The following is a 57,671-nucleotide window of genomic DNA, read 5'->3' as shown; positions in this document are numbered from 1 at the left end:
GGCGCAACGCTGCGGAGTGAAACCTGGGCGCAGGGAGAGAGTGAAGCGCCGTACCTCTGCTCCCACCAGCGTATGCAGGTCCGGCTGGTTCAGGCGGGCGATATGCCTGTTGCCCTTGCTCTGGCGCTGGAGCAGGTCGCCAGCGGCTATGAACAGAAGGCAGACGATCCTGTGGTTGTCCAGAAGGTAACCCTGGTGTATGACGGCTATGGCGTGCCGCTGCAGCAGGTTAGCGTGGCCTACCCTCGCCGGGCATCTCATCCGCTATCGCCGTACCCGGCCAACCTGCCTGCCGATGCCTGGGACAATACCTATGACGAACAGCAGCAGATGCTGCGTCTGACGGAGGAACTTGGGTCGGTTATTCATCTTACGGATCCGCAAGGCTGGCGGTTGGGGCTGCCGGATACGCGCTGTAGCAATCAGCTGGTATACAGCAGCGTGCCCGCAGGGGGTATCAGCTATGAAACGCTGAGCGATCCGAACGGATTACTGGCCGATACGCAAACGCGCTATCTTGCCGCTCAGAGTGAGGTTATCTACCTGACTACGCCGCCGGATCTGCGAGCGCTGGTGGATCATCAGCGAACCGCCGTGCTGGACAGTACTGCGCTGCAGGCCTATGACGGCGTTGATATTCCATCAGAGTATGCCTGGGATAAGCTCGGCTACGTCTCGATGTCCGACGATGCCGATAGCCCGCTCTGGGGAACGGAGCACGATTTTGCCTATTACGCTGATGACCAGGGCGAATATCTGCCTTTTTATGCCGTGCGCAGCACCCAGGCAACGAAACTCATCTCTGCTATTACCTTACAGTATGATAGCTACACGCTCTGCATCACCGGGCAGAGCGACAGTCGCAACAGTACGACCACCGTCTGGGACTACCGGTTCCTGACCCCGTGGCGGACGATGGATATCAACGCCAATACGCAGGAAGTACAGCTGAATGCGCTGGGGCAGGCTATAGGCGGTAGCGTCTACGGGACTGAAAATGGTGGACAAAAAGTCGGGTTTGGTCTGGTTTCTGACTATCCGGTTGATGCCTCTATGAGCGTTCAGGATGCCATCGACGACGCCACTGCGGAAGGCTATGTACAGCAGCTGGCCTCGGTCAGCGTCAGCGATATGTTCAGCTGGATGGGGAGCGTGACGGAGAGCGAGGCAAACGCGGCAGCGGATGGCGGCTGGATCTCTCTTCTGGAAAATCGCTTTATCGCCTCTGACGGGCATATCCGCTGCGCGGGGCATCAATGGGCCGCAAAAAATCCTGACGCTCCGCTGGCGAAGCTGCTGGCAGAGAGTGACCGGGTACCCGTACACAGTGCGATACTGACTGCGGATAACTATCCTGATACTGTCGATCCTGACGACGCTACCCAGCTGCTCCAGCAGACGGCTATCGTCGTGAGCTATAGCGACGGCTTTGGCCGTGCTCTGCAGCAGTGCGCTCTGGTGCCGGATGGCCAGGCCTGGCATCGGCAAGATGATGGCGAAGTCGATACGACCGAGGTTGATGCCGCGCCGCGTTGGGCAATCTCTGGCCGAGCCGAGTATGATAATAAGGGCCAGGTAGTACGTAGCTATCAACCCTGGTTCCTTGATAGCTGGCTCTATGTCACCGATGATTCAATGCGAACCCAGGGGTATAGCGACACCCTCTACTACGACGCGCTGGGCCGTAATATCCGCACGGTCACTGCGAAAGGCTATCTGCGGCGTAATACATGGTATTCGTGGTTTACGGTCGCAGAGGATGAGAACGATACGGAGGGGTTAGCGTAAACCGTCAATGTCTGGAAAGCAAAAGCCCGCTAAAAAGCGGGCTTTTTCATGTGGCCCCCTGGCCGTCGTCAGGTGGCCAGGGGGGGGCGCCTACAGCGTCTGCTCTACGGCCTGTTCAAAGGTGCTGCCGCCGTACACTGCGGTATAGTGCACCTGGACAATGACGTCGCTCAGATTCTGCAGGATGGCCTGCTGCTCATCGCTCTGGTAGCGCGGGAAGCTAAACTGCCAGTTGGAGACGGCACCGGTGCCTTCAAACGGCAGGTAGCGCTCATCGCCGAAGTTGAGCTGGAACAGCCCGCTGTCATTGAGCCCGGCCGATACCGCAATCTGCTGACTGGCACGCAGGTTGGTGACCACGTTAGCGGCGCTGCCCTTGGTGCTGTCATTGAGATAGTTCACGCCGTTGATATCCGCTTTCAGCAGGGTGCGGCTGCCGGTCTGGGTGAGGGTGGCGCGCACGTCCTGATACGGGCCGACCAGCGTGGGCAGGGATACCGTGACGCATTTGATCTGCCGCAGATAGTGACCCGGATAGTCGTTATCAAACAGGGACTCGGCGAGGCTGAAGCTGACCGTGCCATCGGTAAGGAGCGGCGCGAAACCGTCGTCACCGAGCAGTTGCTTCAGGGAGAGGGTTTTGGTCAACTCCAGGCGACGCTGGTTGCGCGACAGCCAGGCGGACTCCATCTGCTGCAGGTTCAGGGTCAGCGTTTCGCCCACCAGCAGGCCGTGGTAGCTGTCGTTCCAGGCGCTGGTCTGGATAAAGGTGCTGGTGATATCCCCCATTTCATACTGCCAGCAGGCCTGGGTGCTCAGGCACAGAGAGAGCACCGCATCATAGGCCTGGTAATAGAGGGCGGAAAGCTGCCCGGTTAACCAGTTATACAGTGACGACTGGGTGAAGCGGGTGGTCAGGAAGCTCAGGGTAGACTTCAGGTTATCCTGCTGGGCCTGGGCCAGCTGGAGCGCCGTCACCGCACCCTGGCGACGTACCGCCAGCGCATCCAGCTGGGCGTTGATGGTATCCACTTCGCACTGCGCCTGCTGATACTGGATTTGCCACTCCTCGCTGCGGCGGCGGTAGTTCTCCGACATCTCCGTCTGCTGGGCGGCGAGGTTGATAATATCCCCGGTCATCTGCAGCACAATACCTGCGGCAAGGGTTGGCGCGCCAACGTCCGCCCCACCGACTGAGAAACCAAAGATATTTGGAATGGTCTTCAATGCCATACCGGCGGTGAGCAGCGGCGAGGCGGCGGTTATCGAGGCGCTGGCGCTGTCGCGCAGGGCCATGGCGCTGGCTTCCCCGGCGGAAACGCCATTGCTGTAGAGCGCAAAATAGTGGTCGTACCGCTGCTGCGCCGTGGTCCGGCTGGCTTCCAGCGCCGTTTTGTCCTGGTCCAGGGCATCAATGGCGTTTTGCTGCAGGTCCAGGGTGTAGGCGGAGAGGTTCAGCGCCAACTGGGTGTCCAGCTCCTGCAGGCCGGTGGCATCCTGACGCTCATAGTAGCTGAGCAGGGTCTGACCGAACTGGCTCAGGGTTGAGACGGCCGCGCGGGTGCTTTGCAGCATAGTGGTAAAACGGTACGGTGGAATGGCGACCGCCAGGCCGGATGAGGCGGCGATCAGCGATCCGCCCTGTACGCTTTGTTCCATCAGGATCGTCGGGTTTACCGGCGGGGCATACAGCGGCACGGTCATCGGCAGGCCGTCGATGGTCAGCTGATGACGCAGGTTATACAGACGAGAATCCAGCGTGTTCCAGTAGCCCAGCAGCTGTGCGTTGACCGGCGCCATAAAGCTGTCGCCGGTGGCAACATCTGCAGCAACGCTGTACTGCCCGACGAAAGCAGGCAGCGCCGTTACTTGCTGTTCGTAGCCAGCCAGGGCTGCGCTATTGGCGTTGTTGTCGGCGAGTTCAGTCAGTGTCTCTGGCTCCCAGTTATTAACAATGACCGTATCCGGACGGAGGCCGAGCAGAACCTTCACCTGACCATACTGCAGGCGGGCCAGGCTCAGGCCATCATTAGTCAGCAGGCGATAGCTGGCATCCGCAGCGGCCATCAGGCTACTGACGTAGGCCATAAACACCGATTTCTGGTAGTGTACCGGGCTGGCAGAGGCCAGCGCATCCGGGTCGGTGGTCAGCCAGACCGCGGTGGCCTGGGCGGCGGACGATGCGGTTTCTACCAGCGGGCGCACGCTCCAGTAATCCGGTTCCGGATACTGTTTACGGATATCGCTGCTGTTGTCACGGCCGCGGGCCGACGGATCGAAGATATAGCTGTACCAGCTCAGCGAATCCCCGTACTGTTGCTCCTGATTGAGTCGCCAGGCCACCAGGTACGGCATATAGAAGAACAGCTCCCAGAAGTAGATGCCGTTGGCGCCGCTGAAGTCCATGGGTACGGCCGTCGAGTTAGTCATACCGGGTTCCAGGGTGAGTTGGGTATCCCAGTTAAGTAATGCCTTGATGCTGGCGCTGGCTTTATTGATTAACTCTTTGGCAAAGAGGGTGTTGAGGCGAATCGGATTAATCGCCTTCCCGCTATCAAAATTACCCTTAAAATCCAGAAATAGGACCATCCCTAAATTAGGATCGGTTCTGGATGAAACATGAGGCGTAACTACAATATCCTCTGGCTTGCTTAAGGTAATCTCATATTCTTGATGGACGGTCTTCCCCAAATTATTGGTATACCCAAAAGCAATATAGCGCACAATTTTTGTATTATTTAGCTCTGCATCTGTAAAGTCTGAAATATTATAAGTCCAGCTGTCTTGTGAAGCTGGAAAATCATTTTGCGATATATTTAATAGTAATAAGCTACTGCTAGCACCCCATGCATCAGTTGAGGTGTTGCTGAACGTTTGAAAACGCCAGGGAGTTGTCATTAAACCAGTGAATGGTGCGGAGTAATAGCTGGGGGTAATACTCTGGTTGTCACCGACTCCATAAGTGATTTGCCACTCTTTATTTTCAATGTCTACGTTGAAATTAATTTTTTCGTTAGAAAGATCATAAGTGCCGTGATCCGCATAGTAAATTTTAGATAGGGGGACTGTATGCCAACCTACAGACCTGTCATCAGGATTGTATAAGGCAAGGATATCTATTTTTTCAGTTAACGTAGTGTAAAGGATCATATCATAAAATTCCCCTTTCGCAGGGGCAACTTTAAAATTAACGCTTCCACAGATGGTTGAACTACCGTTAGCCGTTAATAGATCAAGAGTGGTAGAATAAATATCGGCAGTGGCTGTATTCACAGACTGGGGGATTTTCCCTTCAAGGGTAAATGTATTTTTACTATTGTAACTCACGTTGAAATTATCTTTCGTCAGCGCAGGCAGGGTTATGTATCCGGCGAAATCACTAATACTCTCCTCAGTTTCCAGGATAACATTTTCTACAGAAAATAAGCTAGTAAATTTCGCCTGTACATATTGTTGTGCATCGCTATCACCGCTGACAGGAGAGTAGTATTGTAAATAGGTCGCAAGCAACGTTGGAATATCATTTCCTTCACTATCTTTTTCCGTGCTTTTAGATTCAATTTTTTCAATATTGAACCAATAATCAATACTGATTGAAAAGTCATTGTAGCCCGCGATAAGACTCCCGTTGATACCATCATACAGGGAGACTGTCAAAATATTATCTGTCTGATTGTACAAACTGGCCGTGCAGAGAGTTGAGGTGTTAAACAGAGAATCACAGTAAGCATCATGATTGCCAGAACTATTATTATCTACCGATTGTAATTTATAAGGCGAAGACCAGTTATTACTAAAGTCGCTATAGGAGGAGTAGGCGGTAATCGCGTCGTAAGTCTCACCTTCGGCACTATTACCTACATTCCCGGCTTTTGCCCGTTCAAACCAGAAAAGATAGAGTCGATTGTTAAAATAGGTTAACCTGGGTATACCTTGTAATGCCTCCTCATCAATCGCGGTATTCATCGGATACCACTCCGACCAGGCGCTGGTCGATACTACGTTATCCACGTTTTGGCTCATATCAAACGAACGCCAGTAGTACTGCACCGGTGAAGTAGTGGACTTGCCAAGGAGATAATAGATACCGTTCGTCTGATCGGCACTGTCCAGATAGCCACTCACAATCGTCAGGTTTGCTACCTGCTCAAACTTATTCAGGTAGTTCATCACCGCCTGCTGCGCCGTATCGCTGTTGATGGTGTTCTGGTTCAGATCGGTGATCAGCTCCTTAAAGTAGGCGGTCTGGCTCTGGCGCAGGGTCGGATCAATATAGTTCTCCGGATAGGTATCCAGCTCGACTTCACCGGCCCAGACGTCGTACTGACTCAGTCCCCCCTTCCAGTTGCTGATGCTGGTCTGGTCCAGGTTCTGGGTATGGTAGCCTGGCTCCATGTTCATGGTGATGCCGTTGATATACTGCTGGATGCTGGACATCGCCTGCGCCACCCGGGCGGTGGGGACGGCGTTGCTGACCAGTGGGTCAATCAGCAGGTACTCGTAGACGTCTTCCGGGGTCTGTACCAGGTTGGTCAGGTCGCTATTACCACTGGCCGGAACATACTGTCCCAGATAGTAGGAGAGCAGCGCGTCGCGCTGGCGTTCGTTCAGGGAAGCTGCAATATCAATACTCATAGTGTCTCACCTTATTGTGAAATAAATTGTCGCGGCACGGCGTGCTGTGCCGCATAACACGGGGTAGAGCTACTGTTACTTTCCGGACAGGGTGGCCACCAGCGACTCACCGGCTCTGCCGCCGCGGGAGCCCAGCCAGTCGATATTGTCGGTAATAAACTGTTTGCGGGAGAGGCGGGTGATGTCAAAAACAGAGCGGTAATTTTTTTTTCAAACGTGCCGGAGGTGACCTGAAGAGCGGCTTCTATCTGCTGAAGCGCAGGGCTGGCTGTCTGATTTGTCATGACTGCTCCTGTTAATTAACAGACTGGGTTGATTTAAATGGTTCACAGACCGCAGTTGCGGGTGCGTGAAACAGACGGCGTCATGCCAAGATGGATATTGGCAATATCGTCGCCCTAATGCTGATTTTCATGCGTTTATGTGAAGTGATTTTTGGGAAAGTATAAAAAAAGAAATGAGGTAAGCGTTGTGCAAAAAAATGAGCAGTAATGCGTGCAAAGAGCACAGGTCGAGTACTCCTCTGGGGAATATTTTTTGGCAGGCATCGTTATGATATTGATATAAAGCAGGTATTTATTAACGGAGGGGGATGTTTTTACAGGCGGTAGAAATGATGGGTAGTAATGATGTTAACTATGTTTATGGCTGTAATGAAGGAATTTTTTATATTACGGATGGGGAACTGATGAAGGATATAGAGCAGTCGCTCTGCAATTGAACTGCAGTGACTCTAAATAAGACAGGATGAGTGGTATAGAAACACGAATTTGGCTCCTCTGACTGGACTCGAACCAGTGACATACGGATTAACAGTCCGCCGTTCTACCGACTGAACTACAGAGGAATCGTGTGAACGGGGTGAATACTAGCGGCGGCGGATCGGCTTGTCAAAGGGTGGATTGCAATTCGGCATTCGTTTGCTGAGAATTACAGCAATCTGGCGTATTCATCAGCAAAAACGATGGCTGTGCACCAGCGCGGTGCAAATCTACCCCTTATGGGGCAGTGTAGCCAGCCTGTTCTTACTAATGCTAACGTGCAGGTAATCAGAAACTCTTATTATCCAGCCTGTTAGACAGAATCAAAACGACTTTTTAAAAATTGGCAAGCATCTTGCAAATCCTCCGATAAAACATGTGTATGCATCAACTTACGCTTTTTGTACCGGAGGCAAAATGAACTTCAGACGACTCAAGTATTTCGTGAAAATCGTTGATATCGGTAGCCTGACCCAGGCCGCTGAGGTGTTACATATCGCCCAGCCCGCACTGAGTCAGCAGGTGGCAACGCTTGAGGGAGAGATGGATCAGCAGCTGTTAATCCGTACCAAGCGTGGCGTAACGCCAACCGAAGCCGGAAAAATTCTCTATACTCACGCGCGCACCATCCTGCGTCAGTGCGAACAAGCCCAGCTGGCAGTGAACAACGTCGGCCAGACCCTGCGCGGGCAGGTGGCTATTGGCCTTGCACCCGGCACTGCGGCATCGTCCATTACCATGCCTTTGTTACAGGCGGTACGCAACGCGCTGCCGGATGTTATCGTTTATCTGCATGAAAACAGCGGTACCGATCTTAACGACAAGCTGATCGGCGGCCAGCTCGATATGGCGGTGCTCTATGAGCGTGCACCAGCGGAGGGGATAGCCAGCCAGGCGCTGCTAAAAGAGGATCTCTACCTGGTTGGAACCCGAGATTGCCCGGGGCAGAGCGTCGATCTCACCGCCGTAGCAGAGATGAACCTCTTCCTGCCGCGCGACTACAGCGCAGTGCGCCTGCGGGTGGACGAGGCGTTCTCCCTGCGTCGCCTGACCGCTAAAATCATTGGCGAAATTGAGTCGATTACCACCTTAACCGCAGCGATTGCCAGCGGCATGGGGGTAACGGTCCTGCCGGAATCTGCTGCTCGCTCGTTGTGCAGTGCTGCAAACGGCTGGATGGCACGGATTACGGCCCCCTCGATGAGCCTGCCGCTGTCGCTCAACACCTCTGCGCACGGGCCACTCTCACCCCAGGCGCAGGCGGTAAAAGACATTCTGATGTCCCTGGTCAGTCGGCCTACTCTGGAGAACCGCGAGCTGCTGCTGGTAAGCTAGCTTTATTCTATAAAAGAATAAGATACGGGTTTTTATTATTTGTCCTGCCAGGCCTCAGACTTTAACAATAGCGACATGTCTGATGGCTCTGGAGGGCAGGATGAATTTCCAGCAACTAAAAATTATCCGTGAAGCGGCGCGTCGGGACTTCAACCTGACGGAAGTCGCCAATATGCTCTACACGTCGCAGTCCGGCGTCAGCCGCCATATTCGCGAGCTGGAAGAGGAGCTGGGAATTGAGATCTTCATCCGCCGTGGAAAACGCCTGCTGGGTATGACCGAACCGGGCAAAGCACTGCTGGCGATCGCCGAACGGATCCTCAACGAAGCAAGCAACGTCCGTCGCCTTGCCGATCTCTTTACCAACGATACCTCGGGCGTCTTAACCGTTGCCACAACACATACCCAGGCACGTTACAGCCTGCCCCCGGTGATCAAAGCCTTTCGCGCGCTCTTTCCCGAGGTTCGACTGGAACTTATTCAGGGCACGCCGCAGGAGATTGAGTCTCTGCTGCACAACGGCGGGGCGGATATCGGTATTGCCAGCGAGCGCCTGAGTAACGATCCTGCCCTGGTGGCCTTCCCGTGGTTCCGCTGGCATCACAGCCTGCTTATTCCAGAGGATCATCCGCTCGCTCACGCCTCGCCGCTCACCCTGGAGGAGATTAGCCGCTGGCCGCTGATTACCTACCGACAGGGTATTACCGGCCGCTCACGCATTGATGAGGCCTTTGGCCGCAAGGAGCTGATCCCGGACGTGGTGCTGAGCGCCCAGGATTCGGACGTGATCAAAACCTACGTTGAGCTGGGGCTGGGGGTCGGCATCGTTGCTGAACAGTCGAGCAGCGAGCAGGAGACCGGAACGCTGATCCGTCTCGATACCCGCCATCTCTTTGACGCCAATACCGTCTGGCTGGGGCTTAAGCGCGGACAGCTGCAGCGTAACTATGTCTGGCGTTTTATTGAGCTGTGCAACGCGGGACTCTCCGTCGAGGATATTAAGCGTCAGGTCATGGAGCCGGACGAAATAGCGTTGGATTATCAGATTTAATTATATGTTAAGCCCGGTTAATTACGGGCTTGCTATTTTAAATGACTAAATATTGCAGTTCAAACTCCTCTTATTGACCCACTTCTTCTGCATTAATTTCTTACTATTCGCCTTATAAAATCAACAAGGCGAAAAACGATGAATCATATTTCTTATCCCACTCTCTCCTCATTAGTAATGGCTGCAACTGACGCGCTCTATATTGACTGCTCTACGGGAGCGCCTGCATGGGCGAATACCAGTGCGGCGATGAAACCCTTTAATACGGTTAAGCTTGCGGGTACGCCCGGCGCGCCAGTAACGGTTTCGCTGGATGGCAGCGGTGTTTTTAACATTAACGGTTATAAAACCTGGAGCGGCAATCTTGATCGAAGCGGCGCGCTTGAACTTCAGGTATTCAGCCTGCAAACAGGGCTTGTTTCGCTAAGCGCCTATGTCACCAATAACCCAGCCATAAGCGCTAGCGGCAGCATGACGTTCAACAATTATACGGCGGGGGCTAATGTATTAACGCATTATGCCATTGTTACCAGCGCCGCAGCCGATGGCACTATGCGTAACAGCGTCTATATCACTACGGATATCACCCCCGGGGTGGACTATGCCCGTTTTCAGATCACCAACTCCACTACGGCGCGTTTCGTTGGGACCCAGCTTCCGCAAACCGCGAACGTTCTGCTGTACGACGACGGCACCGCCAGCATTGATCTGATTAATTCTGTCGCTGAAAGCGTCACCCTAACAATAAGTTTACCTCAGGCCTCTGGCTCAACGGTAATCGACAGCTGTGTCTTTGTAACCTTCCCTCCGCTAGAAAATTTACGCTAAACCATCGTGTGCGATACCCAGGAGTTTATTATGAATGAAAACGTTATGGCCGATACCAGTACCCTGGTGTTCTATTCTGAACCTAATATGGCGGGCGTGCCTATTCAGGTGAAACATGGTTCACTGGGAATGATTGCCACCTCAGCCAATAGCTGGCGAGAAAAATCGGTCTCTATTTTAGGAACCGACAATTTACACGCTTATATTAGCAGCAGCGTTGAAACCGGCATGATGGCGAAAAGTTATTTTAACCATGTCGAAAAGATGGTAACCGCCAGCATCAGCTCTCTACAACAGGCCTTCCCCTTACCCCAATATACGCTGGGGTTTATTGGCGTTGATAGCGATCTGGCTACGCTGGTCAGGCTGGAGCTGGATTATTCTGCTACCAGCGACCAGCCTGATACGCTGGCCGCTACCTGGTTACTGCCGGAAAGTATGTCGCAGCAGACTACGCTCTCGCTGCCTAATCTCCCCGGTGCGCTGGGCTTTGTCGGGACCGTGCCCGGGAGTCACACTCAAGTCAGCGCGCTGTATGGCATTTTCGATGCTGCTACGGGTGAGGTACAGTGGACGGGCAGCGGCTCGCTGACGATCGCCTGGGATGGCTCGCTTGTCTCTTTAACCGATATCACAGGATTCCCCTCTGGCTGGAGCTTCAGCGCGCCGGTGATGCAACCAGACGGCAGCTGGCTCGTCCAGTTGGGTAATGGCCCGGCGATAGACAGCGGCATTTTATACAGCCAGCCTAACTATGCGGGCAGCGCTGAGGCCCTCTATCCCCATCAGCTTATCTCTGTTAATAGCGGAACCGGCTGGATCTGGCAATCCGTTAAGCTCAATGCCATGCCCGTGCTGCTCCTGTCCGCCTTTAACCCCATCGACAGCGCCTATCGTTTTACCCACTATCAAATGCTGCGCTTGATCGACGATACCCCGGATTTTAGCAGTGCGTTTGGCACAGGCGCGCTGCCTGCCCAGCTGCTGTCGCTGGATAACGGTGATGTACAGATAGACGTTCAGCTACGGACGACCGGCAGCAGCGACAGCGCGCTGGTGATGACCCAACGCTATCCGCTCGGTTTCAGTACCTTTGCTGATACTGCTCATGAAGGCGTGCTGGCGATTGTGCCGTCGAGCGGCGCTTTGCAAACGGTACAGGTAAGCTACGGGGCGCTTAACGGCAGCGGGCAGTTTGTTGCCGCTGGCGCTGGTACGCTGACGGCCCGCTATAACGGGGCCGTACCCGTCGTGACGCCAGGGGGGGATCTCCCCTCTAGCTGGAACTTTAGCCTGGCGGAAAAACAGAGCGATGGCCGCTGGCTGGTCACGCTAACGGATGCCGCCGAGGCCTCTCTCTCGGTGATGGGCGCGCGCTCCAGCCGTGGGGCCGACTGGCTCTACTCAGAAAAACGCTGCCTGGTGGCTTTAGAGAGTAACGGGCAGAGTGTGGTTACCGCTGAGTGGCAGTATGAAGGGGAGAGTACCTTCCAGAGCACGCGCTATTTTATCGATACCGAGCCGCAGAAAAAGCTGACTGTTTCACTCGCTGGCGCGTCGACCGTGCTGAACGAAAGCAACGTTCTGGGGAATACCAGGGCCGTTGTCGCCAGGAGTGATAGCGGCACGGTAAGCGCATGGGGCCAAAGCGCGTCGGGCGGTTCATCACCGGCCTCTACCTTCAATACTCGCGTAACGGCAATCAGCGCCACCCTTCATGCATTTGCTGCCTGCAACCAGAGCGGTGAACTCTTTGCCTGGGGCGAGCCCAGCAAGGGGGGCAGCCTGCCATCTATGCTAGCCAACCGTAGCGGCTGGAATATGCTGGCGGCTTCAGGTGGCATGTTCGTGGCGCGTAACGTCAATTCGCCCTATATCGCCGCATGGGGAGACAATACCTATGGTCAACTCAATGTTCCCTTAGCGGTGAGCACCCTGGGCGACGTTGTCCAGATCCAGTGCAATGATTACGCCTGCGCAGTGCTCAATGCCCGCGGCCAGGTCTACGGCTGGGGAAGCGAAAACTACGGCGGAAACGTACCCTCACACATTGCGCAGCTTACGGACATCGTTGAAATCAGCGCCAGCGCCTCCGCATTTTGCGCACGCAGACGCAACGGTGCGGTTGTTGCCTGGGGGCAGGGGAGCTATGGAGGCAACGTGCCCGCCCATATCGCTTCGCTTACCAATATCGCCAGCGTTTACGGGTGCTATAGCGGCTTCTGCGCATTGCAAACCTCCGGGACGGTGGTGTCATGGGGCTCGCCAGCTATCGCCCCTGCGCCAGCGCTCAGTAACGTCGTACACGTTCAGGGTACCGAGTATGCCTTCTGCGCCCTGCAGAGCAGCGGCTCTGTGTATGCGTGGGGAGATAGCGCGGCCGGGGGAGCATTACCGGCAGAGATTGCCCAGCTAACGGACGTTGTCGCGTTAAGCGCCACGGCAACAGCGTTCGCTGTCCTGAGAAAAAACGGTGCGGTTAATAGCTGGGGCGACAGTGCGGCGGGAGGCGATAGCGCTGCGGCGATCTCCGCCCTGGCTTCCGGCGTTAAAGGCGTCTACTCAGGCGGATCGGTATTTATAGCGATTAAAGACGACAGCACCCTTGTCGCGTGGGGCAATAGCGCAGACGGGGGAAGTACGGGAGCGATCCCGACTGAGCTACAGGGCGCGGTATCTTATTTTTCATCTGAATCTGCGTAGATATAGAACGTTATCAAAATAACCTTATAAAACCCTAACGAGCCGTTGAATAGCTATTTTATTCCTCGGCTGGAGATAAAAATATGCAATCCTTGAAACGCACTTCTAAAAGAAAGAGTGTGATCTCCTATGCTCTTTTAATACTCACTCTCTGCTGGGCCAGTTTATCAGAGGCCTCTGGGGTATATTGTAATGCTCGTAACGCAACGTCAATTACAATTGATTTAGGTAATATTACGGTACCCACGGATCTTCCCGTCGGCGGCGATATTACCGGCGAACTCTCCTATCCTCAAAATCATATGGCCCAGTGTGAAGGGAGCGGGAATTTTTATACCACGCTCTACTCTGACCTGCCAGCGGATGCGGTCTATGGCGGTCGCAGCACCTTTAAAACCAACGTGCCGGGAGTAGGGATCCAGATGGGGGGGAAATTTCATCTGTGGACTGGCGCGACGAAAGATTATTCAGGATGGATCGCCAACGGTAACACACAGCAGCAGTTCTTCTCGCAGCAGCTGCGTTTCTTCACGTCGCCAATTATTAACGTAAACTTTGGTCCGATGTTTAAGCTAGTGAAAATTTCCGATGATATAGAGAGCGGTACACTTTCAGGCAAGGCTAACCATCTTGTCGTTTCAGGGTCGGCCAAGTCAACAACCTACACCGTCAACCTCGCCGGCACCATCAATGCGACACCGCCACATGTTCCGAGCTGTAAGGTGGATACCGCATCAGGATCGGCTTTCCTGGGGACGCACTCTCCCGACGAGTTCAGCGGTCCGGGATCGACTACGTCGTTTAGTAGACTCAATATTCCCTTAATTTGTGAACGTGGTGCGCAAATAACCGCTCGCGTTGATGCTGTCGCGGATCCGTCCGGTGCCGAATCGGTCATTCAGCTTGCGCCTGGCAATGAGAGTGCCTCAGGCGTCGGCGTTCAGCTCTACTGGGTCAGTGCCGGTGGTAAAGCTGATGTGCCGGTAACCTTTGGTAAAGACCAGTTTATCTACTATTCCGCTGGCGGTGCGCAAACCCTGCAGTTTGAGGCACGTTACTACCAGACGCATAAAGCCATTCTGCCAGGCCATGCCAATGCATCAGCCACCGTAACGCTCTCCTATCAATAAGAGGAAACCGCAATGAATAAGTCACATAAATTAGTTCAGGTTTTACTGTCAGGTACCGTTTTACTCATGATCGCATCAGCCTGGTCTGTTCAGGCGGCTGACGCCACGCTAACCTTTACGGGCACCATTGTTCCCGCCGGCAATAGCGTTCAAGCGTCGGCTGATAACAAAACGGGCAGCGATGCAGAGACGAAGAAAAGTGAGGCACAGGCGAAGACAAAATAGGGCAGCGATTGCTGAAAGAGTGGCTCCTCTGACTGGACTCGAACCAGTGACATACGGATTAACAGTCCGCCGTTCTACCGACTGAACTACAGAGGAATCGTGTGAACGGGGCGCATATTACTGGCCCCGTTTTTTAGTGTCAATACGAAAATTAACATCCTGATTTGAATGCCTAATTAAAGTACAAACTGTGCTTTTACTGAACGCGATAGCGCCCGGCGGCTGAAGCCGGAGTATTGGCGCGTAAACGGACAAGCGGATCCTGACGATAAAACTGGCAGAAACGCTGCCACAGCGAAGGGAAGCGTGGGGCAAACAGTTCCGGCGCGCTAAAAAAGTATTCGGAGAGGACGGCGAAGCACTCGGCGGGATCGGTGGCGGCATAGGCATCAATGCTGGCCGTACTTTCGCCTACCAGATCGATCTCATCCTGAATATTGTTCATGGCGGCGTGGAGATCGTGCTCCCAGCCAGCCACCTCTCGCAGGGTGATCATCGGTACGCCGCTGGCCCGGTCGCCGTTGCGGGTATCCAGCTTATGCGCGACTTCATGAATAATCAGGTTATAACCTGAGGCATCAAACGAGTCCTGAATGTCCAGCCAGTTAAGGACGATTGGCCCCTGCTGCCAGCTCTGCCCGGCGTGCACCACCCGCTGGTTATGCACCAGGCCAATATCGTCTTCCCACTCGTCATCGACAACAAAGGGGGCAGGATAAATTAATACCTCATGAAACCCATCGAGCCACTCAAGGCCCAGCTCGAGCACCGGCAGGCAAAAGAGCAGGGCGATACGGCAGCTCTTGAGGGCGTCAAGATCGAACCCCTGTAGCGGGGCCAGGCGCTTCTGCTGTAAAAAACGTTCGGCAAGCTGGACAAGACGCTGCTGCTCTTCCTGCGTCAGATTTGCCAGAACCGGAATGGCAAGCGCCTCTTGCCAGGGATAATGGATCATCCGTGATGCTTCATTCGCTTTCCAGGGCCATTTTATCATCGCTTTGCTCGCAAACTCGTCACTTGAACTCAATTGACTGGATGAGGACTGTTAAAATGCACAATATCCTGGCATGATATCAGTCATCAAAACGGAGAGATGCCGGAGCGGCTGAACGGACCGGTCTCGAAAACCGGAGTAGGGGCAACTCTACCGGGGGTTCAAATCCCCCTCTCTCCGCCACTATTCAAGCACTTACCCGTACCGCTTTCAACGACGTTCATCACAACTCACTGCTTAGATGTCTCTCAAAGGTAGTTCTCTTCCATTCATACCGTGAATCATCATTATCCTAATTTAGATGAACTATTTGGCACACATCGCCAAGCAGCCAGCAACATACCCAGATAAGCTAGGGAGCTAATATTCATCCAGGTAATAACAATCATGAAACTGGACGCACAGCTGCCATTTGTTACGGCACTGCTTTTTATTTTATCTATTCTTTTTCCCATCTTTCCTGAGATCCCGTTGCCCGTTAGCGAAGCGAGACTGGTTAACTGGATTGAGAACGGGCAGGCCTTATGGCTGCTTTTCGGCGCGTTGTTTACTCTCTTCTGGATCAAATCCTGGACGCTGACGCCCGGTCAGAAAGCCTTCTGGCTCTGGTCCGTTGCCTGGTGGGTGGTGCTGTTAGGGCGCAGTACCAGCTGGGGCCGGGTCTACTTTCCGGATGAGCCAAGGCTGATATTTCGTATTATTTCCGTGATTCTGATCGCTGCGTTGGCGCTACCGGTGATCCTTTCCGCTACGCTGCGTAAGGAGATAGCGCTGCGTTTTCGTCATGAAACCTTCCCGCTGTGGACCGTGGCGCTAGTGGTAATAACCTTTTTGTTTTCCGATGCGGTAGAGCACCATCGTCTGCTGGGCTCGCTGGTGTTGCATGACGCGCGCGATCAGGATCTGCTGGAGGAGCTGTACGAAATTCCCTTTATGCTGGGGCTATTTATTATTGCCTTTGGCATGATGCAGCGTGATAAAGTGGGCGATATGCAGTTAGCCACCGCCAGATAATAAAAAGCCCGCAGCGAGCGGGCTTTGTTTTTTAAAACGCGTTTAGAACTGATAAACCAGACCCAGCGCGACAATATCGTCGGTGGCGATGCCGGCGTCTTTGTAGAACTGCTCGTCCTCATCCAGCAGGTTAATTTTATAGTCGACATAGGTCGACATGTTTTTATTGAAGTAGTAGGTCGCGCCTACGTCAGCGTATTTAACCAGATCTTCATCGGTGTTAACGCCGTTGTAGTTAAGATCCTTACCTTTAGACATCAGGAAAGAGACCGCCGGGCGCAGGCCAAAGTCGAACTGGTACTGTGCGGTAACTTCGAAGTTCTGCGTTTTATTGGCAATACCGCCAATATCGGCGTTATCAGTGCTGCCGTACGGGGTCATATTTCGGGTTTCGGAATACATCGCCGCCAGGTAGACATTATTCGCGTCATACTTCAGGCCGGTAGTCCAGGCGTCCGCTTTATCGCCGCCAGCATAGGTGCTGTCTGCAGCATTGCCGCGATTGGTCTGATCTGCGGTTCGGTCAGATGAGGCGTACGCCGCACCCACGCTAAAGCCGCTGCCAAAGTCATAGGTAGAGGAGAGGCCCCAGCCGTCGCCGTTCTCGTAACGTGCGTCGGCATCTCCATTACGGCTGGCTGTGCCTTCATTACCGTTACCGGTGTTCTCGTTGTTGCCCTGATACTGCACGGCAAAGCTGAGGCCGTCGACCAGGCCGAACATATTGTTGTTGCGGTAGGTTGCCACCCCGTTGGCGCGGTTAGTCATAAAGTTATCGGCTTTAGAATAGCTGTCGCCGCCGAACTCCGGTAGCATATCGGTCCAGGCTTCTACGTCATACAGCACGCCGTAGTTACGCCCATAGTCAAATGAACCGTAGTCGCCTGCCTTCAGGCCAGCGAAGGCCAGACGGGTCCAGCTCTGGTTGCCGCTGTCTTCAGTATTATTGGCCTGAACGTTATACTCCCACTGGCCATAACCCACCAGCTGGTCAGAGATTTGGGTTTCGCCTTTGAATCCCATACGGATATAGGTCTGATCGCCATCAGCGCTGCTGTTATCAGAGAAGTAGTGCAGGCCGTCCACTTTACCGTAGAGGTCGAGCTTATTGCCGTTCTGGTTATAGACTTCTGCTGCATGTGCTGTGCCTGCGGCTAATAGTGCCGGGACAATAATTGCCAATACTTTTCTTTTCATTATTCATTTCCTTGAATCATTGATAATGTAAATGATTATTGAACTACCCGAACTGCAATTCTGATACTAGCGATTAAGTTCATTTATTTTTAAAGGAAACGTGTAAGTAAATAGTATTATTTATTGCTGGATGTTTCATTTTGGTTTGTTATTTTTGTGGTGAATGTTTTGTTGTTTATATATTAATTTGAGAAATAACTATCATATTTTTACTGTATCGTTTTGTGTTGTTGTATTTGTTTTTTAAATGTCCAGATATGGCGCAAAAAAAAAGCTCAGCGTAATAACGCTGAGCCAAGCACTGTCAAGAAGAGCGAGGGTGAAATCTAAAGGTATTGGGATTAATAACGACGAGAATAATTACATAATCCATTAAAAAAATCAGTCCATATCTGCCCCTGATGCTAAGATTATTACGCTATTACTGGTCAGAATAACCGCATAAAGAGGAGAGCATGGCAGACGTTCATGATAAAGCCACGCGGAGCAAAAATATGCGTGCTATCGGTACGCGGGATACGGCCATTGAGAAACGGCTTGCCGCGCTGCTTACCGAGTGCGGGCTGGCGTTTCGTGTTCAGGATGCGGCGCTGCCCGGCAGGCCGGATTTTGTTGTCGATGACTACCGCTGCGTTATTTTTACCCACGGCTGCTTCTGGCACCATCATGACTGCTATCTGTTTAAGGTCCCGGCCACGCGCACTGAATTCTGGCTGGAGAAGATTGGTAAAAACGTCGAACGCGACCGGCGCGACTGTGCCCAGCTGCTGGCAGAGGGGTGGCGGGTTCTGATTGTCTGGGAGTGTGCGATCCGAGGGCGGGCAAAGCTGAGCGATGTAGCCCTTAGCGAGCGGCTTGAAGAGTGGATCTGCGGCGGCGGGGCGGCCGCGCAGATCGACACCCGGGGCATTCAGGCCTGCGACCTGGTTACTTCTCCACCCCACACGGCGTAACCGTCGGACGGGCAGGCAGCAGGTACTTACCCAGCGTCACCAGCACTACCGCCAGAATGATAATTCCCAACGCCAGCCACTCGACGGGCGAGAGGCTTTCACCGGCAAACCCTGTCCCCAGCAGCACAGCGACGACCGGATTAACGTAGGCATAGCTGGTCGCTACCGCAGGGGAAGTCGTGCGGATCAGGAACATATAGGCGTTGATGGCAATAATCGAACCAAAAATCGCCAGGTAGCTCACGGCCAGCAGTCCAGACACCGTTGGCATCGCCGTGAGCCGTTCACCGGTTAGCCCCGAGGCGGCCAGCAGTACAACGCCTGCGGCGAGCATCTCAATCGCGCCGGCCATCATGCCAGTGGGCAGCGCGATGCGTGAACCCAGAACAGAGCCAAAAGCCCAGCTCAGGGATCCGATGAGGATCATGCCTGCTCCCCATGGATTACCGCTCAGGTTACCGCCGCTGTTAAGCAGAACAATGCCCGACAGGCCGATAGCAATGCCGAACCACTCTAGCTTGCGCGTAGCGATGCCGAAAAAGTGGCTAAAGCAGAGGGTAAAGAGCGGAACGGTCGCGACGACTACGGCGGCAATCCCGGACGGGACGTTTTGATGTTCGGCCAGCGTCACCATGCCGTTGCCTACCGCCAGCAGCAGAACCCCAATCAGCGCCGCGTTAAGCAGCGGGCGCAGGGAGGGTAAACGGTGGCCGGTAATGAGCAAAAAGGCGATCAGCAGAAGACCGGCAGAGAAAAAGCGTACCCCGGCCATCATCAACGGCGGCCAGCTCTCGACGCCGATACGAATCACAAAGTAGGTGGAACCCCAAATAATGTAGAGCGCAAAAAGCGCACCAATAAGCGGTAAAAGCTGCCTGAAACGCATACTCCCTCACGACAAAATTGAAATGACGCATAGAGTAAACGCCAAAACAATCAGACTGGCGAGCAATTAATTGTGCTTGTAATGTTAAAGATTTGTTGACGTTAAGGATTAATTTACGCAATGGGCTTTTATGCTCCATAATCTTCCTATTATCAGCAGTTAGAGAAGGATGTTTATTTTGGCAGGAAGTAGTTTATTAACCTTACTGGACGATATTGCCACGTTGCTCGACGACATTTCACTGATGGGCAAGCTGGCGGCTAAAAAGACCGCAGGGGTATTGGGTGACGATCTCTCTCTCAACGCCCAGCAGGTTTCTGGCGTGCGGGCCAACCGCGAACTGCCGGTGGTCTGGAGCGTGGCCAAAGGCTCCCTGTTAAACAAGGTGATCCTGGTGCCGCTGGCGCTGCTGATCAGCGCCTTTATTCCCTGGGCCATCACGCCGCTGCTGATGGTCGGCGGGGCGTTTCTCTGTTTTGAGGGGGTAGAGAAGGTGCTGCATAGCCTGCACGCCCGCAAGCATAAAGAGGACCCTCAGCAGGCGCAGGAGCGGCTAAACGCCATTGCTAAGCAGGATCCAAAGCAGTACGAGCGAGATAAGGTAAAAGGGGCGATTCGTACCGACTTTATCCTGTCGGCAGAGATTGTCGCGATTACGCTGGGGATCGTGGCCGATGCGCCTCTGCTTAATCAGGTGCTGGTGCTGTCAGGTATCGCCGTGCTGGTTACGCTTGGTGTTTATGGTCTGGTGGGGATCATCGTTAAGCTGGACGACATGGGCTACTGGCTGGTTGAGCGCCCAGGCGCACTGGCAAAAACCGTGGGTAAAGGATTGCTGGTGGTTGCGCCCTGGCTGATGAAAGTGCTGTCGATCGTTGGCACGCTGGCGATGTTTCTGGTGGGGGGCGGGATCGTGGTTCACGGCATTGCACCTCTGCATCATGCCATTGAGCATTTTGCCGCAGAGCAGGGCGCGGTGCTGGCCGCGACGTTGCCAACGCTGGCAAACCTGGTGCTCGGGTTTATTATTGGCCTGATTGTTGTCGGACTGGTAAAGGGCATCTCGCGTCTACGCGGAGCCGCCCACTAGCGATCTGCCTGACCCGATATGAAGTCTGGCAGCGGCGTGCCGATAATAGGGATTGTAGTGACTGGATAACTTCAGCAAAAACTATGGAGACGTCGTGCCACCCTCTACCGCTGCCACAGGCTCGTCACGGCTAAATCGCATTCGCACGTATCTGGTGCCTGCTCGCGTCGTTAATCTCTGTTTTTTGATTGTGTTGGTCAGCTCAACGCTGCTGACCTGGCGCGAGGTTGCGGTACTGGAGGATGCGTATGTTGCCAGCCAGCGCAATACCCTCGATAAGGTCTCCAGCACGCTGGACCGGCAGATGGAGATCGGGGTTAACGCGCTGCTCTTCTTTCGCAATGCCATGAGGGCAGCGGTGCAGACACCGCTGGCCTCAGATGTGTTGAAGAATGTGCAGGCTGAGTTTGCCCAGCAGCGTCAGCTGCCTGTCTGGCGTATCAGCGTCGATCAGCGACGCACGCTGCCGATTACCGGCGTCTCCGACGCCTTTGTTGCCCGGCATCCGCTGCTTAGCCGCGACGATCCCCAGATGCATAATGAGATGACCGCCGCCCTGGAGGTTGGTTACATCATGCGTCTCGCCACGGCAATACCCGCGATGCCTAAGCACGCCTGGTATGTTTCGCGCGCTGGCTTCTATCTCTCTTCCCGGCCGACAGCCGTGTCGGCAGAGAGCATTACGCGCTATGAAAGTCTACTGGCGCAGCCCTGGTTTACCGGGCAATCCATCCATGACAACCGTTTTCGCGGCATTCGCTGGTTTACCTCTCAGCACCCTGCTGGTCTGCAGGAGCCAATAGTCACGGTTAGCGTACCGCTGGACTATGCCCAGTACTGGTACGGTGTGCTGGCGATTGACTACGCCTATTCGTCGGTAAAACAGCTGCTGGCGGAGGCGCTCAGGGATGAAGAGCAGGGAGAGTACCAGCTTTATAATAATAACCTTGAACGTGTGGTCACCTCTTTGCCTGCTGGTGTGCAGCCGCGTAACTTTACCCAGGCGCAGCGCGAGATGCTGACCCAGGCAATAACGCTGAGCAATAGCGGCAGCCTGCGTCTTGGGCCAAACTTCGTTGTCTGGCAGAAACTTGACCACTTTGACGGGATGCTGCTGCGCATCCAGACCCTACGGGAAGGCTTGCAGGGGGATTTTGGTACCATCAGCATTGTGCTGGCGCTGCTGTGGCTGCTGTTTACCGCGATGGTATTATGCTCCTGGGTAGTCATTCGCCGTATGGTCAGCAACATGTACGCGATGCAGCACTCGCTGCAGTGGCAGGCGTGGCACGATCCGCTGACGCGGCTGCTCAACCGCGGCGCGCTTTTTGAACGGGCAAAGGCGCTGGCGGAGCTGTGTCAGCAGCAGCACAGACCGTTCTCGGTGATCCAGCTCGATCTCGATCACTTCAAAAACGTTAACGACCACTATGGTCACCAGGCAGGAGATTTAGTCCTGACGCAGGCCGCACGGCTGATTGGAGGCTGTATACAGGGAGAAGACCTTGCCGGACGCGTCGGTGGGGAGGAGTTCTGCATCGTTCTTCCGGGGAGCACCCTGCTCCAGGCGCAGCGCGTTGCAGAGCGGGTACGTGAGCGTATCAGCCGCAAAGAGATCCTGGTCCACAATAGCCAGACCATCCGCATCAGCGCCTCGCTGGGCGTCAGCAGCGCTGAGCCGAGCGAGAGCTACGTCTTTGAATATTTGCAGATGGTGGCAGACAAGCGGCTCTATCTGGCCAAATGGGGCGGGCGCAACCGCGTCTGTGCTGTTGACCCCATTCAGGATGCGCCGAACACGTGATCCAGCCCTTCATGCCAGCCTGCGGGGCCGGTCTGGGTGGTGCGATAGACCCGGGAGGGATCATCGTCGCGGAGCATAACGCCGTCGCGGTTAAACCCTTTCACCACAATGGCAAAATCGACATTGTCCAACATAGGGGCATCATTAGGGCCATCGCCAAGGCCAAGGGTCGTGTACTGCTTGCCCTCATGCTGGCAGTACTGGCGCGTCAGCCAGTTTACGGCCTGATCCTTACCATCGCGCTGGTCGATAACATGCCAGTAGCGTGCGCCCTGGACAAGACGCAGGCCAAAGCGGGTCAGGTCAGCGTCAAATTTTGTCATTCGCTCGTCGCTATCGCGCCAGATCAGCGTCTCGGAGGCTTCATGCAGCCGGGCCAGGCTCGCCTGAGCGGGCGTATAACCGGTTAGCTCGACCAGGGCAGCGACCTCAAGATCGCTAAAGGGTGTGAATTTATACCCCTCATTTTCCCGCAGCGGCGTCAGAACGGTCATAATCTGATCGTGGGTCGCGCCGTTAAGCAGGCGTGGCGCGTTTTTATGCCCTTCCCAGTGCGCATCGATCTGGATCACCGCGCCGTTCTCAGCAATAAACGGTTGCCCTTGTAACCCGACCATCTTCTGGATCGCCACAATTTCCGCCGCCGTCATGCTGCTACACAGGATAACGGGTATTTCATGCTGACGCAGACGCGTCAACCAGGGCTCGGCCGGCTGCCATTCGTGGGTATGACTATCAAGTAACGTACCGTCGATATCGGTAAATACCAGCAGCGTATCGTTAAGGTCGGGCATGGTCTGCTCCTTTGCTAGCGCAACGGGATAGTAAGAAAAATCTTAATTTAATAAACATGCACTATAGATACCTGATTTAAATAACCCGCTAAAGGCGATGCCTTCTGGCTTCTCATACTTTAGTCGTAAAACAGTTGTACGAAATAATAATTAGGTTGATGAATATTATCTTGTACCGCAAATAATTTGCATATACATTCATAACCGCATCAGATTTCCTGGTGTAACGAATTTTCAAGTGCTTCTTGCAAACGCAAGCTTTATCCCGGTCTCCCCAGACCGGGATTTTTTCTTTTAGCGATCCAGTTCCGCCGCGCTACCATCGTGAATGTCCATCTCCCAGGCATTGGCTACCCCATACTCTTCGCTATTTTGCACCCGATCAACAGGGTGTTTCTCCGGACTGCTGGGATCGATAGCGGCGAGCAGCGCATCAACTTCAGCATCGTTCAACATTTTTTCATGGCTGGTATTCATCATCGTGACTCCACAGACCGTTTCCCTAAGTATAGTCGGTGGAGAAAAGCAGCAATCACGACGGTAGGGCTGTCAGACCGCGCATTTTGTTCTACACTGGCAAAAATGTGACAGGAGGAAAATAATGAAGGTAAACGATCGGGTTACAGTTAAAACGGACGGGGGACCGCGACGTCCGGGTGTCGTACTCGCTATTGAAGAGTTTAATGAAGGCACAATGTATCTGGTTTCGCTTGAAGATTACCCGCTCGGCATCTGGTTCTTTAATGAAAAAGGGCATCCGGACGGGGTATTCGTAGAGATGCAGGCGTAACGCTATCACTGCCCTCATGCCCTGGAGGGTAAGTGCCTGCTTGCCCTCTCAACGCATATTGACGAAGATGCCGCTGGTGACATAATCCGTCAGGCGTACCACGTGGTAGATAACCTGCTTATTATGCGTTTTTATTTTTCTTTTAATATTACCCTTATGTGATGATACCGTTTTGGCTTTAATATTCATCTGGTCGGAGATTTGAATCGTTCCCTGACCGGACATCCACATTCGCAGCATACTGGATTCAGTACGGCTTAACGATAGTGTAGGGAGATTAATCCCTTTTTGCCCCTTCGCTTCTTTATTTAGATAATCGGCGAGAAACTCATCCAGCGACTCGGGTTTAATCGATTTAGAACTAATTAATAAGTTTTTGCGCACCAGCAGGTATTCATCAAAATGGATATTTGCTATCGCCATAAACACAATAAACAACGTCTTGGGATGCTGATTAATGATTTGCTTGATATGCTGACTCTGTTCGAGATCGTGGATGAAGCAGTCTTCATTAATAAACACCACCGCGGGCCGCCAGGCCTCGCAGGCTGAGCCGAGCTCGCTGACGCTGGATACGTCTTTGATATCTCGTTTTTTTACTCCGCGACTTGCCAGATAACCGGTTAATCCCAACCGGGTATAGCTGCATAAATCCATAATAATCGTTGACATGGCATACCCTCACTCAATGCGTAACGATAATTCACCACCTGCCTGAGCTACTCATAACAGTAAAAGGATGAAAATATTCTGAAAACCTATGAGCAGGACAGGACTTTCAGGCGAACACACTATCCCGTAAAGTTAGGTATAATTTGCCAGGAAACATCTTAAAGTAAAGTAAACTTTCGGAACTGTGATAATCATAAAAACAAATAAACCGCGTCCCGTATATCCTGGCGGGTATTAGCGAAATTCCTTTTTAGGAATATCCTCAATAAAGACCATTCAAAACCTAAGGATTGGAGGCCTGCGGTAATTCGCTGATGATATCCGCCAGCAGATTAAAAATTTCGCTGAACAGATGCTCGCAGAAGGGGGCAATGAGCGGCATCAGGGCCGCCATCAGCACAATACCGACGCCCAGGGTGACGGGAAAACCTATTGAGAAGATCGAGAGCTGGGGAGCCATACGGTTCAACAGCCCCAGGGAGAGGTTCAGGGTTAGCAGCAGGGTAATGACCGGCAGCGCCAGCATCAGGCCGTTGATAAAAATCAGTCCGCCCGCACGGGTTAAGGCGAGGAACGCATTGCTGTTCACCGGCTCGCCACCGATGGGCAGGGTATGGAACGTATCCACCAACATCGAGATCAGCCACAGGTGACCGTTAAAGGTCAGAAATAGCAGCAGGGCCAGCATATCCATGAAGCGCGCCAGCACGGGCATATTCAGGTTGCTGCCGGGATCGAAGAAGGTAGCAAAGGAGAGCCCCATCTGTAGCCCAATCAGCTCGCCAGCGGTGCGTATAGCGGCAAAAGCGAACTGCATGGTAAAGCCCAGCGCAATGCCAATCAGGATCTGCTGCAACGCCAGCCACAGCGAGTCCCCGGAAAAAATTGGCACGTTGGTGGCGGGCAGGGAAGGCGCAATGATGATGGTAATGACAAATCCCAGCCCCAGCTTCACGCGTTTCGGCACGCTACGCTCGCTGAGGATCGGCGCGGTCGAGATCAGTGCCAGCACGCGCAGCAGCGGCCAAAAGTAGAGACTCAGCCAGTGGAGCCACTGATCGCTGGTTACCGACACCATAAGGGTTACTTATCCAATAATATAGGGAATGTTGCTGAACAGGGTGCGCATATAGTCCAGCAGCAGGTTAAGCATCCACGGGCCGGCAACGATAATAGCAACGAAAACGGCGATAATTTTCGGGATAAACGACAGCGTCATCTCGTTAATCTGCGTGGCGGCCTGAAGAATACTGATCACCAGGCCGGTGACCAGCGCCACCAGCAGCAGGGGCGCGGCGACCATCAACGCGATTTTCATCGCGTCCGTGCCCATCATCATCACCGATTCTGGCGTCATTTCCGCACTCCTTAACTGTAAAAGCTCTGCGCCAGGGAGCCGACCAGCAGCTGCCAACCGTCTACCAGCACGAACAGCATCAGCTTAAACGGCAGGGCGATGGTGGCGGGCGGAACCATCATCATCCCCAGCGCCATCAGCACGCTGGCGATAACAAGGTCGATGATGAGGAACGGAATAAAAATGGTAAAGCCAATCTGAAACGCGGTCTTGAGCTCGCTGGTCACATAGGCCGGGAGCAGAATGCGCATCGGCACCGCTTCCGGGCCAGGCAGCGGGCCGCTGTTAGCCAGGCGGGCAAACAGCGCTAAATCGGCTTCCCGCGTCTGGCGCATCATAAACTCTCTCAGCGGCTGCGCGCCTTTCTCCAGCGCCACATCGATAGAGATCTTGCTTTCACTGAACGGCTGATAGGCCTCGGTATAAATCTTATCGATCACCGGCGACATAATAAAAAAGGTCAGGAATAGCGCGAGGCCGAGCAGCACCTGGTTAGGCGGCGCGGAGGGCGTGCCCAGGGCGTTACGCAGCAGGCCAAAAACGATGATGATGCGGGTAAAGCTGGTCATCATCAGCAGAATAGCGGGCAGGAAGGTCAGCGAGGTGATAAACACCAGGGTCTGCACCGGCAGGGACCAGCTCTGGCCGCCGTTGGCCAGCGGTTGGCTGACTAATCCGGGAAGTTGCGCAAAGGCGCTGGGCGCAACCAGCACCAGGCCAGCCAGCGCAAGGGGTAACAAACGGCGCATCAGGATCTCCCGGAACGCTTGATCAAATTCTTTAACACGGCCTGAAAATCCGGGGTGTTCTCTTTCGGGGCTTCGCTCGCAGGCGGTGCCGGAGGAAGCGTGTGCAGCAGGCTGATTTGTGACGGCGTCACGCCCAGCACCAGTCGGGCATCGTCGACGTCAACGATAATCACCCGCTCACGCGCGCCAACGGTTGTACTGGCGCTGACCTTCAGGCCACGAGCGCTGGCGGTTTTACCGCCAAAACCCATCCGCTTCGCCAGCCAGGCTGCCGCGAGGATCAGGGCGATAATGCCCAGCAGCGCGCCGCTCACCTGCACCAGCGGTGAACCGTGAACGGCAGAGGGCTGCGCAACGGTAGCCTGGGTTTTCATGCTTAGCGGCTCAGACGACGCATACGCTCGGACGGCGTGATGATATCGGTAATACGCACGCCGTATTTGTCGGCGACGACCACCACTTCACCCTGGGCAATCAGATAGCCATTGATCAGGATATCCAGCGGCTCACCGGCGAGGCCGTCCAGCGCCACCACCGACCCCTGGGTCAGGCGCAGCAGCTCTTTAATGGTCATGCGGGTACGGCCAAGCTCCACGGTCAGCTTGACCGGGATATCCATAATCAGATCGATATCCTGCAGGGTGCCGCTCACGTCACCGCCGCCAAACTGCTGAAACACCGAGTCGGTGGTGCTTTTGCTGCTGGGAGTGGTTTTTTGTTCGTTCAACGCGTCAGCCCACAGATCGTCCATTGCCATACTGTTCTCATCGGACGGATTGTTCATATCACTCATTTGGGCTGTTCCTCATTCAGCGAATTCAAAATCGGGTTGATCAAATGTTCAACGCGCAGGGCATACTGGCCGTTGATGGTGCCGTACTGGCTGGTAAGCACCGGGACACCGTCTACGTGGGCGATGATGCGATCGGGTTTCTCGATCGGCAGTACATCGCCGGGTTGCAGCTTCAGGATCTGCGACAGGCGCAGCGGGACATCGCCGAAATTGGCAATCAGCTCCAGCTCGGAGTGCTGCACCTGACGAACCAGGTTATCACGCCAGTTCTGATCCTCGTTGCGGGAGTTCTCCAGCGGCGGGTTAACCAGCGTCTCGCGCAGCGGCTCAATCATGCTGAAGGGCAGACAGATATTAAACTCGCCGGTCAGGTTACCGATCTCCACGTGGAACGGGGTATTGACGACGATATCGTTCGGCGAGGTCGTGATGTTGGTAAACTTCACCTGCATCTCCGAACGAACATACTCAACGTCCAGGGGGTGAATCGCCTTCCATGCGTCGCTGTAGCCTTCCAGCGCCAGCTTCAGCATGCGGTTGATCACCCGCTGCTCGGTATGGGTAAACTCACGTCCCTCAACCTTGGTCGGGAAACGGCCATCGCCGCCGAACAGGTTATCCACGGCAATGAACACCAGGCTTGGCGAGAAGACAAACAGCCCGGTGCCGCGCAGCGGCTTCAGATGGATCAGGTTAAGGTTGGTCGGCACCGGCAGGTTACGCGCAAACTCATGGTAGGGCTGAATGCGGATCGCCCCCACGGTAATATCCGGGCTGCGGCGCAGCAGGTTAAATAGCCCCATACGGAACTGGCGCGCGAAACGTTCATTAATGATCTCCAGCGCCTGCAGGCGTTCACGCACCACGCGGCGCTGGGTATTGGGATCGTAAGGACGAATATCACTCTCGCCGCCTTTGCCGGGCTGCGGAGCATCGCTCTGTTCGCTGTCGCCGTTCAGCAGCGCATCAATTTCGGCCTGTGAAAGAATGCTATCGCCCATGTCTTTACCGCAAAATGAAAGCTGTATAGAGAACGTCAGTCACTTCCTGCTTTGGCTGGCCAGGGACTAACGGCGGAGAGAGCGTCTCTTTAATGGCGGCGACCAGCTGGCGCTTGCCTTCGTCGGTTGCCAGCTGCGTGGCATCCTGACGGGAGAAGAGCAGCAGCAGGCGGCTACGCACCTCCGGCAGATACTCGCTCAGGCGTGCGCGCGTGCCTTCGTCTTTCAGGCGCAGGGTAATGCCAATGTAGAAGACGCGATCGGCTTCGCCCAGGTTAACGGTAAAGGTATCCAGCGCGAAAAAGACCGGTGCAGGCGGTGGCGGCGCTTCGGCTTTCACCTCTTCACCTGGCTGCTGGTGCATGCGCCAGTAGCTATAGCCAGCGGTGGCGCACGCGGCGAGCGTGATCAACACCAACAGCGGGATCCAGATTGAGCGTTTCTTCTTCTTGCTAATTGCGGCGTCAGTCATCTGTTACGTGCTTCCTGTTTCGGTACTGCTTATAGACTGATTATCCCGTGTCCTGCGTCCGTCAAAGGGCGGAAAAGACGGGGATAATCATGCTACCTTTTGCGTTTAGGCAAAGATGTCTACCGCGCCGTTGCCGAGAGCACGCGATTGCAGGCTCGCCGGAACGGTCAATGCATCCTCTTCGTCAGCGGCAAACGTGCCGCCGTGGCCTGAGCGGGAGGCCTGCTGCTGGGAAGACGACTGCTGCTGTCCAGCGGAGCTTTCGCTGCTGATGCTGCTCTGACCAAGCTGAATGCCGTTTTCCGCCAGCTGGGTACGCAGCACCGGCAGCGCAGCTTCCAGCGCGGCGCGCACGTGGCTGTGCTGGGACACCATCTGCAGCTGGGCCTGGTTGTCGTCAATCTTCAGGCTAATCTGCACCTGACCTAAATCTTCCGGATGCAGGCGCAGCTCGGCGCTCTGCTGGCCCTGCCGGGTAAACAGGGTGATATTCTGGCTGATGGTCTGCTGCCATTCACTGCTGCCCAACGGGGCGCTGATCACCGGCGCGGCAACCGGAGCGCTGGCCTGCGCCGGGGCGGCGGTGGTCACCGCAGGGGCGACGCTAACGCTGGTGTTAACTGCCTGCACGGCGGTTTCCGGGGCGTTTTTCAGCGGCGCGGCGGCGGTCAGCTGGCTGGTTTGCGCGTTGGTGTCAACGGCCGCGGCAAAACGCTCGCCGTCGGTGGCGTCCTGCGCGGCCGGGGCTAACGCTGGCTCACGGGTGAGAGAGGCAAGATCATGACCACGGCCAGCGGCGGCGGTCACCGGGGTGGACGTGGCAGAGGCCGCGGTGTCGCCTTTCGCCACGGCGGCCGTCGCCGTTTGCTGATGCGGCAGCATTGCCAGCAGGGCGCTCAGCCCGGCCAGCTCCTCGTCGCTCAAATCGCTGCGGGTGTCGTCATCAGCGGCAGCGGTCGTCGCGGCTGGCTGCGCCTGGGAGGCAGCCGCTGTCGATGTTACCCCTTTCAGGCCGCCGGTCAGGGTGGCTAAAATAATCTGCGCTTCGCTCTGCAGCGGCGTCGTGGCCTGAGCTACCTCTTCGGGGGCATCAGCTTTCGCGGCAGTTGCCGTTGCAGCCGCAGCCGCAGCGCCTGCTGGCGTCCGGGCGAGCAGGGCGGCCAGCTGTACCGCCGGAGATCGGGTGTCGGTTTCATCCGCGCCGCCTTTCAGCAGGCTCTGCTGTAGCGTCGCGCCTGCGGTGCGCAGATCGGTAAGGGTCAGGGGGGCGTCCTCACCGGGCGCCTGGGTGCCGGAAAGCGCGCCCGACAGCAGGGCAAGAAAGTCTTCTGCGCCCGTCGCCGTTTTACCTGTTTGCAGGCCGCTGGCGGTATCGGCATCGGTAACAAGCAGTTTTGGCAAAGTGATCACTCTGGTTTCCTCATTGAAGCGCGCTGGGCGAACTCATCCATTTTTTTCTGATCGAGGCGGTTCTCTGCCAGCAGGGCGGCGCTGGTCTGCCGATCCTGTAGGGTTTGCCACGCCTGCAAGCGTTGTTTCTTCTCTCGCCAGGCGTTCAACGCCTGTTCGACTTTCGTGGTCCACTGCATCAGCTGCTGGCGGTGCTGCTCGATAGCTTTCTCCAGCGTGGAGATAAACTGCTGGTAGTTCTGCCAGCGCTGGCTGCCAATGCCCTGGGTCATATCCGTGTTGAGGTTATTGCGGTACTCGTTCTGATAATCCATCAGCATCTTGAGCTGCTCTTCCGCCTGCTGACATCCCCGGCGCATCTCACCGAGGCGTATTGCTGCGTCATCCACCGCTTTTTCAGCCAGATCCTTTAGCGTCGTTAATGCGCTAGTCTGCGTCACGATCGTCGCCCTCCCACTCTTCTGTTACACCGTCGGGAAAATAAGCTCTAAGCCCTGGATGGACTCTTCCCATCCGGCGCGTTCAAAAATGCCTTGCTGGAGATAGGCTTCCAGCTGCGGCCACAGGGCAATCGCTTTATCCAGCATCGGATCGCTGCCCCGGGCATAGGCTCCCACGCTCACCAGATCGCGGTTGCGCTGGAAGCTGGAGAGCAGCTGTTTAAAATGTCTGACCCTTGCGTAGTGCTGTTCGCTGATTAACGCGGTCATGGCTCGGCTGATAGAGGCTTCAATATCGATCGCCGGATAGTGACCCGCCTCGGCCAGTCGCCGCGACAGCACGATGTGGCCGTCAAGAATGGCGCGGGCGGAGTCGGCGATGGGATCCTGCTGGTCATCCCCTTCGGTCAGCACGGTATAGAAGGCGGTAACGGAGCCGCCGCCGTGGATGCCGTTACCGGCGCGTTCCACCAGCGCGGGCAGTTTGGCAAACACGGAAGGCGGGTAGCCTTTCGTCGCCGGAGGCTCGCCGATGGCCAGAGCGATCTCACGCTGCGCCATCGCGTAGCGGGTCAGGGAGTCCATAATCAGCAGCACGTGCTGGCCGCGATCGCGGAAGTCTTCTGCGATGCGCGTGGCGTAGGCCGCACCCTGCATACGCAGCAGCGGTGAAACGTCCGCCGGGGCGGCGATCACCACCGACCGGGCGCGACCCTCAGCGCCAAGAATGTTCTCGATAAAGTCTTTTACTTCACGGCCACGCTCGCCAATCAGTCCGACCACGATCACGTCGGCCTGGGTGTAGCGCGCCATCATGCCCAGCAGCACGCTCTTACCGACGCCGGAACCGGCGAACAGGCCCATACGCTGGCCGCGACCCACGGTTAACAGGGCGTTAATCGGCCGCACGCCGGTATCCAGCACGTGCTCGATGGGGGTACGTTGCAGGGGGTTGAACGGCTGGGTGATCAGCGCCCCGGTTTCGGTGGTGTCGGGCGAGGGGAGACCGTCCAGCGGTTTACCCGCGCCGTCCAGCACCCGGCCCAGCAATGCCGGGCCTAACGGCAGCTGTTTGCCGCTATGCAAGCCGTCGCTGCTGGCGCTGCGGGCGTAAACGCGCGCACCGGGCAGAATGCCTTCCACCTCTTCCAGCGGCATCAGAAAAAGGCGCTGGCCGTTAAAGCCCACGACTTCACTCTCTACTTCCCGGATGTCGCCGTTCTCCTGACGTTCAATAACGCAGGTGGCCCCCAGCGGCAGCTGCAGGCCGGTCGCCTCCAGCACCAGACCGGTGGCGCGGGTCAGCCGCCCGTAGCGGCGTACCGCTGGCAGCTGCGCCATTTTGCTCTCAAAGTTGTCCAGCGTGGTCAGCCAGCGCGTCAGGCGTGCAGTCATCAGATCGCTCCCGGCGCCGCCAGGCGACACAGTTCCTGCCAGCGGGTGGCGACGCTGGCATCCAGATCGCCCTCGTCGGCAGAGACTTTACAGCCTCCCGGATGGAGGGTCGGATCGCCGCGCAGACGCCAGCCGTGCAGGCTCAGCGTCGCCCCCAGCATCTCTTCCACGCGCTGCAGATCGTCCGGGTGGACGCGCAGCTGCGGCTTGCCGTTAAACAGCGGCTCCTGCTGAAGCAGCTGCTGGATCTGTTTGATCAGCGCGGTGTTATCCACGCTCGGCGTCTGGCCAATCACCTGGCGCGCCGCCTCCAGCGCCATCTGCATCAGGCGGGAGGCGATCACGCTGTCCAGCGCATCAAGCGTGTACTGGAACTCGCTCACCAGCTGCTGCATCCGGGCATGGATCGGCGCCTGCTGCTGTTGGGCCTGGGCCAGACCCTGCTCAAGGCCCTGAGCCAGACCCTCCTGGTAGCCTTTGCTATGCCCGTCCTGCCGACCTTCGGCGAGACCGGCGCTGTATCCCTGCTCGTGGGCCTGGATCTGCAGCTGCGCCAGCTGCTGCTGTTGCTTCTGCTCGTCGGTTAAAACGACCTCTTCGCTCTCCTGCGGGGCGTCGTCGCTGTCGCTGTCGTACGCCACCGCCGGAACGAATTCGCTTACCGGCATCGCCAGATTTTCCGGCGTCCAGATTTTCCACGGCAGCTCGTTAGACATAGGTATCCTCGCCGCTGCCAATTACCATCTCGCCGGTCTCTGCCAGACGACGAACGATAAGCAGGATCGCTTTCTGCTCGTTCTCCACCTGGGAGAGACGCACCGGACCGCGGTTGGCAAGGTCGTCGCGCAGAATGTCTGCCGCACGCTGGGACATATTGCGCAGGAACTTCTCGCGCAGCGGCTGTTCGGAGCCTTTGAGCGCGATAAGCAGGGATTCGGAATCCACTTCCTGCAGCAGGCGCTGGATGCTGCGATCGTCCACCTCGGAGAGGTTTTCGAACAGGAACATCTCGTCGATAATTTTCTGTGCCAGCTCGCCGTCGAATTCGCGCACCGCGGTAATAACCGCCTCTTCCTGCTGGGTCTTCATCAGGTTGATGATCTCTGCCGCCGTTCTTACGCCGCCCATTTTGCTGCGCTTGAGGTTCTGGCCGTCGAGCAGGCTGTTCAGCACCTCGGTCAGCTCTGCCAGCGCCGCTGGCTGAACGCCGCCGAAGGTGGCGATACGCAGCATAACGTCATGACGCAGACGCTCATCGAAGAGGGCGAGAATATCCGCCGCCTGGCCGCGCTTAAGGTGCACAAGGATGGTGGCGATAATCTGCGGATGCTCGTCGCGGATAAGATCGGCTGCGGTCTGCGGCTCCATAAAGTTGAGGGTCTCGATACCGCTGGAGGTATCGCGCGTCTCAAGAATATCTTCCAGCAGGCTGGCGGCGCGCTCTTCGCCCAGCGCTTTCACCAGCACCGAACGCAGGTAGTCGTTGGCGTTGATATTGAGCGCGGCGAACTGCTCGGCTTCCTGCTCGAACTCTTGCAGAACGTCGGTCAGCTGCTTGTTGGAGATCTGGCGCACGCCGGCCATGGCGGTACTCAGGTGCTGAACCTCACGCTGGGAGAGGTGCTTGAACACCTCCGCCGCGCGGTCTTCGCCAATGGTCATCAGCAGGATGACGCTCTTTTCGGTTCCGGTAAGGTTACTCATGCTCTTCACCACTCATCCACTGGCGGATGACCAGCGCAACAACGCGCGGATCGTTATCTGACATTTCGCGAATACGCTGGCTCATCACCTCGGCGCTCAGGCGCTGGTTAGCCCGACGCTGCTGGGTCTGCTCGTCTTTGCTGAGGCGAACCTCCACGGCTTCCTCTTCCGGCATCTGGCGAGTGTGCGCATTCTCAAGCAGCGCTTTGCGCTCCTCTTCGCGACGTACCAGCTGCGGACGAACGGCTTTGCGCCACAGGATCCAGGCAACAATCAGCACCAGCAGCCAGCGACCGGCGGTCATCAGCTGATCGATAAAGGCCTGCTGTTGCCAGAACGGCAGCTCGCCTACGCTCTCATCGGTGGCATTGAACTGGGAGTTCACCACGTTGAGGGTATCGCCGCGCTGCTGGGAGAAGCCCATTGCTTCGCGGGTCAGGTCTTCAATCTGCTTCAGCTGGTCGGCGGTCAACGGCAGCGGTTTACCCTCGGTGAGGGTGCGATAGTTCACCACCACGGCAACGGAGAGGCGCTGCACGTCGCCGACGTTCATTTTGGTGTGGCGAATGGTGCGGTCGACTTCGTAGTTGGTGGTTTCGTTGCGCTGCGTATTACGCGGACCGGCGCTGTTTGCCGTCGTGCTGGTCGAGGTCTGCTGCGCATTCTGGTTCTGCTGGCCGTTCTGCGGCGCATTCGCGGTAATCGGCGCGTTATTCGCTGGCGCAGGCTGGTTAGAGAGTGCACCCGGCACGCCGCCCGGATAGGGGCCGCCCACCTGCTCACTTTCGTTCAGCTGACGGGAGCGCATCACTGCTTCGGACGGGTTGCCGTTCGGATGATACTGCTCTTCGGTCTGCTCTTTATTATCAAAGTCAATCTGGGCGTTAACCTGGGCATGGACGTTACCATTGCCGACGATAGGGGAGAGGATCGCCTCGATGCGGCGCTGCACGCGGCCTTCAACATCAGCGGCATACTTCAGCTGGGCGTCGTTAAGATCGCGACCGCTGGTGTTGGACTGGGTCAGCAGGCGACCGCTCTGGTCGACGAGGGTAACATTCCCCGGCGGCAGGCCAGCGACGGCGCTGGAGACCAGATGGACCACGGCGCTGATCTGGCCTTCGTCCATGGCGCGACCCGGTGCAAGGTTCACGGTGACGGAGGCCGAGGGAGATTTTTGTTCGCGCACGAACAGCGACGGTTTAGGCATCGCCAGGTGGACACGAGCTGATTTCACCGGCCCGAGGGTTTCGATGGTACGGGCCAGTTCGCCCTCCAGCGCACGCTGGTAGTTGACCTGCTCGCTGAACTGGCTGATACCAAACTTCTCCTGATCCAGCAGCTCAAAGCCCACCGCGCCGCCTTTCGGCAGCCCCAGCTGGGCCAGGCGCAGGCGCAGTTCGTGCACTTTGTCCGCAGGCACTTCAATCGCGCCACCGGTTTCGGTGAAGCGGTAGGGAATGTTCATCTGCGTCAGCTGAGTCACTATCGCGCCGCCGTCCTGATCGGAGACGTTGCTATAAAGGACGCGGTAGTCCGGCTGCTTCGCCCACAGCACCATAGCAACGATGATGGCGATGGCAGCTGCACCGGCGACAAGCAGTGGAATTCTGGGGTTCGCGCGCAGGCGGTTCATCCATTCGAGAGATTTATTCTGTGATGCGGTTGCTGTCGCACTCATTGCACACCTCGTAACTCAGGGTGGACGGCATTATTCGTGTAATGAAGCAAAACGGACTCCCGGGTCGGCAAACACGACAAAAGTTCCATGTTGATGGCCCTGCCATTATTTGATGATTCGCGATTTTCTATGGGTCAAATAACCTGGTTTTTTGTCGCTATTTACCGCCTTCATCTTATTGACAAACTGGTAACCTCGTCGCCAGTCAAATCATGTAGGGGTTAAATCATGTCTATCCAGGGGATTGAAGGCGTCATCAGCCAGCTGCAGGCCACGGCCGGCGTGGCAAAAAACCAGAGCGTTGGCGCTGAGTCCACCGTTAGCTTTGCGGGCCAGCTGCACGCCGCGCTGGATCGCATCAGCGATACGCAGAACGCCGCGCGTACGCAGGCTGAGAAATTTACGCTGGGTGAGCCGGGCGTTGCCCTGAACGACGTGATGACCGATCTGCAGAAATCATCCGTGTCGTTACAGATGGGGATCCAGGTGCGTAACAAGCTGGTGTCCGCCTATCAGGATGTCATGGCGATGCAGGTGTAGTCAGAACTTCCTTAAATCACCCTTACGTCAGCCGCTTCCGCTGGCCTCTGCTACACTTTCAGAGTCTTAACTTAACGGTAAGGAGCTGAAGATGGGTCTTTTCAATTTTGTAAAAGAAGCAGGTGAGAAACTGTGGGATGCCGTTTCCGGGCATGACGATAAGGAAGAGCAGGCGAAGAAGGTGCAGGAGCATCTGAGCAAAACCGGTATTCCTGATGCGGATAAGGTGAACGTGCAGGTCGCCGACGGTCAGGCTACCGTCACGGGCGAAGGTCTGAGCCAGGAAGCGAAAGAGAAGATTCTGGTGGCGGTCGGTAACATCTCTGGTATCGCCAGCGTTGCTGACAACGTGAAGGCTGCGCCCGCTGCAGACACTACTGTAAAAGAGAGCCAGTTCTACACGGTGAAATCCGGTGACACGCTGAGCGCCATCTCTAAACAGGTGTACGGCGACGCTAACCAGTACAACAAAATCTTTGAAGCCAACAAACCGATGCTGAAAAGCCCGGAAAAAATCTATCCGGGTCAGGTGCTGCGTATTCCGCAGTAATCAAGCGATACGCCGGGCCATCGCTGCCCGGCGTGTACCTCTACTTCTGGATCAAGTAACGAATCGTTGGCCCATCCTGCTGAATATCCAGCACGGTATAGCCGTGATTGCGCGCGTCCAGCGGAATGTTATTAATGGATTGCGGACAGTCGCTCACCACCTCCAGAATCTCACCCTTATTTAACTGCGGCATCGCCTCCAGCGTGGCGACGGCAGGGTAGGGGCAGGGCTCGCCCACCATATCCAGACGGTAATCCGGGACTGGCGTTTTGCGCGTATTCATACCGCTTCCTTAACCGCCAGCGTGGCGGCGCGCTTAAAGAAATGTTTCTCCCAGGCCACGACGAGTAGCAGGGCGGCCAGCAGCAGGCCGTAGGTGACCAGCAGACCCCCGAGCGGCCCGAAGGTATTCAGCAGATTGACCTTATCCCAGCGGGTGGCCAGCGACGGGGCCAGATCGTCCCAGAAGTAAGCCAGCAGCGTCGAGCCGATCACATTCCCGAGTCCCACCCACCAGTAGTGCACCTGGCCCTCTACGGCACGGTACATCCAGCCCGTTTCGCACCCACCCGCCAGCACAATGCCAAAGCCGAACAGCAGGCCGCCAATCACGGCATTAGGGCCGGCCCACATAATTTTGGCTTCGACGCCCAGCTGAACGTAGCTGAAAATCCCGATGGCGCTCACCGCCATCCCGAGGATGATAGCCTTTGCCATATGGGTGCGGCCCGTGATCCACATATCACGGAAGGCAGAGGTGAAGCAGATCTGCGCCCGCTCAATCAGCAGACCGAAGCCGACGCCGAACAGCATGGCGAGGCCGAGTTTGGGTTGGTTCATCGCCGTGAGCAGCGCCCACCCCAGCATGCCTATAAACACCAGCATGCCAAGGCGAAAGCGACGGCGCGCCCGGTCAGGCTGCTGCGTCAGCGGCGAGGCGGCAGAGACCTTCTGCATTTTTACCGGGATGCGGAAAAGCGGCAGCAGGGTAACGCGCGCGCCAAACCAGCTGCCGACCGCCGTGGCCAGCGCAAAGAACCAGGCGTGGAGCGAAAACTGCGGAATGCCGGTGAAAAACGCGGCCAGGTTACAGCCCATCGCCAGACGTGCGCCGAATCCGGCAATGATGCCGCCGACAATGGCTTGAAAAATACGGATACGGCTGCGGGGCATGCGCAGCTTAACGTTATTGGCCCACAGGGCGGCAGCGAAACAGCCGCCAAACATGCCGATGATCATCATACCGTCGATGCGGGTCAGCGGCGTACCTTCCAGATGGATTAGCTTGTAGTAACCCCAGGTTTCCGCATGGACGCCCATCAGCTGCAAAAGCTGACCGCCCCAGCGGGTAAATTCCCCGGTAACGGCCCAGAAGGTGCCGGTGATACCAAAATAGTAGGTTGAGAGAATGCCGGCGGCGATAACGGCGGGCAGGGGGGCCCAAAAAGTAATCAGCCAGCGCTGTTTGAAGTGTTGCCAGGACATGATAATAGCCTCTGAACTCAGAAGGTTTATGTGGTAAAGCGGAACCGCGATCCTACACGGACCGACGCATTTTCCCAGCGCTAAATGGCATTTATACGGTGCAGATCAAGTAAAGTGTTTAAGGTAATTGCTGGCAGGCGTGGCGCTTTAGTGCCAGAATAATTTTTTTCTTCGCGCGCAGGACATTAGATGAAAAAAGTAGTGATTTTTAGCGCATTGCTGGCGTTGACCGGCTGTGCACAGATTGATAACTATAACGAGGTAGTCAAACATCCGGCACCTGCGGATCTGGTCGGGTACTGGCAATCCGCCGGGCCGCAGAGCAAGCTGGTCAGTCCGGAGGTGATAGCCAGCCTGGTGGTGACCCCCGCAGGAGATACGCTGGACTGTCGCCAGTGGCAGCGTGTGATAGCGCTGCCTGGCAAGCTGACGCTGCGCGGGGACGATTTCTATAACGTGACGCAGAAGGTCGAAGTGTACTCGGTAGAACGAGATGGTGCCCTGCTGAAGTATGCGGGCATGACGTTAAAACGGGTTGATCGCCCAACCGCCGAGTGTGCTGAGGTATTGGCGAAAAGCCCGCTGCCTACGCCGCTGCCGTAAAGCAATAACGCTGAGTGAGGCCTCTCACTCAGCGTATTCGGTTACAGCACTTCCTCCAGAACCCACACGCTGACGCTGCCGCCGTTGCAGGTAAAGGTACCCGTACCGTTTTCGTCAGTGCTCACGCTCTCCTCGCGGTTGCCAAGGTAGTCGCGCCATATCTTATTGCCGTAATTCTCCCCTAGCTCCAGCGTCTTTTCCCCGTCGTCGCCGTTGGAGAGCACCACGACGCAGCCGGGATCCTCTTCGGTTCCGCTCCGGCTAAAGGCGATGCAGTTTGGGTGATCGAACCACAGCGTCTGTACGCCGTGAGCAAAGCGCTGACGGGCCAGGATCAGCTGGTCGAGATGTTCAACGATCGGCATATCGATATGGTAGGTTTCGCCGTCGCCGCCGGTATCGTCATAGCTTGCACCATACAGATCCGGATAGAACACCGATGGCACACCGTTTTCCCGCAGCAGGATCAGGGCGTAGGCCAGCGGTTTAAACCAGGCTTCAACGGGGGCTTCCAGTGCCTGTAGCGGCTGAGTGTCGTGGTTGGTGACAAGAGTGACGGCATGGAAGGGGTCGGCCTCTACCAGCGTGCCGGTGAAAATCTGGCTCATATCGTAGTCGCGTCCCTGCAACGATGCCTGATGGAAGTTCATCTGCAGTGGGGCGTCGAACAGCATCGTATTGCCATCCACCTGATCGATGTACTGCTGCAACCGACCGACTTCATGGGACCAGTATTCGGCGACGATGAACAGCGGCTTCGGGGCCACCTCCTGCACGTGGTTGATCCACTCTTTATAGAACCAGGCCGGGATATGCTTCACGGCATCGAGGCGGAAGCCATCGCACTGGGTCTGCTCCATCACCCAGCGCGCCCAGTATTTGATCTCTTCCGTGACCGCCCGGTTGCGGTAATCGATATTGGAGCCCATCAAATAGTCAAAGTTACCCAGCTCTTCGTCAACCTGATCGGTCCAGCCGTCGCCGGTGTAATCGTTAACAATTTTGAATATGCCATCTTCATCGGGATTTTCGATATGGTCGACGCCGCTAAAGCACTTGTGGTCCCAGACAAACTTCGAATATTTTCCCTCACGGGCGGGGAAGGTGTAGCGCGTCCAGGCCTCGCACGCGATCTCTTCGTCATCGATCTGGTTGCGGTCGTGTTCGTTTACCCGATTAACACAGATTGCCTCTTTTTCATCGGCCCCCATCTTATGGTTAACCACGACGTCGAGCAGGACGGCGATGCCGTTCTCTTTCAGCGCGCCGATGGCCGCCAGCAGCTGGGCTTTATCGCCGTATTTGGTGGCAACGGTACCTTTTTGATCAAACTCGCCCAGATCGAAGAGATCGTAGGTGTCATACCCGACCGAGTATCCTCCCGTCGCCGCTTTATAAGCGGGGGGCAGCCAGACCATGTTAATGCCAATATCATTAAAACCAGCTGCACGCTCAGCCACTTCCGGCCAGAGTTTACCGCCATCCGGATAGTACCAGTGAAAGCATTGCAATAGGGTGGGGTTTTTCATCGACCATGCTCCAGAGTTAGGAACTTGAAGTATGGATGAAAATCAGCAAACGAAGCGGGTGAGGGCGTTAAAAAATATCACCCGCCTGGAGACAGCAGCGTTCACAACTCGCTTGGGAAAAGGATATTACCAGAGAGACGTCCATAGGTTGAGTTCAGGTTCTGTTGGCGGGATGTTTGCCCAACTAAGGTGCGTAGTTCTTCCATGCGATGGTGCAGCAGCGTTTTAAGCTCAACTTCGTTATCAAGGATCTGTTTTAACAGCGGGCGGAGCCGCCCCTGGACGGTAGGGGCGGTATCTGCGGTATCCTGAAGCTGGGTCAGCTTCTCCACTGCGGTGATATAGCTCAGCTCATGCTGGATAAGCTCATCCCAGCGCCCCTCTTTAGCGAGGTTAAGCATCATGTTGCTGGTCAGCAGCAGCTGCTGATAGTGTTGGAGCAACCCGAAATCGGCATCCATTAGTAGGTGTCCCGCGCATTTTGATTATTAGGGCCTATCTCCTTCCAGGCATCTGCAATATTGGTCAGCAGGTTCGTGACCTCATCAATGGCAGCAAGATCATTGTGCAGATTGGCCTGGAGAAGACGCCGTGTCATATAGTCATAAAGACTGTCGAGGTTTGACGCAAGGTCACCACCGACGTCGTGGTTTAACCCGGCGCGTAAGCCGTTGGTGATAATGTTGATGGCTTTTGACAACGCCTGTCCTTTACCGGGGATGTCTCCCTGATCGATCAGGATGGCCGCTTTTTTCATGGCGCTTAACGCACCATCAAATAGCAGCACCACCAGTTGATGTGGGCTAGCGCTCAGAACGGCGCTTTCCACACCCACCTGGGCATAAGCCTGAATTCCCGATTTTGTATACATGTCAAACCTCAACTCTTGGTTCATTAACTATTCATGGCATTAAACTGCTGGGTCAGGTAACTCCCGGTGGAGTCCAGCGACGAAATAAGCGTACTCAGGCTGGTAAACTGCGCCTTGTAACGCGCCATCGTCGCGGTGATCTGGGTATTCACCTGATCGTACTTCTCTGACAGCTGCTTAAGACTTTTATTGATCCCATCGGTGGCGTTCTTCAGCGATCCGTCGTTACCGAGGATATCCTTTAGCAGGCTGCTGGACTGCGTCGCAAAGCCAGTGGTTTTGCCATCGCCAGAGAGGAAATTCAGCACGTCGGTAGGGGATTCGTTCAGCGCTTTGGTCAGCTTGGTGCTGTCGACCGTCAGCTTGCCGGTCAGATCCTGGGTAATCCCCATCTGCGACAGAGTAGAAATTGCCCCGGTCCCCTGGTTGGTAGAGAGCTGCGAGCGCAGGCGCGTCTGAATATTACGCAGCGTGCCGTCACCGAGCAGATCGCCGTTCGAGGTGCTCTGGCTGTTGCTGCCCTGATCCACCGCCGTATATTTCGTCTGGTTATTGATGGTGGTCTGCAGCGAGTTATAGGCGTCAACGTAGGCCTGAATTGCCGCTGTCATCGGCTCGTTGTCTTTGACAACGGACAGCGTCTCTGGACTGCCGACGTTGGTTTTGGTCAGCGACAGGGTTACACCCTCTGGCGCATCGGTAATGGTGTTGCTGCTGCGGGTGATGGTGATGTTATTGATTTTAACAATCGCATCTTTTGCCTCCACCTGCTGGGTCATCGCACTCTTAGAACTGTCGGTGGCGTCATAGCTGATGTACTTCGCCAGCTCGCTGTCGTCAGTGCTGATGGTCATTGCATTCGTGGTACCACTGTCGCGAGAGGTCAGCGACAGGTAGTAGCTATTGTCATCCGCTTTAATGATGCTGGCGGTGACGCTGCCCTGTTTGGCGTTGATCGCATCACGCACGTCCGCAAGGCTGGTTTTATCGCTGGCCAGCGTCACCGTCATGGGATCTTTTTGACCCGGCTGAGTGATAGTGATTGTCCGCGAACTCAGGCTGCTGTCGCCCAGATCGGTATCCTTGCTGCTCGCCTTCGGGCTTAACAGCGACTGCGAAGCGGCCAGCTGGCTGACCTCAACGGAGTAGGTTCCGGCGGTAGCGCTGTTGGCAAGCTTGGCGCTGAACGCGGTATTGGTGCTGGAAACCTTAGCCGAGGCAATAGCAGAGGTGTTTTTCAGCGCGTCAGCAGCCGTCTGCAGCTTGGTCAGCGCAGTCTGCACCACGCCCCAGGCGGTCAGTTTTGCCTTATAAGAGGTCTGTTGCTGAGTAATCGGCGTCAGCCTGGTTTGTTCTGAAGCCTCCAGCCCATCATATAATGTGCTTAACGACGAACTCATGCTGGTGCCAGCACCGAGCGAACTTACTGTTGCCATAATAACATCCTTTCATTTGAGACAATCACTGGATGCTCTATCGGCAGCGACAGCGAAAAGATTAGTGTCTTTTACAAAAAACAATGGCGGAATAAAGCGGAGAAAAACCAGGCAGTTTGCGCCTTTAAAAAAGCGATCATTTTTTCTAAAGGTTATTCGACGGCGGTCGATAATCACATTGACGGTGAGAAAGCCGTAGGCAGATGCCTGAATCTGATAACTTTTTCAAAGGAATACTATCATGGCTGTTATTAATACTAACACCCTGTCGCTGACGACTCAGAACAACCTGACCAAGTCTCAGTCTTCCCTGGGCACCTCTATCGAGCGTCTGTCCTCCGGTCTGCGTATCAACAGCGCAAAAGACGATGCTGCTGGCCAGGCGATTGCTAACCGCTTCACCTCCAACATCAACGGTCTGACCGTAGCGGCACGTAACGCCAACGACGGTATCTCCCTGGCACAGACCGCTGAAGGCGCGCTGGGCGAAATCAACAACAACCTGCAGCGTATCCGTGACCTGACCGTTCAGGCGCAGAACAGCTCCAACTCCGCATCCGACGTTGACTCCATCCAGGCGGAAGTTAACGAGCGTATGAAAGAGATCGACCGCGTAACCAAGCAGACCGATTTCAACGGCATCAAAGTGCTGAACACCGGTTCCGGCACCAGCACCTACAACTTCCAGGTTGGCTCTAAAGACGCTGAAACCATCGGTATCAAAATCAGCTCCAGCGACAGCTTCAACCTGGCGGCTGCAGGCTCTTCCGGCACCACCCTGAACACCAAAACCATGGCGTCCGGCGACACCGTTAACAGCAACGTTCGTACCACCGAAGCCGTTGGTTTCGACGTACTGAAAGGCAAAGTGACTGGCGGCGCGTCCGGTGCAGCTTCTGGCTCCACCCCGCTGGCAGACGTTGACGCGGCAATCAAAGCGGTTGACTCTCAGCGCAGCCTGCTGGGTGCTTCCCAGAACCGTTTCGAGTCCACCATCACTAACCTGAACAACACCGTGAGCAACCTGACGTCCGCTCGCAGCCGTATTCAGGACTCCGACTACGCGACCGAAGTGTCCAACATGTCCCGCGCGCAGATCCTGCAGCAGGCTGGCTCTTCCGTACTGGCTCAGGCCAACCAGGTTCCGCAGACCATGCTGTCCCTGCTGCGTTAATTCGCACTCAGATCAATTCAAAGCGCCGCCTGTCGGCGCTTTTTTTATTTTCTCGCCGACAAAAAAATTCTTCAGAAACACTAAAGCTTCGCAACCTCGTGTCGATAACATTATTGAAGGCGATGAGGCCGTTGGGCACATGCCGAAATAGCATTACCACTATTTAAAGAAGGATATTTACCATGGCAGTGATCAACACTAACACCCTGTCGCTGACGACTCAGAACAACCTGACCAAGTCTCAGTCCTCCCTGGGCACCTCTATCGAGCGTCTGTCCTCCGGTCTGCGTATCAACAGCGCAAAAGACGATGCTGCTGGCCAGGCGATTGCTAACCGCTTCACCTCCAACATCAACGGTCTGACCGTAGCGGCACGTAACGCCAACGACGGTATCTCCCTGGCACAGACCGCTGAAGGCGCGCTGGGCGAAATCAACAACAACCTGCAGCGTATCCGTGACCTGACCGTTCAGGCGCAGAACAGCTCCAACTCCGCATCCGACGTTGACTCCATCCAGGCTGAAGTTAACGAACGTATGAAAGAAGTGGATCGTGTAACCAAGCAGACCGATTTCAACGGCATCAAAGTGCTGAACACCGGCGCAAGCTCCAGCACCTACAACTTCCAGGTTGGCTCTAAAGACGCTGAAACCATCGGTATCAAAATCAGCTCCAGCGACAGCTTCAACCTGGCGGCTGCAGGCTCTTCCGGCACCACCCTGAACACCAAAGCCATGGCGTCCGGTACCGATACCGTGAACGGCAACGCCCGTACCACCGAAGCCGTTGGTTTCGACGTACTGAAAGGCAAAGTGACCGGCGGCGCAACTGGCGCAGCGGCTGGCTCCACCCCGCTGGCAGACATCGACGCGGCGATCAAGTCCGTTGACTCTCAGCGCAGCCTGCTGGGTGCTTCCCAGAACCGTTTCGAGTCCACCATCACCAACCTGAACAACACCGTGAGCAACCTGACGTCCGCTCGCAGCCGTATTCAGGACTCCGACTACGCGACCGAAGTGTCCAACATGTCCCGCGCGCAGATCCTGCAGCAGGCTGGCTCTTCCGTACTGGCTCAGGCCAACCAGGTTCCGCAGACCATGCTGTCCCTGCTGCGTTAATTTTCAACGCAGAGATAAAAACCCGGCGCTGCCGGGTTTTTTTTTGCCCCGCCTTAAACCTCAGGAAACCACTAGTTTTACCCTTGTATTAGTGCGATTGCAGCCCGTAGAGTGCAGTAATGTTTCTGCTATTATTGCGATGCCAGCGCGTACGGGCATCGGGGACCGCATTCAGGAACTTATACATGTCACAGCCCGCTCTGGTCAGCCTTCTTATTCCCGCATATAAGTCATCATGGTTTAAAGAGACGTTACAAAGTGCGTTCGCTCAGGATTATCCGAACGTAGAAATTATCGTTAGTGACGATTGCCCAACGGATGAAATTAAAAAAATCGTTGAGCAATGTAAAGACCAATCCCCCTTTCCCTTACGGTATGTACATAATGTGCCAGGCCTGGGTGATGTCAAAAACTTTGAAGCCTCCGTCAAGCTAGCCCAGGGTAGCCTGATTAAGTTTTTATGTGATGATGACCTGATGGCACCTAATTGTATTTCTGCCCTGGTTAACGCTATGCAAAGCCATAACTCAATTCGCATGGCAACTTCAAGACGGAACCGGATCGGGATCCATGGGGAAGAACTTACGGATGTGTTTGCAACGACCTCACCTGTCGAGCAGGACTCCGTCATTGTGGGTCGAGATATTAATAGCTATCAGCTTTTTGAGATCAATAACTTTATTGGTGAACCTAGTACGGTTCTTATGTATCGTGAAGATCTATTGGCAATGCTTGCTCAACCGGATGGCATGTTTAGTCTTAACGGTGAGGTCATGTATTTCCTCGGTGATCTGACGATGTACGCTAAGATCCTTGCCAAGGGGAATCTGGCCTATTTGACAGAGACGCTCTCCAGCTTACGCATCTCTCGCCAGCAGGTCAGTCAGCAGGGGCGTGACAGCGATAAACGCGTAAAGAAAACCCATGAACGTTTTCCTGAGCTTATTCGCGAACTGGATATGGGCGATGACCAGACGGTTCCGGCACGGCATCTGCGCATTGCGCCGCTCTCTTCACCCGAGCAGTTTACTGTACGCTTTGTCGACGACAGCTTAGAGGAGCAGGTAAAAGAGAGTCAGTTTGCGCAGTGGATCGGCAAACGTCGCCTGCTGCCCATACAGCAACACCTTTTAGAGCAGCACCTCAGTCGCCACCAGCCTGTCACACTGACGATCCTGATTGACGCGCGTAAAGCCAATAAAAGCGACACAGAAAAGACGTTAGCATCTTTGGCTGCGCATACATTACCTGGTATGAGCCTGAATCCGGTGGTGATAACAGATGAAACGCGTGATGACGTAAAAACGCTGCCTGTTTCATTAACCCCTTGCGAGGCGCTAACCAGACTGGCGCAGGACGATCCTCAGGGATGGTTTCTCTGTTTAGCTGCGGGCATGACGCTTCTGCCGTCAGGGTTGATATCGCTCGCCTCAACGTTGCTTTCTGCTTCTCATCTCCTCGCAATCTACGGTGATGAAGTTTATACCATCAATGGAAAACTAATTGGTGCCCGGTTCCGACCCGACTTTAGCCTTGATCTCTTTTTAAGCCAGCCGGGTATTATGGCACGCAACTGGCTGTGGCGTGGTGAGGCGGTGGTGACGCTGGGTCTCGATAACCAGGCGGGCGCTGCGTTTGAGTTCGATCTTCTGGTTAAGCTGATCGAAACACAAGGTTTTGCCCCGATAGGCCATCTTGCTGAGCCGCTGTTTATCACCGGTGACGCAGTGATTGCCGGTGACGAAGAGGAACGTATTGTATTACGGCACCTTGCAAACCGGGGGTATCATAACGCAGAAATCACCCGCGATATTTATGGTCACTTCCATATTCAGTACGGTCACGCCTTTACGCCGATGGTGTCAGTGATTATTTCAGCAGGGAAGGCGTTAGCCCCCTTAGTGACCTGCGTTACCACAGTCATTGAAAAAACCCAGTGGCAGCCGTATGAGCTTTTAGTCATCGCGGATGAGGGGACCCCACAGGATATTACTCACTGGTTACAGGGCCTTGCTGAAATTGATCCTCAGCGTATCAAGGTGCTCTCTGCGGCAGGCGTTCACGCGACAGCCGCGCGAAATAATCTTGCTGCGTCAGTAGCGTCGGGTCAGCATCTGCTCTTCCTGCATCCTGATATCGCTATTACTCAACCAAACTGGATCCATGCGTTACTTAATCACGGCCAACGACCCGAGGTCGGCGTTGTTGGCGGTAAACAGCTCTATGGTGATGGTACCGTACGCCATGCGGGCTATCTGCTTGGCGTTAACGGCGTTGCGGGAGAAGCGTTTTTTGGGGTGAATAACAGCCACAAAAGTTATATGGGCCGACTGCACGTGGACCAAAACTACAGTGCCGTTTCGGGCGATCTGCTGCTGGTCAATAAAGAGGTCTTCGATGCGGTGCAGGGGTTTGATGAATCTCTTGACGCTTTCTGGGATGTTGATTTCTGCTTACGCGTAAGAGAAAAAGGGTGGTTAACCGTCTGGACACCATCGGTTGAGGTTTTACGCTCTGTAAGCAGTAAAGTGAGCGAGACGCCTGCAGAAGTCACAGCCCGCAACGAGAAGCAACAGCAGGATGAAAGCGTTCTCTACTCGCGCTGGATGCCCATATTGGTTAACGATCCGGCGTCAAATGTGAATCTGTCACTGAGCAGTGAACACGCTATGGTGTGTCCCGACAGCTTACTGAGCTGGCGACCGCTGGACTGGAGTCCTCTTCCGGTCGTTTTACCGCATATGGGCGACTACGCTGGCTGTGGCTACTATCGCATTATCAAACCTTTTGAAGCCATGCGCGATGCGGCAATTGTTGATGGCAAATTATCAGAAACGTTCCTCAGCGTGCCCTATCTGGAACGGTATAAACCTGACAGTATTATTCTACAAAGGCAGATAACGGCCGAATTTCACGAGTGGGCTAGCCGTGTTGGCGAACTGACCAATATATTTAAGGTATTTGAACTGGATGACTATCTTCCCAATATCCCGATCAAAAACCATCACCGGTCTGATTTTGGTAAAGACATCATGAAGATGTTGCGTAAAAGCCTCAGCTACATGGATCGTTTTGTGGTGTCAACGCAGCCGCTGGCTGACGCCTTTTCAGATATGCACCGAGATATTATCGTCATGCCAAACCGCCTGTCCCATGACTGGTGGGGTAATGTCGTCAGCCTGCGCGAGCAAGGGCATAAGCCCCGCGTAGGCTGGGCAGGGGGGTCAAGTCATACTGGCGATCTTGAGATGATTGCCGGCGTGATTCAAGCCTTTGCAGATGAAGTCGAATGGGTGTTTTTTGGCATGTGCCCAGAAAAAATCAGGCCGTATGTGACTGAGATGCACTACGGCGTTGATATTGAGCTTTACCCGCAAAAATTAGCCTCGCTTAACCTGGATCTTGCGCTTGCGCCCGTGGAAGATAATTTCTTCAACACCTGCAAAAGTAACTTGCGACTGCTTGAATATGGTGCGTGCGGTATACCCGTCATCTGTAGCGATGTTGCGTGTTATCAAGGATTTAAACATGTTACCCGGGTGCGTAACCGTTATAAAGAGTGGCATGAGGCGATTCGCTACCACCTTGATAATCCCTCGCAAAGTGAACAGATGGGGCGTGAGCTTCAGCGTTACGTTCATCGCGACTGGATGCTAAATAGCGATAATGCGGCATTATGGGCGAAAGCCTGGTTACCAGGTTAAGCGCCTGGAGATATTTTTAGCGGTTGATGCAAAAGCGTCTGCCCTTAGCCATTTATAAGAGTCGTTTAGTAGGGTAAAATGAATAATATTAATGTATTAGTGTTTCCTTGCAATATTGAGTCTGGTACTTCTTTTATTGCCCATGCGCAAGCACTCGGTGCTAATGTGATTTATGCAAGCTCTGTTGCGACAGCGCAGACAGGGAAAAGAGTTCATGCACTCCCCTATGTTAATACTGAGGAGTTTACCGACGCGTTCCTGGCCCTCCTCGATTCTGAGGATATTGGCTACGTCTACTCTGAGCATGACGTCGTGCTTGAATACTTGCATTCGCTCAAAGCAAATCCCGGCCTCGAGCAAAAGTTTACCATTTGTAATGAATTTCCATATCGCGTTTATCAGGCAAAATACGCTGAAGCGCTGGATTTTGGCGCTCAGATTTTAGCTGATAATCCCTCTTTTCCAGGCCTGCTTACCCAAGAAAAATACGCTTCCCTGTTTATACAGTTCAATATGATCCCCGGAATGAGCGATAACGAAAAGCTAAAATCGCTGGTTTCGCTATTTAATCGAGTTCCCTCTGGTGATGTTGTGGAGATCGGCAGTTATTGGGGGCGTTCTGCATATGCCCTGGGATTCCTTGCCCAGCAACACTGTATTGGAAGTATGATCAGCGTTGATCCTTGGGATGTGGTATCAATATCGTCCCAAGGCGAAGGGACTGAACTTGTTAATAAGACAGCGGTAATGATCGACTGGGATGCTGTTCATAGTGGTTTTATCGTGTCGGTTTCCGGGCTTAACAACGTTAACTATATTCGCAAGCCCGCAGAAGAGGCTATCAGTGTTTATCAGGCTGTGGGTAAAGAAGGCCAGTTGACCACTGCCGAGCTGGGCACTGTACCCGTTGCCGGCGAAATTGCACTCCTGCATATTGATGGTAACCATCAGTATGAGCAGGTTAAAAAAGATATCTTACTTTGGCTTCCCCATATTAAACCGGGTGGCTGGATACTTGTTGACGATTATGAGTGGTCATTCGGCGATGGCCCTAAACGGGCGGGTGATGAACTTCTCAATGATCCGCGAGTGACGGAACATTTTACTGCCAGCGATACGCTGTTTATCCGCCTGTAGTGAGACGTTAATCGAGGCGGATTTATTTTAAATCTGCCTCTAGAATTGAGAGATTCTTGTTTTATTTCCAGTAATCAACGAAACCCTCTTTGGCAATTAAAAAGGGGGTTTGCAGTTCACCATTTATTTTATCAACAATGGGCTTGATCTCTGCATAAGGTTTTTTTAGTAAAGCCCAGGACTTGCTTTTAGGACTGTAGATAGAAGATTGATAGCCCCATTGCTGCATTAAAATGCTCATACTGCGATTGGTGTGAACTGCTGTATGAACAGGAATATCAATGTAGAACCAGTTCGGATCCTTCGGCACTTTTTCGACTACAACCGTGTGAATAATTAATGCACCTTCAGGCGCTACAAAATCGTTTACCGAATCAAGGTCCTTTCGACTTAACACATGTTCAAACATGGCGGAGTTTATAACAACAGACCAGCTTTTTGGTGAAGGATTAGATAAATAATTTTGCTGGACAGTTGTAATATATTTATCATAGTTATCTATTTTACGCTGAAAATATTTCTCTAGTAGACGACTCAATGTTCCATATCCAGCGGCATAATCGAGCACATGCTTATCGTCAATAATACCATTACATGCAAGAAGTTCGAACATCAGCGCTTGTTCAAGGTAAGGCGGTTGATTGAAACCGAGTTCGTTTCTTTCATCATTTTCATTAGCATGATGAAATTCATCATTTAGTGTGACCCATGCATTCTCATCCATTGCAGTATGTGTATCAGATAATAGAAAGCCACACTCATCACAGCAAGAGTAGGTGATAGGGAGCAGATCTTTTGTATTAACTTTTTTGAGGTTTGAAGCAAATTTTTCTTTTTTTATATAAGGTTGCATGCCGCCACCACAAATAATGCATGGGTTGTTTTTCATTACTACCTCAAATCACAGCTTGCTTACTAAAATATAAGCTATTATGGCATGACTTGTTGCTTGAAGTCATCCAGACTTTAGCTTTTTTGCCTATGGTGTTTAGGCGTTTAAGGACATTTTATAAGAAAAAGCACATGAATATCGTGTTATTTGCACGATAGAGATGAACCCTACGAGACTATCATACGTTGATGAACGCCTTTGGGAACCGCAACACGATGAGCAAAAATATATTTGTCACTAATCCTCTTTTACCGCCGCTAGAGGAGTTCATTCCTTATCTCGAGCAGATTTGGGAAAGCCGTATCCTGACTAATGGCGGAGGCTTCCATCAGCAACTGGAGTCAGAGCTTGCGAAATACTTGGGCGTAAAATATGTCTGTCTCTTTGCAAATGGCACTCTTGCCTTACTCACGGCATTACAGGCACTTAGAATCACTGGGGAAGTGATTACTACCCCATACTCTTTTGTCGCCACATCACACACTCTGCTATGGAATGGGTTAACGCCGGTTTTTGCTGACGTTGACCCGAAAACATTCAATATCAACCCTGATCGGGTTGAAGAGTTAATCACTCCAAATACTACGGCAATTATGCCTGTCCATTGTTATGGTATCCCTTGCGATGTAGCGAAACTGCAGCAAATTGCCGACATTTATGGTTTGAAGGTAGTTTATGATGCCGCACATGCGTTTGGTGTCAGGCAGGGCGGAACAAGTATCCTCAATCATGGCGATCTATCAGTATTAAGTTTCCATGCGACAAAAGTTTTTAATACTTTTGAAGGTGGGGCAATCATTTGTCACGACGAGCGCACTAAGCAACGCATTGATTATTTGAAGAATTTTGGGTTTGCGGGTGAAACGCGTGTGGTAGCTCCTGGTATCAATGCAAAAATGAATGAAGTTGAGGCGGCGTTTGGGCTTTTACAATTGCAGCATATCGATAAGGCGCTAACAAGGCGCAAGGAAATATATGATTACTATTGCACGGGACTTAAGAACGTTCCGGGTATTAAATGGTTTGATGAGCAGGATGGCTTTGAATGGAACCATGCTTACTACCCGATCCTGGTAGAGGATGATTATTCGATAAGCCGAGATGAACTGCATGAGGCGATGAAAGAAGCGGGTATTTACACTCGCCGCTACTTCTATCCACTGATCAGTTCTTTTGCCATGTACCGGCACCTGCCATCCGCCGATCCGCTGCATCTTCCTCATGCCAACGCGTTGGCAGATAAAATTCTTTGTCTGCCTATTTATCCTGACTTAACGGATGGAGAGCAGGATAAAATTTTACAGGTTATTTATTACCATGCCAAAACGAAGCGTAGCGATACGCCTTTAAGACACTATCTGGATAGTATTGATGCTAATGCATCATAAACGGTAGACGTTATTTTCCTTTTGAGCACACTTGCCTGGTGTGCTCACGACGCAACTCGCAATATGGGTAGACATTACTCTTCAAGCAGAAGATCGATCATACTTAAATCAAAAACAGGGATCCCTCGTATTTCACTCACATCCCGGCGCTCACGAAAGCTATCGTCAATAAAAATAGCATCCCGATCAACTATATAATCTGATTTCTTTTCATTCTGGCGAAGGTGAATAACTTCATCGAATAGCGTATTAATGCGCCATTGTTTTAAACTTTGATGAATGTCGCCAGCGTGACGAGTGATAAGTATACACGGAATTTTTTTATTAATACATTGAAATATAAAGGATATTAACGGGAGGCAAAGTTGATTATGTACAACCAGTGTATCATCAAAGTCGATATAAACGGAATTATAGTTAATATCGGTTTTAAATCGGTTGACTAGCGCTCTGCTAATCTTAAATTCACCATTAAGGGCATTGATTGAAACAGGAATGTCTCGATGCTCATATAAAGAAAGCAAAGGGAAATTAACACCCCGGACTCTATTTAGAGCCATAGTTCCTGCTATGCGCGGGGCTATTTCCAGCAAGCTCAATGTACCATTCTTAGCACGCTTGATCTGGAAAAACCAACTCCCTAATAAATTGAGACGCTGCGAAAGAGACTCAGCGAGTTCAGCGATTCCGGGTATCTCAATAGTGCGTGATGCCATGGATATCCCCGCCCGGACACGTTCACGCGTTCTGGCCTGGCAAAAAAGGACACCTTTCCCCGTTTGGGTAAAACAGTCAACCGTATACTCTTCACCAGGAAGGTACTCGCAGATAAGCAGGCCTGGATTAGACGCAAGGTGCTTTTCCAGCGTGACTTTGTCAGCGATTTTTAACGCGCCCTGGGAACCTTGTCCGCAGTCTGGCTTAACAAAAACAGGCCATATATCAATATCTTCAATAGATTGATAACATTTAGGCACTGGTATCAGATCGCTTACTTTATGGTATGTGCGTTGTTTTGAACGTGTAATGAGGCAGGCTTCACGAGGAGGCGCTATGATTTTCGCTGCGATTTCATCCTGATGCATCGCATAAGCTAATAAAACGTCATCATGAGCAGGAAATATGAAATCAATAGCATGCAGGCGTACAAACGCTTGCAGATCCTCAAGCCATCCCGGTTCATTTACTCCACGCAGGAGAAAGTATTCATGACCAATGTACCTGGCATGATTGTCGTAATCCGCCCCAGCAAGAACTAATTCCACTGATTTTTCATGACGCAGCGAACTGAAAATTTCCCTTCCAATTTCGGTCCCTGCAGGGGTTATCAAAACTTTTATCATACACTTAGACAGATAGGCTTATTCGATGAGAACAGTATGTATACCTGACATGCGTCTAACTCTGCAAATAACCCCCCATTTCACCCACTATTCATCCGATTAAAACCCCTCCAGAATCGGATAATCATGCCGATAACTCATTTAACGCAGGGCTGTTTATCGTGAATACACTCTATACCGCTGATGGTGTAATGGATAAACACTCGCTGTGGCAACGTTATGTACCGCTAGTGCGTCACGAAGCATTGCGCCTGCAGGTGCGCTTGCCGGCGAGTGTGGAACTGGACGATCTGCTACAGGCGGGCGGTATCGGGTTATTAAATGCAGTTGACCGATACGACGCTCTGCAAGGAACGGCATTTACCACTTACGCAGTGCAGCGTATTCGTGGCGCAATGCTGGACGAGTTGCGCAGCCGCGATTGGGTGCCACGTAGCGTCCGGCGGAACGCCCGCGAAGTGGCGCAGGCGATGGGGCAGCTGGAGCAGGAGTTAGGCCGTAACGCAACGGAAACCGAAGTTGCGCAGCGGCTCAATATTTCTGTCGAAGAGTATCGTCAGATGTTGCTCGACACCAACAATAGCCAGCTCTTCTCCTATGACGAGTGGCGTGAAGAGCATGGCGATAGCATTGAGCTGGTGACTGACGATAACCAGCAGGAGAACCCGTTACATCAGCTGCTGGAGAGCAATCTCCGCCATCGCGTGATGGAGGCGATCGAAGCCTTGCCGGAACGTGAGCAGCTGGTATTGACGCTCTACTACCAGGAAGAGCTGAATCTCAAAGAGATCGGCGCGGTGCTGGATGTGGGAGAGTCGCGGGTCAGCCAGCTCCATAGTCAGGCTATTAAGCGCTTACGTACCAAACTGGGTAAGTTATAGGCAGCCACGACTGCTGCCTGAACGATGTCGCACAACGTATTGACAGCCAGGAGTTATCATGACGGTGCTACAAGTAAAAAGACGGCCATTAAGCCGCTACCTTAAAGACTTTAAACACAGCCAGACGCATTGCGCCCATTGCCATAAACTGCTCGACCGCATCACGCTGGTGCGCCGGGGCGAAATCGTCAACAAAATTGCTATCTCGCGCCTCGACACGCTGCTGGACGAAGCGGGCTGGGAGCTGGAGCAGAAAGAGTGGGTTGCCCTGTGCCGCTTCTGCGGCGATCTGCATTGCAAAGAGCAGAGCGACTTTTTTGATATCATCGGCTTTAAACAGTATCTGTTTGAGCAAACTGAAATGAGCCACGGCACGGTACGTGAGTATGTCGTACGCCTGCGCCGCCTTGGCAATCACCTTACCGCCCACCGTATTACCCCCGACCAGCTTGAAGACGGTTTTCTGGATGAAGTTCTGGAGCCGTGGCTACCCACGACCAGTACCAATAATTACCGGATCGCCCTGCGCAAATATGCGCAATTCAAAGCCCAGGCGCACTTTATGGCCAGTCAGAAAATCGCTTCCGGCGCAACTTCTGATATATATTAAAAGTGAATAATATGTAGCGTACGGGTGTTTGTACCTTGTGGGTCAGCACCTTACACTGCCTATCAACCAATTTTTATCTTCGGGGTAACTATGAAATTAGCACTTTTGGGTCGTCAGGCGCTGATGGGTGTAATGGCTGTTGCGCTGATGGCTGGCGTGAGCGCGAAATCCTTCGCTGACGAAGGCCTGTTGAAAAAAGTTAAAGATCGCGGCACGCTGCTGGTCGGGCTGGAGGGCACCTACCCGCCGTTCAGCTATCAGGGCGATGACGGCAAGCTCACCGGCTTTGAAGTCGAGTTTGCGGAAGAGCTGGCAAAACACCTCGGCGTAAAAGCCTCGCTGAAGCCGACCAAGTGGGACGGTATGCTGGCCTCGCTGGACTCTAAGCGCATCGACGTGGTGATCAACCAGGTCACGATCTCCGACGAGCGTAAGAAAAAATATGACTTCTCTACCCCTTACACCGTCTCCGGTATTCAGGCGCTGGTGAAGAAAGACAATGAGAGCGGGATCAAAACCGCAGCCGATCTGAAAGATAAAAAGGTCGGTGTCGGTCTGGGAACCAACTATGAAGAGTGGCTGCGCAAGAACGTCCAGGGCGTGGATATTCGTACCTATGATGATGACCCGACCAAATACCAGGATCTGCGCGTAGGCCGTATCGATGCCATTCTGGTGGATCGTCTGGCGGCGCTGGATCTGGTGAAAAAGACCAAAGATACGCTGGCGGTAGCGGGCGAGCCGTTCTCCCGTCAGGAAGCAGGCGTGGCGCTGCGTAAAGACAATCAGGACCTGCTGAAGGCGGTTGACGATGCGATTGCCGCTATGCAGAAAGACGGTAGCCTGAAGGCGCTGTCAGAAAAATGGTTCGGTGCTGACGTAACTAAGTAACGTTCACCGGCGGTAAAAAGGCGCTTATTGAAGCGCCTTTTTTATTTCTGCCGCTAAAGGTACATAATTAACACCACGCACGTCTCAAATCGGCCACCGGAGGCCCTATGTCTTTGCAAAACCTGACCCGCTTTCCGCGCCTCGAATTTATTGGCGCACCGACGCCGCTGGAGTACCTGCCGCGCTTCTCTGACTATCTGGGTCGTGAAATCTATATCAAACGCGACGACGTGACGCCGATGGCACTGGGCGGCAACAAGCTGCGCAAGCTGGAGTTCCTCGCCGCCGACGCGCTGCGGGAGGGCGCGGACACGCTGATCACCGCCGGGGCGATCCAGTCAAATCACGTACGCCAAACCGCCGCCGTGGCGGCTAAGCTTGGCCTGCACTGCGTGGCGCTGCTGGAAAATCCCATCGGCACGCGGGCAGAAAACTACCTCACTAACGGCAACCGGCTGCTGCTGGATCTTTTCAACGCGCAGATTGAGATGTGCGATGCCCTCACCGATCCGGTAGCGCAGCTGGCCGAGCTGGCGACGCGTATTGAAGCTCAGGGTTTTCGTCCCTATGTTATTCCGGTTGGCGGCTCGAACGCGCTGGGCGCATTGGGCTACGTAGAGAGTGCCCTGGAGATTGCCCAGCAGTGTGAAGGGGCGGTAGCGCTCTCTTCCATCGTGGTGGCATCCGGCAGTGCCGGGACGCACGCTGGTCTGGCGGTTGGCCTTGAGCAGCTGATGCCCGAGGCGGAGCTGATTGGCGTGACCGTCTCCCGCAAGCGTGACGAGCAGCGACCGAAAGTGGTTGCGCTTCAGCAGGCCATCGCCCGCGAGCTTGAGGTTGAGGCCAGAGCGGACATCATACTGTGGGATGAGTACTTCGCGCCCGGTTACGGCACGCCGAACGAAGAGGGCGTGGAGGCGATTAAGCTGCTGGCCCGCCTGGAGGGTATTCTGCTGGATCCGGTCTATACCGGAAAAGCGATGGCCGGGCTGATCGATGGCATTAACCAGAACCGTTTCAAGGATCAGGGGCCGATTCTGTTTATTCATACCGGCGGCGCGCCTGCGCTCTTTGCCTACCACCCCCATGTTTAACATTCAGGCAGAAAAACCATAATGCAAGAAAGTATTCAACTGGTGATAGAGTCATTGCCGTACCTGCTGCGTGGGGCGGTATTTACGTTACAGCTCAGTATTGGCGGGATGTTCTTTGGCCTGCTGCTCGGCTTTGTGCTGGCGCTGATGCGGATGTCGGCCATTGCGCCGGTACGCTGGCTGGCACGCTTTTATATCTCCGTGTTTCGCGGTACGCCGCTGATTGCCCAGCTATTTATGATTTACTACGGTCTGCCGCAGTTCGGCATCGAACTGGATCCGCTTCCGGCGGCGATGATTGGCCTGTCGCTCAATACGGCAGCCTACACCTCTGAAACGCTGCGCGCCGCCATCTCCTCTATCGATAAGGGGCAGTGGGAGGCCGCGGCCAGTATCGGTATGACCCCGTGGCAAACCCTGCGTCGCGCCATTTTACCTCAGGCGGCCAGGGTGGCGCTGCCGCCGCTCAGCAACAGTTTTATCAGCCTGGTAAAAGATACCTCGCTGGCGGCGACCATTCAGGTGCCGGAGCTGTTCCGCCAGGCGCAGCTGATCACCTCCCGGACGCTGGAGGTCTTTACCATGTATCTCGCCGCCTCCCTGATCTACTGGGTGATGGCGACGGTACTTTCGGCGTTGCAGAACTATTTTGAAAACCAGCTTAACCGTCAGGAGCGCGATCCGAAATGAGTGCGATTGAAGTAAAAAACCTGGTGAAGAAGTTTCACGGTCAGACGGTGCTGCACGGCATTAATTTAGAGGTCAACGAGGGG

54 protein-coding genes and 3 tRNA genes (2 of these 57 running past the window's edge) are annotated in these 57,671 nt (G+C 54.2%); 27 read left to right on the top strand and 30 right to left on the bottom strand.

All coding sequences use genetic code 11. The features are described from left to right. Window positions 1-1,788, top strand: partial view of a SpvB/TcaC N-terminal domain-containing protein gene (locus NR795_RS20670; protein WP_308219174.1) — the 3' portion only. It extends 2,598 nt beyond the left edge of the window; 1,788 of the gene's 4,386 nt are visible here — the last part of the coding sequence; its start codon lies beyond the left edge, outside the window; the stop codon is at window positions 1,786-1,788. 90 nt (window positions 1,789-1,878) lie between these two features. On the opposite strand, the gene NR795_RS09315 is transcribed toward NR795_RS20670, so the two are convergent. Then, on the bottom strand, window positions 1,879-6,423 hold the full coding sequence (locus tag NR795_RS09315) for a neuraminidase-like domain-containing protein (protein WP_257758014.1): 4,545 nt from the start codon (window positions 6,421-6,423) through the stop codon (window positions 1,879-1,881). Between the two features lie 771 nt (window positions 6,424-7,194). After that, window positions 7,195-7,270, bottom strand: a tRNA-Asn gene (locus NR795_RS09310). Window positions 7,271-7,601: 331 nt separating this feature from the next. On the opposite strand from NR795_RS09310, the gene nac reads away from it, so the two are divergent. The 6 genes from nac to NR795_RS09280 all read left to right on the top strand — a co-directional run bounded on the left by nac (window position 7,602) and on the right by NR795_RS09280 (window position 14,456). After that, window positions 7,602-8,519 (top strand): nitrogen assimilation transcriptional regulator NAC, encoded by a 918-nt coding sequence (gene nac, locus NR795_RS09305; RefSeq protein WP_144817296.1) that lies wholly within the window; start codon window positions 7,602-7,604, stop codon window positions 8,517-8,519. A 100-nt stretch (window positions 8,520-8,619) separates the two neighbouring features. Further along, window positions 8,620-9,570 (top strand): HTH-type transcriptional regulator Cbl, encoded by a 951-nt coding sequence (cbl, locus tag NR795_RS09300; RefSeq protein WP_144817297.1) that lies wholly within the window; start codon window positions 8,620-8,622, stop codon window positions 9,568-9,570. Between the two features lie 138 nt (window positions 9,571-9,708). Continuing rightward, on the top strand, window positions 9,709-10,398 hold the full coding sequence (locus NR795_RS09295) for a hypothetical protein (protein WP_257758012.1): 690 nt from the start codon (window positions 9,709-9,711) through the stop codon (window positions 10,396-10,398). Window positions 10,399-10,428: 30 nt separating this feature from the next. After that, window positions 10,429-13,101 carry a hypothetical protein gene (locus NR795_RS09290; protein ID WP_257758011.1) on the top strand — a complete coding sequence of 891 codons (2,673 nt, stop codon included), beginning with the start codon at window positions 10,429-10,431 and terminating at the stop codon, window positions 13,099-13,101. 83 nt (window positions 13,102-13,184) lie between these two features. Then, on the top strand, window positions 13,185-14,231 hold the full coding sequence (locus NR795_RS09285; protein WP_257758010.1) for a fimbrial protein: 1,047 nt from the start codon (window positions 13,185-13,187) through the stop codon (window positions 14,229-14,231). A gap of 12 nt (window positions 14,232-14,243) precedes the next feature. Beyond that, a complete protein-coding gene (locus NR795_RS09280) occupies window positions 14,244-14,456 on the top strand; it encodes a hypothetical protein (protein WP_144817301.1) in 213 nt (70 codons plus the stop codon). Between the two features lie 20 nt (window positions 14,457-14,476). Here the strand turns inward: NR795_RS09280 and NR795_RS09275 are convergent. Further along, window positions 14,477-14,552, bottom strand: a tRNA-Asn gene (locus tag NR795_RS09275). Window positions 14,553-14,652: 100 nt separating this feature from the next. Further along, window positions 14,653-15,450 (bottom strand): DgsA anti-repressor MtfA, encoded by a 798-nt coding sequence (mtfA, locus tag NR795_RS09270; RefSeq protein WP_257758009.1) that lies wholly within the window; start codon window positions 15,448-15,450, stop codon window positions 14,653-14,655. Window positions 15,451-15,543: 93 nt separating this feature from the next. Here mtfA and NR795_RS09265 point away from each other — a divergent pair. Next, window positions 15,544-15,633 (top strand) — tRNA-Ser (locus NR795_RS09265). A gap of 204 nt (window positions 15,634-15,837) precedes the next feature. Beyond that, window positions 15,838-16,464: a hypothetical protein gene (locus NR795_RS09260; RefSeq protein ID WP_144817303.1), complete on the top strand. Its 627-nt coding sequence runs from the start codon at window positions 15,838-15,840 to the stop codon at window positions 16,462-16,464. Between the two features lie 42 nt (window positions 16,465-16,506). Here the strand turns inward: NR795_RS09260 and ompC are convergent, their stop codons facing one another. Next, the gene (gene ompC / locus NR795_RS09255; RefSeq protein ID WP_257758008.1) at window positions 16,507-17,661 is read right to left on the bottom strand and encodes a porin OmpC; all 1,155 of its coding nucleotides are present in this window, start codon (window positions 17,659-17,661) and stop codon (window positions 16,507-16,509) included. A gap of 455 nt (window positions 17,662-18,116) precedes the next feature. Between ompC and NR795_RS09250 the strand changes: the two genes are divergently transcribed. Beyond that, window positions 18,117-18,614: a very short patch repair endonuclease gene (locus NR795_RS09250; protein ID WP_144817305.1), complete on the top strand. Its 498-nt coding sequence runs from the start codon at window positions 18,117-18,119 to the stop codon at window positions 18,612-18,614. On the opposite strand, the gene yedA is transcribed toward NR795_RS09250, so the two are convergent. Further along, window positions 18,589-19,500 carry a drug/metabolite exporter YedA gene (gene yedA, locus NR795_RS09245; RefSeq protein WP_257758007.1) on the bottom strand — a complete coding sequence of 304 codons (912 nt, stop codon included), beginning with the start codon at window positions 19,498-19,500 and terminating at the stop codon, window positions 18,589-18,591. The genes NR795_RS09250 and yedA overlap by 26 nt on opposite strands. Window positions 19,501-19,669: 169 nt before the next feature. On the opposite strand from yedA, the gene NR795_RS09240 reads away from it, so the two are divergent. Together NR795_RS09240 and dgcQ are read left to right on the top strand one after the other, a co-directional pair. Next, the gene (locus NR795_RS09240) at window positions 19,670-20,590 is read left to right on the top strand and encodes a DUF808 domain-containing protein (RefSeq protein ID WP_353655490.1); all 921 of its coding nucleotides are present in this window, start codon (window positions 19,670-19,672) and stop codon (window positions 20,588-20,590) included. Between the two features lie 94 nt (window positions 20,591-20,684). Next, window positions 20,685-22,394 carry a cellulose biosynthesis regulator diguanylate cyclase DgcQ gene (gene dgcQ, locus NR795_RS09235; protein ID WP_257758006.1) on the top strand — a complete coding sequence of 570 codons (1,710 nt, stop codon included), beginning with the start codon at window positions 20,685-20,687 and terminating at the stop codon, window positions 22,392-22,394. On the opposite strand, the gene NR795_RS09230 is transcribed toward dgcQ, so the two are convergent. Further along, window positions 22,373-23,188, bottom strand: coding sequence for a mannosyl-3-phosphoglycerate phosphatase-related protein (locus NR795_RS09230; protein WP_257758005.1), 816 nt, complete (start codon window positions 23,186-23,188; stop codon window positions 22,373-22,375). The two genes, dgcQ and NR795_RS09230, sit on opposite strands and share 22 nt — an antisense overlap. A gap of 294 nt (window positions 23,189-23,482) precedes the next feature. Continuing rightward, the gene (locus NR795_RS09225) at window positions 23,483-23,668 is read right to left on the bottom strand and encodes a hypothetical protein (protein WP_257758004.1); all 186 of its coding nucleotides are present in this window, start codon (window positions 23,666-23,668) and stop codon (window positions 23,483-23,485) included. Between the two features lie 121 nt (window positions 23,669-23,789). Between NR795_RS09225 and dsrB the strand changes: the two genes are divergently transcribed. Beyond that, entirely contained in the window at window positions 23,790-23,978 is a 189-nt protein-coding gene (gene dsrB / locus NR795_RS09220) for a protein DsrB (RefSeq protein WP_186370557.1), read from the top strand. A gap of 48 nt (window positions 23,979-24,026) precedes the next feature. Here the strand turns inward: dsrB and rcsA are convergent, their stop codons facing one another. The 14 genes from rcsA to fliF form a co-directional block, all read right to left on the bottom strand. Then, window positions 24,027-24,650: a transcriptional regulator RcsA gene (gene rcsA / locus NR795_RS09215; RefSeq protein ID WP_042391443.1), complete on the bottom strand. Its 624-nt coding sequence runs from the start codon at window positions 24,648-24,650 to the stop codon at window positions 24,027-24,029. Between the two features lie 283 nt (window positions 24,651-24,933). Next, window positions 24,934-25,728, bottom strand: a complete 795-nt coding sequence (fliR, locus tag NR795_RS09210) for a flagellar biosynthetic protein FliR (RefSeq protein ID WP_144817312.1) — start codon at window positions 25,726-25,728, stop codon at window positions 24,934-24,936. 9 nt (window positions 25,729-25,737) lie between these two features. Beyond that, entirely contained in the window at window positions 25,738-26,007 is a 270-nt protein-coding gene (gene fliQ, locus NR795_RS09205) for a flagellar biosynthesis protein FliQ (RefSeq protein ID WP_042391441.1), read from the bottom strand. A gap of 11 nt (window positions 26,008-26,018) precedes the next feature. After that, entirely contained in the window at window positions 26,019-26,756 is a 738-nt protein-coding gene (gene fliP, locus NR795_RS09200) for a flagellar type III secretion system pore protein FliP (RefSeq protein WP_103819216.1), read from the bottom strand. Next, a complete protein-coding gene (gene fliO / locus NR795_RS09195) occupies window positions 26,756-27,130 on the bottom strand; it encodes a flagellar biosynthetic protein FliO (protein WP_144817313.1) in 375 nt (124 codons plus the stop codon). Before fliO ends, fliP begins: the two co-directional genes overlap by 1 nt. Window positions 27,131-27,132: 2 nt before the next feature. Continuing rightward, complete coding sequence (fliN, locus tag NR795_RS09190; RefSeq protein ID WP_144817314.1) at window positions 27,133-27,549, bottom strand: flagellar motor switch protein FliN; 417 nt, start codon at window positions 27,547-27,549, stop codon at window positions 27,133-27,135. Next, window positions 27,546-28,550, bottom strand: coding sequence for a flagellar motor switch protein FliM (gene fliM / locus NR795_RS09185; protein ID WP_103819218.1), 1,005 nt, complete (start codon window positions 28,548-28,550; stop codon window positions 27,546-27,548). Before fliM ends, fliN begins: the two co-directional genes overlap by 4 nt. A 4-nt stretch (window positions 28,551-28,554) precedes the next feature. Next, on the bottom strand, window positions 28,555-29,022 hold the full coding sequence (fliL, locus tag NR795_RS09180) for a flagellar basal body-associated protein FliL (RefSeq protein WP_144817315.1): 468 nt from the start codon (window positions 29,020-29,022) through the stop codon (window positions 28,555-28,557). A 105-nt stretch (window positions 29,023-29,127) separates the two neighbouring features. After that, on the bottom strand, window positions 29,128-30,432 hold the full coding sequence (fliK, locus tag NR795_RS09175) for a flagellar hook length control protein FliK (RefSeq protein ID WP_257758001.1): 1,305 nt from the start codon (window positions 30,430-30,432) through the stop codon (window positions 29,128-29,130). After that, window positions 30,429-30,872: a flagellar export protein FliJ gene (fliJ, locus tag NR795_RS09170; RefSeq protein WP_144817317.1), complete on the bottom strand. Its 444-nt coding sequence runs from the start codon at window positions 30,870-30,872 to the stop codon at window positions 30,429-30,431. The genes fliK and fliJ overlap by 4 nt, the downstream gene beginning before the upstream one ends. Window positions 30,873-30,896: 24 nt before the next feature. Beyond that, window positions 30,897-32,267 (bottom strand): flagellar protein export ATPase FliI, encoded by a 1,371-nt coding sequence (fliI, locus tag NR795_RS09165; RefSeq protein ID WP_144817318.1) that lies wholly within the window; start codon window positions 32,265-32,267, stop codon window positions 30,897-30,899. Then, window positions 32,267-32,983 (bottom strand): flagellar assembly protein FliH, encoded by a 717-nt coding sequence (gene fliH / locus NR795_RS09160; RefSeq protein WP_257758000.1) that lies wholly within the window; start codon window positions 32,981-32,983, stop codon window positions 32,267-32,269. Before fliH ends, fliI begins: the two co-directional genes overlap by 1 nt. Further along, window positions 32,976-33,971, bottom strand: a complete 996-nt coding sequence (fliG, locus tag NR795_RS09155; protein WP_042391432.1) for a flagellar motor switch protein FliG — start codon at window positions 33,969-33,971, stop codon at window positions 32,976-32,978. Before fliG ends, fliH begins: the two co-directional genes overlap by 8 nt. Next, the gene (gene fliF / locus NR795_RS09150) at window positions 33,964-35,652 is read right to left on the bottom strand and encodes a flagellar basal-body MS-ring/collar protein FliF (protein WP_144817320.1); all 1,689 of its coding nucleotides are present in this window, start codon (window positions 35,650-35,652) and stop codon (window positions 33,964-33,966) included. Before fliF ends, fliG begins: the two co-directional genes overlap by 8 nt. A 225-nt stretch (window positions 35,653-35,877) precedes the next feature. Between fliF and fliE the strand changes: the two genes are divergently transcribed. Together fliE and lysM are read left to right on the top strand one after the other, a co-directional pair. Continuing rightward, window positions 35,878-36,192: a flagellar hook-basal body complex protein FliE gene (gene fliE / locus NR795_RS09145; protein ID WP_106403916.1), complete on the top strand. Its 315-nt coding sequence runs from the start codon at window positions 35,878-35,880 to the stop codon at window positions 36,190-36,192. 91 nt (window positions 36,193-36,283) lie between these two features. Then, a complete protein-coding gene (lysM, locus tag NR795_RS09140) occupies window positions 36,284-36,742 on the top strand; it encodes a peptidoglycan-binding protein LysM (protein ID WP_222888220.1) in 459 nt (152 codons plus the stop codon). Window positions 36,743-36,782: 40 nt separating this feature from the next. On the opposite strand, the gene yedF is transcribed toward lysM, so the two are convergent. Then, the gene (gene yedF, locus NR795_RS09135) at window positions 36,783-37,025 is read right to left on the bottom strand and encodes a sulfurtransferase-like selenium metabolism protein YedF (RefSeq protein ID WP_144817323.1); all 243 of its coding nucleotides are present in this window, start codon (window positions 37,023-37,025) and stop codon (window positions 36,783-36,785) included. Further along, a complete protein-coding gene (gene yedE, locus NR795_RS09130) occupies window positions 37,022-38,227 on the bottom strand; it encodes a selenium metabolism membrane protein YedE/FdhT (RefSeq protein WP_144817324.1) in 1,206 nt (401 codons plus the stop codon). Before yedE ends, yedF begins: the two co-directional genes overlap by 4 nt. 189 nt (window positions 38,228-38,416) lie before the next feature. On the opposite strand from yedE, the gene yedD reads away from it, so the two are divergent. Then, complete coding sequence (gene yedD / locus NR795_RS09125; protein WP_257757997.1) at window positions 38,417-38,830, top strand: lipoprotein YedD; 414 nt, start codon at window positions 38,417-38,419, stop codon at window positions 38,828-38,830. 41 nt (window positions 38,831-38,871) lie between these two features. On the opposite strand, the gene amyA is transcribed toward yedD, so the two are convergent. From amyA to fliD, 4 genes are all read right to left on the bottom strand, one after another. Beyond that, complete coding sequence (gene amyA / locus NR795_RS09120; RefSeq protein WP_144817326.1) at window positions 38,872-40,359, bottom strand: alpha-amylase; 1,488 nt, start codon at window positions 40,357-40,359, stop codon at window positions 38,872-38,874. Window positions 40,360-40,460: 101 nt separating this feature from the next. Further along, complete coding sequence (gene fliT / locus NR795_RS09115) at window positions 40,461-40,820, bottom strand: flagella biosynthesis regulatory protein FliT (RefSeq protein WP_144817327.1); 360 nt, start codon at window positions 40,818-40,820, stop codon at window positions 40,461-40,463. Next, window positions 40,820-41,230: a flagellar export chaperone FliS gene (gene fliS, locus NR795_RS09110; protein WP_144817414.1), complete on the bottom strand. Its 411-nt coding sequence runs from the start codon at window positions 41,228-41,230 to the stop codon at window positions 40,820-40,822. Before fliS ends, fliT begins: the two co-directional genes overlap by 1 nt. 23 nt (window positions 41,231-41,253) lie before the next feature. Then, entirely contained in the window at window positions 41,254-42,666 is a 1,413-nt protein-coding gene (fliD, locus tag NR795_RS09105) for a flagellar filament capping protein FliD (protein ID WP_257757994.1), read from the bottom strand. Between the two features lie 241 nt (window positions 42,667-42,907). On the opposite strand from fliD, the gene NR795_RS09100 reads away from it, so the two are divergent. From NR795_RS09100 to NR795_RS09085, 4 genes are all read left to right on the top strand, one after another. Beyond that, window positions 42,908-43,840, top strand: a complete 933-nt coding sequence (locus tag NR795_RS09100) for a flagellin (protein WP_308219173.1) — start codon at window positions 42,908-42,910, stop codon at window positions 43,838-43,840. 182 nt (window positions 43,841-44,022) lie between these two features. Next, a complete protein-coding gene (locus tag NR795_RS09095; protein ID WP_257757993.1) occupies window positions 44,023-44,958 on the top strand; it encodes a flagellin in 936 nt (311 codons plus the stop codon). A 185-nt stretch (window positions 44,959-45,143) separates the two neighbouring features. Further along, window positions 45,144-48,662: a glycosyltransferase gene (locus tag NR795_RS09090; RefSeq protein WP_257757992.1), complete on the top strand. Its 3,519-nt coding sequence runs from the start codon at window positions 45,144-45,146 to the stop codon at window positions 48,660-48,662. Between the two features lie 78 nt (window positions 48,663-48,740). Beyond that, on the top strand, window positions 48,741-49,799 hold the full coding sequence (locus NR795_RS09085; RefSeq protein ID WP_257757991.1) for a class I SAM-dependent methyltransferase: 1,059 nt from the start codon (window positions 48,741-48,743) through the stop codon (window positions 49,797-49,799). Window positions 49,800-49,860: 61 nt separating this feature from the next. Here NR795_RS09085 and NR795_RS09080 read toward each other — a convergent pair whose 3' ends face one another. Further along, on the bottom strand, window positions 49,861-50,688 hold the full coding sequence (locus NR795_RS09080; protein ID WP_257757990.1) for a class I SAM-dependent methyltransferase: 828 nt from the start codon (window positions 50,686-50,688) through the stop codon (window positions 49,861-49,863). 218 nt (window positions 50,689-50,906) lie between these two features. On the opposite strand from NR795_RS09080, the gene NR795_RS09075 reads away from it, so the two are divergent. Next, window positions 50,907-52,079 (top strand): DegT/DnrJ/EryC1/StrS aminotransferase family protein, encoded by a 1,173-nt coding sequence (locus tag NR795_RS09075; RefSeq protein WP_257757989.1) that lies wholly within the window; start codon window positions 50,907-50,909, stop codon window positions 52,077-52,079. A gap of 74 nt (window positions 52,080-52,153) precedes the next feature. On the opposite strand, the gene NR795_RS09070 is transcribed toward NR795_RS09075, so the two are convergent. Beyond that, a complete protein-coding gene (locus NR795_RS09070; protein ID WP_257757988.1) occupies window positions 52,154-53,344 on the bottom strand; it encodes an ATP-grasp domain-containing protein in 1,191 nt (396 codons plus the stop codon). Between the two features lie 239 nt (window positions 53,345-53,583). Between NR795_RS09070 and NR795_RS09065 the strand changes: the two genes are divergently transcribed. The 6 genes from NR795_RS09065 to tcyN all read left to right on the top strand — a co-directional run. Then, the gene (locus tag NR795_RS09065) at window positions 53,584-54,303 is read left to right on the top strand and encodes an RNA polymerase sigma factor FliA (protein ID WP_144817332.1); all 720 of its coding nucleotides are present in this window, start codon (window positions 53,584-53,586) and stop codon (window positions 54,301-54,303) included. Between the two features lie 58 nt (window positions 54,304-54,361). Beyond that, on the top strand, window positions 54,362-54,913 hold the full coding sequence (fliZ, locus tag NR795_RS09060) for a flagella biosynthesis regulatory protein FliZ (protein WP_144817333.1): 552 nt from the start codon (window positions 54,362-54,364) through the stop codon (window positions 54,911-54,913). 90 nt (window positions 54,914-55,003) lie between these two features. After that, window positions 55,004-55,804, top strand: coding sequence for a cystine ABC transporter substrate-binding protein (gene tcyJ / locus NR795_RS09055; RefSeq protein ID WP_257757985.1), 801 nt, complete (start codon window positions 55,004-55,006; stop codon window positions 55,802-55,804). 107 nt (window positions 55,805-55,911) lie between these two features. Then, window positions 55,912-56,898: a D-cysteine desulfhydrase gene (dcyD, locus tag NR795_RS09050; RefSeq protein WP_144817335.1), complete on the top strand. Its 987-nt coding sequence runs from the start codon at window positions 55,912-55,914 to the stop codon at window positions 56,896-56,898. A 21-nt stretch (window positions 56,899-56,919) separates the two neighbouring features. After that, window positions 56,920-57,588, top strand: coding sequence for a cystine ABC transporter permease (gene tcyL, locus NR795_RS09045; RefSeq protein ID WP_222888207.1), 669 nt, complete (start codon window positions 56,920-56,922; stop codon window positions 57,586-57,588). Beyond that, window positions 57,585-57,671 carry the start of an L-cystine ABC transporter ATP-binding protein TcyN gene (tcyN, locus tag NR795_RS09040; protein ID WP_257757984.1) on the top strand. Its footprint extends 666 nt past the window's final position, so the window shows 87 of its 753 coding nt (coding positions 1-87); it begins with the start codon at window positions 57,585-57,587; its stop codon lies off the right edge, out of view. The genes tcyL and tcyN overlap by 4 nt, the downstream gene beginning before the upstream one ends.

The sequence above is a fragment of the Pseudescherichia sp. L3 genome (assembly GCF_024656065.1).
In the GTDB taxonomy this organism is placed as follows: domain Bacteria; phylum Pseudomonadota; class Gammaproteobacteria; order Enterobacterales; family Enterobacteriaceae; genus Pseudescherichia.
The sequence above is the reverse complement of the archived record's forward strand: the minus strand, read 5'-3'. Positions and strand labels throughout refer to the sequence as shown.

Excerpts from the sequence above, each read along its gene's own strand:
- tcyJ (WP_257757985.1), top strand. The coding sequence starts at position 55,004 with ATGAAATTAGCACTTTTGGGTCGTCAGGCGCTGATGGGTGTAATGGCT.
- fliQ (WP_042391441.1), bottom strand. The coding sequence starts at position 26,007 with ATGACGCCAGAATCGGTGATGATGATGGGCACGGACGCGATGAAAATC.
- fliD (WP_257757994.1), bottom strand. The coding sequence starts at position 42,666 with ATGGCAACAGTAAGTTCGCTCGGTGCTGGCACCAGCATGAGTTCGTCG.
- NR795_RS09240 (WP_353655490.1), top strand. The coding sequence starts at position 19,670 with ATGTTTATTTTGGCAGGAAGTAGTTTATTAACCTTACTGGACGATATT.
- cbl (WP_144817297.1), top strand. The coding sequence starts at position 8,620 with ATGAATTTCCAGCAACTAAAAATTATCCGTGAAGCGGCGCGTCGGGAC.
- fliH (WP_257758000.1), bottom strand. The coding sequence starts at position 32,983 with ATGTCTAACGAGCTGCCGTGGAAAATCTGGACGCCGGAAAATCTGGCG.
- NR795_RS09085 (WP_257757991.1), top strand. The coding sequence starts at position 48,741 with ATGAATAATATTAATGTATTAGTGTTTCCTTGCAATATTGAGTCTGGT.
- NR795_RS09080 (WP_257757990.1), bottom strand. The coding sequence starts at position 50,688 with ATGAAAAACAACCCATGCATTATTTGTGGTGGCGGCATGCAACCTTAT.
- nac (WP_144817296.1), top strand. The coding sequence starts at position 7,602 with ATGAACTTCAGACGACTCAAGTATTTCGTGAAAATCGTTGATATCGGT.
- yedD (WP_257757997.1), top strand. The coding sequence starts at position 38,417 with ATGAAAAAAGTAGTGATTTTTAGCGCATTGCTGGCGTTGACCGGCTGT.
- NR795_RS09100 (WP_308219173.1), top strand. The coding sequence starts at position 42,908 with ATGGCTGTTATTAATACTAACACCCTGTCGCTGACGACTCAGAACAAC.
- yedE (WP_144817324.1), bottom strand. The coding sequence starts at position 38,227 with ATGTCCTGGCAACACTTCAAACAGCGCTGGCTGATTACTTTTTGGGCC.
- yedF (WP_144817323.1), bottom strand. The coding sequence starts at position 37,025 with ATGAATACGCGCAAAACGCCAGTCCCGGATTACCGTCTGGATATGGTG.
- NR795_RS09225 (WP_257758004.1), bottom strand. The coding sequence starts at position 23,668 with ATGATGAATACCAGCCATGAAAAAATGTTGAACGATGCTGAAGTTGAT.
- fliR (WP_144817312.1), bottom strand. The coding sequence starts at position 25,728 with ATGGTGTCGGTAACCAGCGATCAGTGGCTCCACTGGCTGAGTCTCTAC.
- fliO (WP_144817313.1), bottom strand. The coding sequence starts at position 27,130 with ATGAAAACCCAGGCTACCGTTGCGCAGCCCTCTGCCGTTCACGGTTCA.
- NR795_RS09285 (WP_257758010.1), top strand. The coding sequence starts at position 13,185 with ATGCAATCCTTGAAACGCACTTCTAAAAGAAAGAGTGTGATCTCCTAT.
- NR795_RS09290 (WP_257758011.1), top strand. The coding sequence starts at position 10,429 with ATGAATGAAAACGTTATGGCCGATACCAGTACCCTGGTGTTCTATTCT.
- fliF (WP_144817320.1), bottom strand. The coding sequence starts at position 35,652 with ATGAGTGCGACAGCAACCGCATCACAGAATAAATCTCTCGAATGGATG.
- dcyD (WP_144817335.1), top strand. The coding sequence starts at position 55,912 with ATGTCTTTGCAAAACCTGACCCGCTTTCCGCGCCTCGAATTTATTGGC.
- NR795_RS09075 (WP_257757989.1), top strand. The coding sequence starts at position 50,907 with ATGAGCAAAAATATATTTGTCACTAATCCTCTTTTACCGCCGCTAGAG.
- ompC (WP_257758008.1), bottom strand. The coding sequence starts at position 17,661 with ATGAAAAGAAAAGTATTGGCAATTATTGTCCCGGCACTATTAGCCGCA.
- NR795_RS09095 (WP_257757993.1), top strand. The coding sequence starts at position 44,023 with ATGGCAGTGATCAACACTAACACCCTGTCGCTGACGACTCAGAACAAC.
- fliM (WP_103819218.1), bottom strand. The coding sequence starts at position 28,550 with ATGGGCGATAGCATTCTTTCACAGGCCGAAATTGATGCGCTGCTGAAC.
- dsrB (WP_186370557.1), top strand. The coding sequence starts at position 23,790 with ATGAAGGTAAACGATCGGGTTACAGTTAAAACGGACGGGGGACCGCGA.
- NR795_RS09280 (WP_144817301.1), top strand. The coding sequence starts at position 14,244 with ATGAATAAGTCACATAAATTAGTTCAGGTTTTACTGTCAGGTACCGTT.
- fliP (WP_103819216.1), bottom strand. The coding sequence starts at position 26,756 with ATGCGCCGTTTGTTACCCCTTGCGCTGGCTGGCCTGGTGCTGGTTGCG.
- mtfA (WP_257758009.1), bottom strand. The coding sequence starts at position 15,450 with ATGATAAAATGGCCCTGGAAAGCGAATGAAGCATCACGGATGATCCAT.
- fliG (WP_042391432.1), bottom strand. The coding sequence starts at position 33,971 with ATGAGTAACCTTACCGGAACCGAAAAGAGCGTCATCCTGCTGATGACC.
- fliS (WP_144817414.1), bottom strand. The coding sequence starts at position 41,230 with ATGTATACAAAATCGGGAATTCAGGCTTATGCCCAGGTGGGTGTGGAA.
- fliZ (WP_144817333.1), top strand. The coding sequence starts at position 54,362 with ATGACGGTGCTACAAGTAAAAAGACGGCCATTAAGCCGCTACCTTAAA.
- NR795_RS09315 (WP_257758014.1), bottom strand. The coding sequence starts at position 6,423 with ATGAGTATTGATATTGCAGCTTCCCTGAACGAACGCCAGCGCGACGCG.
- fliT (WP_144817327.1), bottom strand. The coding sequence starts at position 40,820 with ATGGATGCCGATTTCGGGTTGCTCCAACACTATCAGCAGCTGCTGCTG.
- NR795_RS09295 (WP_257758012.1), top strand. The coding sequence starts at position 9,709 with ATGAATCATATTTCTTATCCCACTCTCTCCTCATTAGTAATGGCTGCA.
- amyA (WP_144817326.1), bottom strand. The coding sequence starts at position 40,359 with ATGAAAAACCCCACCCTATTGCAATGCTTTCACTGGTACTATCCGGAT.
- fliL (WP_144817315.1), bottom strand. The coding sequence starts at position 29,022 with ATGACTGACGCCGCAATTAGCAAGAAGAAGAAACGCTCAATCTGGATC.
- fliI (WP_144817318.1), bottom strand. The coding sequence starts at position 32,267 with ATGACTGCACGCCTGACGCGCTGGCTGACCACGCTGGACAACTTTGAG.
- yedA (WP_257758007.1), bottom strand. The coding sequence starts at position 19,500 with ATGCGTTTCAGGCAGCTTTTACCGCTTATTGGTGCGCTTTTTGCGCTC.
- NR795_RS09260 (WP_144817303.1), top strand. The coding sequence starts at position 15,838 with ATGAAACTGGACGCACAGCTGCCATTTGTTACGGCACTGCTTTTTATT.
- lysM (WP_222888220.1), top strand. The coding sequence starts at position 36,284 with ATGGGTCTTTTCAATTTTGTAAAAGAAGCAGGTGAGAAACTGTGGGAT.
- NR795_RS09230 (WP_257758005.1), bottom strand. The coding sequence starts at position 23,188 with ATGCCCGACCTTAACGATACGCTGCTGGTATTTACCGATATCGACGGT.
- fliN (WP_144817314.1), bottom strand. The coding sequence starts at position 27,549 with ATGAGTGATATGAACAATCCGTCCGATGAGAACAGTATGGCAATGGAC.
- rcsA (WP_042391443.1), bottom strand. The coding sequence starts at position 24,650 with ATGTCAACGATTATTATGGATTTATGCAGCTATACCCGGTTGGGATTA.
- tcyL (WP_222888207.1), top strand. The coding sequence starts at position 56,920 with ATGCAAGAAAGTATTCAACTGGTGATAGAGTCATTGCCGTACCTGCTG.
- NR795_RS09090 (WP_257757992.1), top strand. The coding sequence starts at position 45,144 with ATGTCACAGCCCGCTCTGGTCAGCCTTCTTATTCCCGCATATAAGTCA.
- NR795_RS09250 (WP_144817305.1), top strand. The coding sequence starts at position 18,117 with ATGGCAGACGTTCATGATAAAGCCACGCGGAGCAAAAATATGCGTGCT.